At 63.1% G+C, this 56,630-nt stretch carries 55 protein-coding genes and 3 pseudogenes; 48 read left to right on the top strand and 10 right to left on the bottom strand.

Annotated elements, in window-relative coordinates; genetic code table 11:
* Nucleotides 1-111: 111 nt before the first annotated feature.
* From AC11WY_RS10845 to AC11WY_RS10825, 5 genes are all read right to left on the bottom strand, one after another.
* A complete protein-coding gene (locus AC11WY_RS10845) occupies nt 112-636 on the bottom strand; it encodes a hypothetical protein (protein WP_482925275.1) in 525 nt (174 codons plus the stop codon).
* A gap of 178 nt (nt 637-814) precedes the next feature.
* The gene (locus AC11WY_RS10840; protein ID WP_482925273.1) at nt 815-1,330 is read right to left on the bottom strand and encodes a DUF488 domain-containing protein; all 516 of its coding nucleotides are present in this window, start codon (nt 1,328-1,330) and stop codon (nt 815-817) included.
* 58 nt (nt 1,331-1,388) lie between these two features.
* Nucleotides 1,389-1,799, bottom strand: a complete 411-nt coding sequence (locus tag AC11WY_RS10835; RefSeq protein WP_482925271.1) for a hypothetical protein — start codon at nt 1,797-1,799, stop codon at nt 1,389-1,391.
* Nucleotides 1,796-3,118: a recombinase family protein gene (locus tag AC11WY_RS10830; protein WP_482925269.1), complete on the bottom strand. Its 1,323-nt coding sequence runs from the start codon at nt 3,116-3,118 to the stop codon at nt 1,796-1,798. Before AC11WY_RS10830 ends, AC11WY_RS10835 begins: the two co-directional genes overlap by 4 nt.
* Entirely contained in the window at nt 3,115-3,570 is a 456-nt protein-coding gene (locus AC11WY_RS10825) for a DUF2924 domain-containing protein (protein WP_482925267.1), read from the bottom strand. Before AC11WY_RS10825 ends, AC11WY_RS10830 begins: the two co-directional genes overlap by 4 nt.
* 273 nt (nt 3,571-3,843) lie before the next feature.
* Here AC11WY_RS10825 and AC11WY_RS10820 point away from each other — a divergent pair, with 273 nt between their 5' ends.
* The 19 genes and pseudogenes from AC11WY_RS10820 to AC11WY_RS10730 all read left to right on the top strand — a co-directional run bounded on the left by AC11WY_RS10820 (nt 3,844) and on the right by AC11WY_RS10730 (nt 20,693).
* Complete coding sequence (locus AC11WY_RS10820) at nt 3,844-6,147, top strand: hypothetical protein (protein WP_482925265.1); 2,304 nt, start codon at nt 3,844-3,846, stop codon at nt 6,145-6,147.
* Between the two features lie 422 nt (nt 6,148-6,569).
* Nucleotides 6,570-7,292: an RNA polymerase sigma factor gene (locus AC11WY_RS10815; RefSeq protein ID WP_482925263.1), complete on the top strand. Its 723-nt coding sequence runs from the start codon at nt 6,570-6,572 to the stop codon at nt 7,290-7,292.
* An 85-nt stretch (nt 7,293-7,377) separates the two neighbouring features.
* A complete protein-coding gene (locus AC11WY_RS10810) occupies nt 7,378-7,572 on the top strand; it encodes a hypothetical protein (protein ID WP_482925261.1) in 195 nt (64 codons plus the stop codon).
* Between the two features lie 38 nt (nt 7,573-7,610).
* The gene (locus tag AC11WY_RS10805) at nt 7,611-7,907 is read left to right on the top strand and encodes a hypothetical protein (protein WP_482925259.1); all 297 of its coding nucleotides are present in this window, start codon (nt 7,611-7,613) and stop codon (nt 7,905-7,907) included.
* Nucleotides 7,907-8,782: an ATP-binding protein gene (locus AC11WY_RS10800; protein ID WP_482925257.1), complete on the top strand. Its 876-nt coding sequence runs from the start codon at nt 7,907-7,909 to the stop codon at nt 8,780-8,782. Before AC11WY_RS10805 ends, AC11WY_RS10800 begins: the two co-directional genes overlap by 1 nt.
* Nucleotides 8,783-8,883: 101 nt before the next feature.
* Nucleotides 8,884-9,504 (top strand): hypothetical protein, encoded by a 621-nt coding sequence (locus AC11WY_RS10795; RefSeq protein ID WP_482925255.1) that lies wholly within the window; start codon nt 8,884-8,886, stop codon nt 9,502-9,504.
* Between the two features lie 13 nt (nt 9,505-9,517).
* Entirely contained in the window at nt 9,518-11,221 is a 1,704-nt protein-coding gene (locus tag AC11WY_RS10790; protein ID WP_482925253.1) for a DEAD/DEAH box helicase, read from the top strand.
* Nucleotides 11,222-11,224: 3 nt separating this feature from the next.
* The gene (locus AC11WY_RS10785) at nt 11,225-11,635 is read left to right on the top strand and encodes a DUF6511 domain-containing protein (protein ID WP_482925251.1); all 411 of its coding nucleotides are present in this window, start codon (nt 11,225-11,227) and stop codon (nt 11,633-11,635) included.
* Nucleotides 11,632-12,402, top strand: coding sequence for a hypothetical protein (locus AC11WY_RS10780; RefSeq protein WP_482925249.1), 771 nt, complete (start codon nt 11,632-11,634; stop codon nt 12,400-12,402). The genes AC11WY_RS10785 and AC11WY_RS10780 overlap by 4 nt, the downstream gene beginning before the upstream one ends.
* Nucleotides 12,354-14,717 carry an AAA family ATPase gene (locus AC11WY_RS10775; RefSeq protein WP_482925247.1) on the top strand — a complete coding sequence of 788 codons (2,364 nt, stop codon included), beginning with the start codon at nt 12,354-12,356 and terminating at the stop codon, nt 14,715-14,717. Before AC11WY_RS10780 ends, AC11WY_RS10775 begins: the two co-directional genes overlap by 49 nt.
* A 339-nt stretch (nt 14,718-15,056) precedes the next feature.
* The gene (locus tag AC11WY_RS10770; protein ID WP_482925245.1) at nt 15,057-15,596 is read left to right on the top strand and encodes a crossover junction endodeoxyribonuclease RuvC; all 540 of its coding nucleotides are present in this window, start codon (nt 15,057-15,059) and stop codon (nt 15,594-15,596) included.
* A complete protein-coding gene (locus tag AC11WY_RS10765; RefSeq protein ID WP_306122298.1) occupies nt 15,593-15,793 on the top strand; it encodes a hypothetical protein in 201 nt (66 codons plus the stop codon). Before AC11WY_RS10770 ends, AC11WY_RS10765 begins: the two co-directional genes overlap by 4 nt.
* Nucleotides 15,786-16,163, top strand: a complete 378-nt coding sequence (locus tag AC11WY_RS10760) for a DUF6362 family protein (RefSeq protein ID WP_482925243.1) — start codon at nt 15,786-15,788, stop codon at nt 16,161-16,163. The genes AC11WY_RS10765 and AC11WY_RS10760 overlap by 8 nt, the downstream gene beginning before the upstream one ends.
* A 187-nt stretch (nt 16,164-16,350) precedes the next feature.
* Nucleotides 16,351-17,070 carry a hypothetical protein gene (locus AC11WY_RS10755; RefSeq protein ID WP_482925241.1) on the top strand — a complete coding sequence of 240 codons (720 nt, stop codon included), beginning with the start codon at nt 16,351-16,353 and terminating at the stop codon, nt 17,068-17,070.
* 271 nt (nt 17,071-17,341) lie between these two features.
* Complete coding sequence (locus AC11WY_RS10750; protein WP_482925239.1) at nt 17,342-18,682, top strand: site-specific DNA-methyltransferase; 1,341 nt, start codon at nt 17,342-17,344, stop codon at nt 18,680-18,682.
* A gap of 1 nt (nt 18,683) precedes the next feature.
* Nucleotides 18,684-19,193 (top strand): annotated as a pseudogene (locus AC11WY_RS10745) (DNA cytosine methyltransferase); the annotation flags it as partial.
* Between the two features lie 202 nt (nt 19,194-19,395).
* A complete protein-coding gene (locus AC11WY_RS10740) occupies nt 19,396-19,878 on the top strand; it encodes a hypothetical protein (protein ID WP_482925293.1) in 483 nt (160 codons plus the stop codon).
* Nucleotides 19,875-20,090 carry a DUF7220 family protein gene (locus AC11WY_RS10735; protein WP_482925237.1) on the top strand — a complete coding sequence of 72 codons (216 nt, stop codon included), beginning with the start codon at nt 19,875-19,877 and terminating at the stop codon, nt 20,088-20,090. Before AC11WY_RS10740 ends, AC11WY_RS10735 begins: the two co-directional genes overlap by 4 nt.
* Nucleotides 20,091-20,225: 135 nt before the next feature.
* On the top strand, nt 20,226-20,693 hold the full coding sequence (locus AC11WY_RS10730; protein WP_482925235.1) for a hypothetical protein: 468 nt from the start codon (nt 20,226-20,228) through the stop codon (nt 20,691-20,693).
* Nucleotides 20,694-20,815: 122 nt separating this feature from the next.
* Here the strand turns inward: AC11WY_RS10730 and AC11WY_RS10725 are convergent, their stop codons facing one another.
* Together AC11WY_RS10725 and AC11WY_RS10720 are read right to left on the bottom strand one after the other, a co-directional pair.
* Nucleotides 20,816-21,388: a DUF3489 domain-containing protein gene (locus AC11WY_RS10725; protein WP_482925233.1), complete on the bottom strand. Its 573-nt coding sequence runs from the start codon at nt 21,386-21,388 to the stop codon at nt 20,816-20,818.
* Nucleotides 21,389-21,476: 88 nt separating this feature from the next.
* A complete protein-coding gene (locus tag AC11WY_RS10720) occupies nt 21,477-21,701 on the bottom strand; it encodes a hypothetical protein (RefSeq protein WP_482925231.1) in 225 nt (74 codons plus the stop codon).
* A gap of 111 nt (nt 21,702-21,812) precedes the next feature.
* On the opposite strand from AC11WY_RS10720, the gene AC11WY_RS10715 reads away from it, so the two are divergent.
* The 9 genes from AC11WY_RS10715 (at nt 21,813) to AC11WY_RS10675 (ending at nt 29,882) form a co-directional block, all read left to right on the top strand.
* Nucleotides 21,813-22,373 carry a hypothetical protein gene (locus tag AC11WY_RS10715; RefSeq protein WP_482925229.1) on the top strand — a complete coding sequence of 187 codons (561 nt, stop codon included), beginning with the start codon at nt 21,813-21,815 and terminating at the stop codon, nt 22,371-22,373.
* Nucleotides 22,321-24,327 carry a phage terminase large subunit family protein gene (locus AC11WY_RS10710; RefSeq protein ID WP_482925227.1) on the top strand — a complete coding sequence of 669 codons (2,007 nt, stop codon included), beginning with the start codon at nt 22,321-22,323 and terminating at the stop codon, nt 24,325-24,327. The genes AC11WY_RS10715 and AC11WY_RS10710 overlap by 53 nt, the downstream gene beginning before the upstream one ends.
* 1 nt (nt 24,328) lies before the next feature.
* Entirely contained in the window at nt 24,329-24,538 is a 210-nt protein-coding gene (locus AC11WY_RS10705) for a phage head-tail joining protein (RefSeq protein WP_099649481.1), read from the top strand.
* Nucleotides 24,538-26,058, top strand: coding sequence for a phage portal protein (locus AC11WY_RS10700; RefSeq protein WP_482925225.1), 1,521 nt, complete (start codon nt 24,538-24,540; stop codon nt 26,056-26,058). Before AC11WY_RS10705 ends, AC11WY_RS10700 begins: the two co-directional genes overlap by 1 nt.
* Nucleotides 26,059-26,065: 7 nt before the next feature.
* On the top strand, nt 26,066-28,099 hold the full coding sequence (locus AC11WY_RS10695; protein ID WP_482925223.1) for a prohead protease/major capsid protein fusion protein: 2,034 nt from the start codon (nt 26,066-26,068) through the stop codon (nt 28,097-28,099).
* A gap of 68 nt (nt 28,100-28,167) precedes the next feature.
* A complete protein-coding gene (locus tag AC11WY_RS10690; protein ID WP_482925221.1) occupies nt 28,168-28,545 on the top strand; it encodes a hypothetical protein in 378 nt (125 codons plus the stop codon).
* A 73-nt stretch (nt 28,546-28,618) separates the two neighbouring features.
* Complete coding sequence (locus AC11WY_RS10685; protein WP_482925219.1) at nt 28,619-28,957, top strand: DUF2190 family protein; 339 nt, start codon at nt 28,619-28,621, stop codon at nt 28,955-28,957.
* Nucleotides 28,954-29,265 (top strand): head-tail joining protein, encoded by a 312-nt coding sequence (locus tag AC11WY_RS10680; RefSeq protein ID WP_482925217.1) that lies wholly within the window; start codon nt 28,954-28,956, stop codon nt 29,263-29,265. Before AC11WY_RS10685 ends, AC11WY_RS10680 begins: the two co-directional genes overlap by 4 nt.
* Nucleotides 29,262-29,882 (top strand): DUF6441 family protein, encoded by a 621-nt coding sequence (locus AC11WY_RS10675; RefSeq protein WP_482925215.1) that lies wholly within the window; start codon nt 29,262-29,264, stop codon nt 29,880-29,882. The genes AC11WY_RS10680 and AC11WY_RS10675 overlap by 4 nt, the downstream gene beginning before the upstream one ends.
* Nucleotides 29,883-29,884: 2 nt before the next feature.
* On the opposite strand, the gene AC11WY_RS10670 is transcribed toward AC11WY_RS10675, so the two are convergent.
* Entirely contained in the window at nt 29,885-30,886 is a 1,002-nt protein-coding gene (locus tag AC11WY_RS10670; protein WP_482925213.1) for a hypothetical protein, read from the bottom strand.
* 90 nt (nt 30,887-30,976) lie between these two features.
* On the opposite strand from AC11WY_RS10670, the gene AC11WY_RS10665 reads away from it, so the two are divergent.
* The 14 genes and pseudogenes from AC11WY_RS10665 to AC11WY_RS10600 all read left to right on the top strand — a co-directional run bounded on the left by AC11WY_RS10665 (nt 30,977) and on the right by AC11WY_RS10600 (nt 45,435).
* Entirely contained in the window at nt 30,977-31,396 is a 420-nt protein-coding gene (locus tag AC11WY_RS10665) for an acyl-CoA transferase (RefSeq protein ID WP_482925211.1), read from the top strand.
* Nucleotides 31,397-31,420: 24 nt separating this feature from the next.
* A complete protein-coding gene (locus AC11WY_RS10660) occupies nt 31,421-32,689 on the top strand; it encodes a phage tail tube protein (RefSeq protein ID WP_482925209.1) in 1,269 nt (422 codons plus the stop codon).
* On the top strand, nt 32,689-33,126 hold the full coding sequence (locus AC11WY_RS10655; RefSeq protein WP_482925207.1) for a hypothetical protein: 438 nt from the start codon (nt 32,689-32,691) through the stop codon (nt 33,124-33,126). The genes AC11WY_RS10660 and AC11WY_RS10655 overlap by 1 nt, the downstream gene beginning before the upstream one ends.
* Nucleotides 33,123-33,353: a DUF7697 family protein gene (locus AC11WY_RS10650; protein WP_482925205.1), complete on the top strand. Its 231-nt coding sequence runs from the start codon at nt 33,123-33,125 to the stop codon at nt 33,351-33,353. Before AC11WY_RS10655 ends, AC11WY_RS10650 begins: the two co-directional genes overlap by 4 nt.
* Complete coding sequence (locus AC11WY_RS10645; protein WP_482925203.1) at nt 33,346-35,778, top strand: phage tail tape measure C-terminal domain-containing protein; 2,433 nt, start codon at nt 33,346-33,348, stop codon at nt 35,776-35,778. The genes AC11WY_RS10650 and AC11WY_RS10645 overlap by 8 nt, the downstream gene beginning before the upstream one ends.
* Nucleotides 35,778-36,215: pseudogene (locus AC11WY_RS10640) on the top strand (phage distal tail protein, Rcc01695 family); the annotation flags it as partial. The gene AC11WY_RS10645 and the pseudogene AC11WY_RS10640, both read left to right, overlap by 1 nt.
* 483 nt (nt 36,216-36,698) lie before the next feature.
* A pseudogene (locus tag AC11WY_RS10635) lies at nt 36,699-36,887 on the top strand (DUF2460 domain-containing protein); the annotation flags it as partial.
* On the top strand, nt 36,884-37,759 hold the full coding sequence (locus tag AC11WY_RS10630; RefSeq protein WP_482925201.1) for a DUF2163 domain-containing protein: 876 nt from the start codon (nt 36,884-36,886) through the stop codon (nt 37,757-37,759). The pseudogene AC11WY_RS10635 and the gene AC11WY_RS10630, both read left to right, overlap by 4 nt.
* Nucleotides 37,760-37,770: 11 nt before the next feature.
* Complete coding sequence (locus tag AC11WY_RS10625) at nt 37,771-38,265, top strand: C40 family peptidase (RefSeq protein ID WP_482925199.1); 495 nt, start codon at nt 37,771-37,773, stop codon at nt 38,263-38,265.
* Complete coding sequence (locus AC11WY_RS10620; protein WP_482925197.1) at nt 38,265-42,221, top strand: baseplate multidomain protein megatron; 3,957 nt, start codon at nt 38,265-38,267, stop codon at nt 42,219-42,221. Before AC11WY_RS10625 ends, AC11WY_RS10620 begins: the two co-directional genes overlap by 1 nt.
* 10 nt (nt 42,222-42,231) lie before the next feature.
* Complete coding sequence (locus tag AC11WY_RS10615) at nt 42,232-43,923, top strand: DUF2793 domain-containing protein (RefSeq protein WP_482925195.1); 1,692 nt, start codon at nt 42,232-42,234, stop codon at nt 43,921-43,923.
* 48 nt (nt 43,924-43,971) lie between these two features.
* Nucleotides 43,972-44,313 carry a hypothetical protein gene (locus tag AC11WY_RS10610; protein WP_482925193.1) on the top strand — a complete coding sequence of 114 codons (342 nt, stop codon included), beginning with the start codon at nt 43,972-43,974 and terminating at the stop codon, nt 44,311-44,313.
* A gap of 107 nt (nt 44,314-44,420) precedes the next feature.
* Nucleotides 44,421-44,873, top strand: coding sequence for an N-acetylmuramoyl-L-alanine amidase (locus tag AC11WY_RS10605; RefSeq protein ID WP_482925191.1), 453 nt, complete (start codon nt 44,421-44,423; stop codon nt 44,871-44,873).
* A gap of 346 nt (nt 44,874-45,219) precedes the next feature.
* Nucleotides 45,220-45,435, top strand: coding sequence for a hypothetical protein (locus tag AC11WY_RS10600; RefSeq protein ID WP_482925189.1), 216 nt, complete (start codon nt 45,220-45,222; stop codon nt 45,433-45,435).
* A gap of 65 nt (nt 45,436-45,500) precedes the next feature.
* Here AC11WY_RS10600 and AC11WY_RS10595 read toward each other — a convergent pair whose 3' ends face one another.
* Nucleotides 45,501-45,953, bottom strand: coding sequence for a very short patch repair endonuclease (locus AC11WY_RS10595; protein ID WP_482925187.1), 453 nt, complete (start codon nt 45,951-45,953; stop codon nt 45,501-45,503).
* Nucleotides 45,954-46,020: 67 nt separating this feature from the next.
* On the opposite strand from AC11WY_RS10595, the gene AC11WY_RS10590 reads away from it, so the two are divergent.
* The 6 genes from AC11WY_RS10590 to AC11WY_RS10565 all read left to right on the top strand — a co-directional run bounded on the left by AC11WY_RS10590 (nt 46,021) and on the right by AC11WY_RS10565 (nt 55,124).
* Nucleotides 46,021-47,616, top strand: coding sequence for a DNA cytosine methyltransferase (locus tag AC11WY_RS10590; RefSeq protein WP_482925291.1), 1,596 nt, complete (start codon nt 46,021-46,023; stop codon nt 47,614-47,616).
* 169 nt (nt 47,617-47,785) lie between these two features.
* The gene (locus AC11WY_RS10585; protein ID WP_482925185.1) at nt 47,786-50,620 is read left to right on the top strand and encodes a Z1 domain-containing protein; all 2,835 of its coding nucleotides are present in this window, start codon (nt 47,786-47,788) and stop codon (nt 50,618-50,620) included.
* Complete coding sequence (locus AC11WY_RS10580) at nt 50,617-51,636, top strand: PD-(D/E)XK motif protein (RefSeq protein ID WP_482925183.1); 1,020 nt, start codon at nt 50,617-50,619, stop codon at nt 51,634-51,636. Before AC11WY_RS10585 ends, AC11WY_RS10580 begins: the two co-directional genes overlap by 4 nt.
* Entirely contained in the window at nt 51,621-53,483 is a 1,863-nt protein-coding gene (locus AC11WY_RS10575; protein ID WP_482925181.1) for a hypothetical protein, read from the top strand. Before AC11WY_RS10580 ends, AC11WY_RS10575 begins: the two co-directional genes overlap by 16 nt.
* A complete protein-coding gene (locus AC11WY_RS10570; RefSeq protein WP_482925179.1) occupies nt 53,480-54,385 on the top strand; it encodes a hypothetical protein in 906 nt (301 codons plus the stop codon). Before AC11WY_RS10575 ends, AC11WY_RS10570 begins: the two co-directional genes overlap by 4 nt.
* On the top strand, nt 54,378-55,124 hold the full coding sequence (locus tag AC11WY_RS10565; RefSeq protein ID WP_482925177.1) for a DUF6339 family protein: 747 nt from the start codon (nt 54,378-54,380) through the stop codon (nt 55,122-55,124). Before AC11WY_RS10570 ends, AC11WY_RS10565 begins: the two co-directional genes overlap by 8 nt.
* Before the next feature lie 53 nt (nt 55,125-55,177).
* Here AC11WY_RS10565 and AC11WY_RS10560 read toward each other — a convergent pair whose 3' ends face one another.
* Nucleotides 55,178-56,392, bottom strand: coding sequence for a hypothetical protein (locus AC11WY_RS10560; protein WP_482925175.1), 1,215 nt, complete (start codon nt 56,390-56,392; stop codon nt 55,178-55,180).
* Nucleotides 56,393-56,630 lie beyond the last annotated feature (238 nt).

Here is a 56,630-nt window from a genome sequence, read left to right as displayed (position 1 = left end):
TAAACTGCCGATTGCACGAAATGCAAGCCGGAGGACAGCGATCTTCCGGGCACGACACCGGCATTATCGCAGTGGATGGACAAGTCTGCCGATCGTCGGCCCACCGCGGGCTCAAAACAGCGCCAACTGTGCGGAATCGTCCACACGCAAAACACCGAGCAACTGCCAAGTCTGCGGGCGGCTGGCGACATTGCCGACACAGAAAAGCATGCCCTTCTTTGGATACTCATCGTTGAACTTAGCGCTCATCCAATCCAGAGCCGCTTGTTCTGATCCTTCGCGGCGGCGCGCATGGAAGAACATGGCGTGCGCCTCCCAGTCGCCATTGGCATAGTCATGTGGGCCACTTTGATCCTCGAATTTGAAACGGAATTCGTAGGGACTCGGCTCTAGCGCTGCCAGGTCTTCGTCGAGGAGGGAGCCTTGGCGTGCTGCCTCCCTGTAAACCTGTCGCTCTGCTTCGATCTGCTCCGGCTTTTTTGCCTTGTAAATGAATTGGGTATTTCTTGGCCTTATCAATGCCAGCGATTTTCCATCGGCGGCTGCAGCGGCAACGGATGGGGAAACCAAAGGATTCAGGAGGCGCACTCGATCCTTGTCAGGCATTCGGCCCGAGATATGAATGGTATCTTCCATTACATGACAACTTTCAGGGCGGTTATCCCTGGTTGGTCGCCTATAGCGGAAATCCACCCAATCCCAGCGCTTGAATGCCGTTTCATCCGACAGATGCCGAAATCGAATCGGAAATAGCCGTTTGAATTGGCCGCTGGGGGTCACCCCCGCGCAGCATACAGTTTCCCCGTGGGTGGCACTACGCTGCGGTAAGGCCTTCACAAGAATTGAAACGTGGCAACTTTGAAGCGTGACGGACATAGCGCTCCGGATCATCGGCGAACAAATTAAATATTTCGAAGCCCGTCTCGTCGGTCACCGCATGCCCAACAATGGTTCTGTGGCATGTTTCAGGGTCGCGCTCGAAACACAGCAAGCAAGTTGGTGCGGATTGAACGAAATCCACTAGGTTACGCAACGATTCCTGCGCGCTTGGCGACGAAATATGTGCGCCGTAGATTGTACGGAAGAGGTCGAAGTCCCCAGCCCGCGCGGCCTCACGACCTGGTTTGGGGTCGCCGAGCGCGATGAAATGGGAATATTCGATGCCTTCATAGGCGAGGCGCGCAGCCAACTTCGACTTGGAAAACCCGGCTTTACGCGAAACCGCAACCGCTCGGACGTCGGCCAACTGAGTAATCCCGACCGCTTTCAGCGTCCGTACGAACCGATCAATGTCGGTCCCCTCATAGCCAACTGTGAAGATGACGCTCATGCCTGCCCCTTTTTCATAAAACCTTAGCACGCGTAGCACGCGCCGTGAATCCCCTGATTCAACTGGAATCAAGTGCGTTTGCCATGCTCTCGAAATGCTTCCTCTGTACTGACCAGTCGGACGGTAGCGGTTCACGAAGCGATTCCAGCGACAAGGCTCGTGGCTGTTGGCCGTCGAGGATCGCCTCGATTAGGTCGGGCGCGAGTTGCGCTAGCCGCATCGTGCGTGTCAGAAATGGGGCTGCGATTGCCTCACGCCGAGCGAGTTCGGTGATCGTCGTAAACTCCCCAGAGTCCAACATCCGCTTCCATCGAAACGCCCGTGCCAGCGCTTTGACAAGGGTGTCGTCAGCCGACCGCTGCGGCGCCGTCGCAGACGGCAGAATAATTTCTTTGCGACCGCCTCGTTTTACAAGGCGGAACGGGACGTGCACCGTGATTGCACCGGGACTCTGATTTGTCCAGGTCATGCCGCCGCTCCCTCATTTGGGGTCATCTCTCGCGCCAACGCTGCCAGCCCGTCCGTACGCAATCGCACCTTCATGCCATCGGCGCTGATGTCGACCCGCTCGACCAGAAGCGCCATAATGCGCGCCTGCTCGGCGGGGAAGAGTTCGTCCCATAGCGGGTCAAACCGGGCCAGGGCTGCGTGGGTCTCGGCCTCGTTGATCCCCGCATCGTTCTCTCGGGCCGCCTTCGACGTGCCAGCGACGATCTCTGGCTGGCGAAACACCGCGCGCAACTGGTCGATAACGGCAGCTTCGATCTCACCTGCAGGGACACGGCCCACTGGGCATGCCCCAGCGCCATGCTTCAGGACAGTCTGGCTGACGTAGTAGCGGTAGAGCCGCCCACCCTTGCGGGTGTGGGTCGGCGAGAACGCTGCACGATCGGGACCGTAAAGCAATCCCCGCAGCAACGCAGGCGTGTCGGCGCGGGTTCGGGCTGCGCGCTTGCGCGGGCTTTCCGTCAGGATGCCGTGTACCTTGTCCCACGTCTCCCGCTCGATGATCGCTTCATGTTCACCGGGATAGCTGGTCCCCTTGTGCACTGCCTCGCCGATGTAGACCCGGTTGTTCAACATCCGGTAGATGAACTTCTTGTCGATCCGGTGGCCACGGCTGGTGGTGACGCCCCGTTCGGCCAGTTCACGCGCCAGTTCGGTGCCCGAGCCGATCTCGATGAACCGTGCGAAGACCCAGCGCACATGCGCGGCATCTTCGGGATTCTCGATCAGTTTCCGGTCTTTCACCTCATAACCCAGCGGCGGGCAGCCGCCCATCCACATCCCCTTCATCCGGCTGGCGCGGACCTTGTCGCGGATCCGTTCTGCCGTGACCTCGCGTTCAAACTGAGCGAAGGAAAGCAGGATGTTCAGCGTCAGCCGCCCCATCGACGTGGTGGTGTTGAACGACTGGGTGACGGAAACGAAGGTCACGCCATTGCGGTCGAACACCTCGACCAGCTTGGAAAAATCCATCAGCGAGCGGGATAGGCGGTCGATCTTGTAGACCACCACCACGTCGACCAGCCCGTCCTCGATGTCGGCTAGCAGCCGCTTCAGGCCGGGGCGTTCCAATGTGCCGCCGGAAATGCCGCCATCGTCGTACTGATCGCGCACCAGCACCCAGCCTTCGGACCGCTGACTGGAGATGTAGGATTCGCAGGCTTCGCGCTGGGCATGCAGGCTGTTGAATTCTTGCTCCAGCCCTTCCTCGGAGGATTTGCGCGTGTAGACCGCGCAACGCAGTTTGCGGACAATCTTCGCCTTGTCGACGGGCTTGTTCATGCCGCCCTCCGATGGTTTTTCAGCCCGAAGAACACCCAGCCGTTCCAGCGCGTTCCTGTGATGGCGCGGGCGATGGCCGACAACGACTGATAGGGCCGCCCCTGCCATTCGAAGCCGTCGGCGGTGACGGTGACGATCTGCTCGACGCCCTGCCATTCGCGCAGCAACCGTGTGCCGGTGATCGGACGGTCGCGATCAGCACGGATGCGGCGCGTCGTGATATTGCCGCCATCAAGCTGTTCGCCCAAGGCTTCCAGCCGTTTGACGGTTTCAGGCTTCAGCCCGCCATAGGCCAGTTCCTGGATGCGGTAGGCCAAGCGGCTTTCCAAGTAGCGCCGGTTGAACGGCGGCGGTTCCGTTTCGAACAGGTCGCGCCACTGCGCCTTCAGGTCCGGTGTTGAAGTGGTCTTTAGCGCCGCCAGGCGCGCAGGGATGGGGTCGGGCTTGTTCATGCATTTCTCCCGTGGGTTGGAGTTGCATGAAGGCATTGGTCGGGCAGACAGTGTAGGCAACTTTCTCCAGTCTTGTCAGAGACTTCACCCCGTGCCCGCATCCGCAACCGGGTCAGGCCGACCGCCAACAGCCCGCACAGTTCTGCGCGGCGCTGGGCGGGGGTCAATTGGTCGGGTGGCAAGGCGTTGGGGCGTTTCATGATTGCGGTGCTCACGAACTGGTTGGCTCACTAACGAAAAGCCAGCCATTGGGACCCGATGGGACAAGGCACCATGGCAAAACCTGTATCGACGAAGAAACTCGCGCAACAGACTGGTTTGCCGTCTTGTTTTGTTCGGTTGAATCGACAGAATATGACTCTCCAGAGCGTTGTGCAGGTGCCAAGCAGGAGGTCGATATTGGCAAGGTCCTTATTTCGCGGTGCGCCCGAGCTTTCGCACCTTTTTGTCGAGTCTCCGATTGATCTTTTTGCCGAATTTCTCTCACACTCTCGATTTGCTGTATTCATGTCTGATGCAATGTCAGCTGTTCCCAATGACGGAGAAACCCAAAACCGGCGTGATGCCGTCGCTGAAGTTTTGAAGAAGTTAGGCGTTGATCGCATCAACTTGGTTGAAGTTGAAGCTCGACGGATCATGGCGATGACGGACAAAACGCCGGAGGCCATGCTGCGACGCCTTGGGGACGACCCGCGCTACAGCGTGAAGGACAAGTTGAACGCGCAAGAGGCAGCCGAGGTTGGTCGAAGTATATGGGCTTACCTGAACGCGCCCTCTCTGTTTGAGTCCGCAGAGCGCGCCATGCAGGTCCGAGTTTATCGTGAGCACGGAAAAGTCTATGAGGCCTGGTCAATCGACGCTTCGATCTCACTGAATGCAGAAGCTGTCGACAACGAAACTCTGGCCAAGGAGATCGCGGCCAAACTACACCATGATGATGGGTGCAAGGTTGAAGCGGTAGATCTTCCTGCGGAAAATGGTGAGGTTCGTGACGTACTTGTCGCTGTGACTTTCTTTGGGGCATATGCAAGCCAGAAGACTGTCCGACCCGACAAATCCACAGAAATTCTGTATTTTCGACCGCCCGATGAGATGCTGTTGGTCTACTCGCAGGAGCGGAGACGTATCGAAGTTTGCTCGCGCGAAGTGGCGGAGCGCAAATTGGTTGCGAACATCTTCGCATCAGACACGCTGAAACACGACATTTCAAACAAGCCTTTGACCCAAAAGACTTATAATCTCTCGCGTTTTCGGAACTCACTCAAATTGTCGATACCGGAAGAGGAGGCGCATCGCGTTCAGCGCGCCATAATTACGGAGGTCCAGGTTGCTCTTGGCGACTGGGCGCGGCGTGTCAGTCTCAGTGTCGCACCTGAGGATGATATCGATGCAATCGCCAGGAGCGTTTTTGGGGCGATTATTCCAAAATCAGGCGGTGGCTATGTGACCAAAGTCCGCTTCCACATCGATCACGCGGACAGTCGAGGGCGAAAGGGCACGCTGCAGTTTGATGTGTTTGGACGCAACAAATCGAACATCCAGAGTGAACGGGATCCCGCGAAGCGCGAGCTGGGCTACAACCTATTGGAATCTTGGGGCGTGCTTGAGCGTGTCGGCGATTTGTCCATCCCTCAGCGGAAGGAGAAGCTTCCGCAAATGCTGCTTCTCTACGATTTCGTCAACGAGAGAGTCTCAGGCAAGACCCTTGAAGAAAATGATGTCGCGGCTGCGGACTTAATGGGTGCAGGATTCTTGACGCGAAAAGGCTGGTCGGACGTCATCCTGTTTGAGGACGACGAACTCGGCGACGTCGTTCAAGATGTCGATCGCGACATTGCCGGTGGAACGGCTACTCTAACTCTGTCCGAAGGCGGCGCTGGGCCACAAGTTCCAGTTGAGGAAATCACCCAATATGAAATCAGGTTCGACTATTTGCGCGACGCCATGCGCAATGTCCTTCAGCCAATGCGCTTGAAGGGAAGGGTCCGCGAAATTGCCGGCCACATTCACCAGCTTGGTAGCGCCCAGATTGGGCTGATCAACGCTCCAATCTTTCTTGTGCGCGGCCTATCCGATGACAAGAATCTTGAAGCTGCCGAGCGACTGATCCGAGGAGAAGGAAGCCACATTCGGGGAATTGTCTTTGTGCCGCAGGAGCTACGCTTCCCTTACATCGGATGCCATGTCGTTCTTAGCCTCAAGGACTTCATCAACGCAGCGACTGGCTTGGTCGATGCTGAAGCGGTCGAAATAGCCTACGAAGCTGCCATTGATCCGGCGGCTCATGGCACAGCCGTTCATTTTCGCCGACAAGGCGACGAAGCGGCGCAAGTCACGGTCCCCGGGCAGGACCCGTGGATCGTGGTGGGCGCCAAGAAGGTCCTCCTTTTCGAGCGGCTCTTCATGGCGTATCGAGACCGCGAAATTGGCGTCTCCCTCGGAGACTTGAAGGCATATGCTGGCTTTTCCGGACTTCCCCAGCTGTTCGGCGACAACTGGAATGACGTGAAGGATCGATACATCTTTTCCCCTCGCTATGGGACATGGGCGATCTGTCACGAACCCATCTCCATCTGATCTCCATCTAGGGGTCTGACCATCTCCGATTCGTCCGGCCAATAGGGGGGCTCCATCGCATAGAGGAGCTCCCCAATGCCGACTCCCTTCCCCTCGCGCCAAGCCGCCCCGTCGAGCTGGTCCACCAACGCGAAGCCCAAGCCTAACACCCTGAACCCGGAATGGCGCTGCACGCGCTGTGACAAGCTGCTCGGCGTATGCCGGGACGGCCGCATGCACCTGCGTTTTGCGCGGGGGCACGAGTATTTCGTGGGCTTCCCCGTCCAGGCGACGTGCCGCGGCTGCGGGACGCTGAATCAGGCGTCCAGCCCCTCCGGCTGACGCGACCCACGACCACCAACCCCCTGAAATCGCAGAGACGCGCGACGTCCTGACCTGGCCACGAGAAGGCGCTGGACGCCTGGCCGCAAGGCAGGCGTCCAATGTCTTTCGCATGGCACGAGATCCGTGATCAAATCATGCATTCCGCTTCCACCCTCAGCTTCCAGCGCAGCTTCGATGCCATCCGGCGCGAACAGGGGCCGGTCCGAGGCTTCCGCGATCCAGCCGCTTTGCTGGATGCGCTGCACCATAAAGCGGGCAGCCCGGATCAGAAGAACCTTATCCTCACTGCCCTTTCCCGCGCTGCGCATTCCGATGGGCACACGGGCGATTGCGCCCTTACCCTGATGTTGCTGGCGCTCTGGCCCGGTCTCGACGCCATCCGGCGCCGGTGCATCTGGCGCAAGGTCGGCACCGGTGATGAAATCACCGCCGACATCCTTGGCCGCACCACTGAAGCAATCCGCGGTCTGGACCTGCAACGGGTCAACTGGATCGCGGCCACCATCCTGCGCAACGTCGAGCGGGATATCCTGCGCGCCCATCAGCGGGAGGCGGGCCGCCAAAGCCTGCGCAGCGAAACCGAGCCTGACGAGGTCGCTGCCGATGATGGTTCAGCCGACGCGGCGGTAACCGAGGCGCAACTGCTTCGCGATCTTCGGCTGCTGGTGGGTGCGGATGCAATCCTGGTGATCCGCGTCGCGGTCGAAGGCTTCAGCCAAGCCGAAGCTGGCGTCGAACTTGGCCTGTCCGAGGCGGCGGCGCGAAAACGCTACCAGCGCGCCACCCAGCGGCTGCGCGACGCCCTCCAGAAAATCCACTGACCCCGATGTCCCGATCCGGACAGCGCAGTGGCTTTTCACATTCAGACGCCACCGCGCGTCTTCCTCCAACCGAAAGCCGACACGCATGAACAGCATTGCCGACCTTTCGCCCACGGACCTCAAGCGCATCCCCGGCCTCTACCGGCGCTGGGAACTGACCGAGGTCTTCGAGGCGCACCGCAACTACCAGATCGAAGACGCCGGCACCCACGCCGACGGCACGCCGCTGCTGGCGATCTTCGTCAGCGATCCGGTCTCCGACGTCCCGGAGGCCAGCTGATGCGCCTCTTCAATCACCTCATCCCATGGAGAACTGACATGCCGGACCAGCCGGACGACATAACCCGTCTTCGCAAGTCGCACTACGCCCTCGACGAACTGCCGGAAACCGTCAGTTTTCCGAAGCATCCGAGTGAGCCCGCGAGGGTGCCGCTGCCCGTGATGGAGGCGACCGTCGACGACATCGCCTTTGCGATCGTCGCGGCGGAGCGGGAAAGCTCGGCAGCCCTAGGACGGGCGTCCTCGCTGAAGCGCCTCCACAATCTTGCCCGCGAGGCGGGTGCCATCGGGACTGACCGTGCCGCCGCTGCTGCCCTGAAGCGGGAGAAGCCCTGATGGCTCTCCCGATCATCAGCGCCGATGAACGGCTGGCACAGCGCAAGGGTATCAAGGGATGCATCTTCGGCCGGTCGGGCATCGGCAAGACCAGCCTCCTGTGGACGCTGAACGCCTCGACCACCTTGTTCATGGATCTCGAAGCCGGGGATTTGGCGGTCGAGGGCTGGAACGGCGACACGCTGCGGCCCCGCACCTGGAAAGAATGCCGCGACTTCGCAGTGTTCATCGGGGGGCCGAACCCGGCACTGCGCGAAGACCAGCCCTACAGCCAGGCGCATTTCGACGAGGTCTGCGGCCGGTTCGGCGATCCGGTGGTGGTAGATCGCTACGAGACGATCTTCATCGACAGCATCACCGTGGCGGGGCGGCTCTGTTTTCAGTGGTGCCGGGGTCAGCCCGAGGCATTCTCGGACAAGACCGGCAAACCGGACATCCGGGGTGCCTACGGGTTGCACGGTCGCGAGATGATCGGGTGGTTGACCCACCTGCAGCATGCACGCGGCAAGCATGTCTGGTTCGTCGGTATCCTTGACGAGAAGCTGGACGACTTCAATCGCAAGGTCTTCCAGCCGCAGATCGATGGCAGCAAGACCGGCCTCGAACTGCCGGGGATCGTCGATCAGGTCATCACGATGGCCGACATCGCCGATGCCAATGGCCAGCCCCAGCGCACCTTCGTCTGCCAGACGCTGAACCCCTGGGGTTACCCGGCCAAGGATCGTTCGGGGCGTCTGGCCTTGGTCGAGGAACCGCACCTCGGGCGGCTGATGGCCAAGATCCAGAGCCCGATCCGCCCGGCACCGGAACGCCTGAGTTATCCGGCCGTCACGTCAGCCGAACCTGCCGCTGCGGAGGTGCCGGTCAATGGCTGACCGCATCTCGACAGGCCCGATGTCCCGATCCGGGCCCCGCGATGGCTTTTCCCGTTTGACGCCGCTGCGCGTCCTGACCTCCAACTGAAAGGAACCGTGCCATGTCCGGTATCTGGAACGACTTTAACTCGGCCCAATCCAACTCCAACGTCATCCCGAAGGGCACGCTTGCCAAGGTGCGCGTGACCATCCGCCCCGGCGGTTTCGATGATCCATCGCAGGGCTGGACCGGCGGCTTCGCCAAGCGCGCCGCGACCGGTGCGGTCTATCTCGACGCCGAATACACGGTGGTCGACGGGCCCTACGCCCGCCGCAAGATCTGGTCGCTGATCGGGCTCTACAGCCCCAAGGGCCCAGATTGGGCCAACATGGGCCGCAGCCTGATCCGCGGCATCCTGAACTCGGCGCGCGGGATTTCCGACAAGGACAACTCGCCCGAAGCGCAAGCCCGCCGCCGCATCAACGGGTTCGGCGATCTGGATGGCTTGGAATTCGTGGCCCGGATCGACATCGGCCAGGACACCAATGGCGATGACAAGAACGAGGTGCGGGGCGCTGTCACGCCGGACCACCGCGACTATGCCGCCCTGATGGGGACGGTTGCCTTGCCGATCAGCACTGCAGCGCCGCAAGGCTATGCCCCGCAGCAGACGGCCGCCACCCGTCCCAGCCAGCCCGCCTCCGCCCCCGGCAATGCCGGGCGGCCGAGCTGGGCGCAGTAAGGGGGGATCGGCCATGCGCCTGCGCCCCCGCCAGAAAACTTTCGTCGAGCGCAGTGTGGCTGCGCTCGCCTCCCGCGGCAACACGCTGGGCGTGGCACCCACTGGTGCTGGCAAGACCATCATGCTGTCGGCGGTCACCGGCGAAATGATCGGTGCCATGTCAAAGAATTCGGGGGCCAAGGCCTGCGTGCTGGCCCATCGCGACGAGTTGACGGCGCAGAACCGCGCCAAGTTCCAGCGGGTGGTGCCGGGAATTTCCACCTCCGTGATCGACGCCACCGAGAAATCCTGGGGTGGTCAGGTCGCCTTCGCCATGGTGCCGACGCTGGCACGGACCACGAACCTGGCCGACATGCCACGCCTTGACCTGCTGGTGATCGACGAAGCGCACCATGCGGTGGCTGACAGCTACCGCCGCATCATTGATCGGGTGCGCGATGCCAATCCCGATGCCCGCATCTTCGGGGTCACGGCGACGCCGAACCGGGGCGACAAGAAGGGGCTGCGCGAGGTTTTCGACAACGTGGCTGACCAGGTGCGTCTGGGCGAGTTGATCGCTTCGGGCCACCTTGTGCCACCCCGGACCTTTGTCATCGATGTGGGCGTGCAGGACGAGTTGCGGTCTGTCCGCAAGACCCTGTCGGATTTCGACATGGCCGAAGTGGCGGGCATCATGGACCGCGCGCCCGTCACCGATGAGGTGATCCGCCACTGGAAGGAAAAGGCGGGCGACCGCCAGACCGTCATCTTCTGTTCCACCGTCGCCCATGCCGAACATGTCACCGAAGCCTTCCGCGCGGCAGGGATCACGGCGGCGCTGATCCACGGCGATCTGGCGTCAGACACCCGCAAGGCCATCCTTGCCGACTATGCGGCGGGCAAGATCCGCGTCATCGTCAATGTCGCGGTGCTGACCGAGGGCTGGGATCACCCGCCCACCTCCTGTGTCGTGCTTTTGCGCCCCAGTTCCTACAAGTCCACGATGATCCAGATGGTCGGGCGTGGTCTGCGCATCGTGGATCCGGAAGAACACCCCGGCATCGTGAAGACCGATTGCGTGGTGCTGGATTTCGGCACCTCCAGCCTGATCCACGGCACCTTGGAACAGGATGTCGATCTGGAAGGCAAGACCGAGGCTGGCGAAGCCCCGACCAAATCCTGCCCCGGCTGCGGCGCTGAAATCCCGCTGGCTGCAACCGAATGCCCGCTCTGTGGCGAGGTGTTCCCGCGGGAGGATGAAGACGGCGGCGACGGCAGCAGCACGGCCCCGCTGTCGGGTTTCATCATGACCGAGATCGACCTGCTGAAGCGGTCCAGCTTCGCGTGGGTCGACCTTTTCGGCACCGATGATGCGATGATGGCCACCGGCTTCACGGCCTGGGGCGGCATCTTCTGGCTGGACGGGGTCTGGTATGCCGTGGGTGGTGGCAAGAATGAGCGCCCGCACCTGCTCGGTGTCGGCGAACGCACCGTCTGCCTCGCGCAGGCCGATGACTGGCTGAACACCCACGAAACCGACGAAAGTGCCTTCAAGACCCGCTCCTGGCTGCGCCAGCCGCCGACCGAGAAGCAGCTGCAATACTTGGCCCCTGAATGCCGCCATGACTTCGGCCTGACGCGCTACCGCGCCTCGGCGCTGATGACCTTCGGCTTCAACAAGCGCGCCATCCGCCAGTTGATCGAGGGCGCGGCCAGCCCCGAACGGAGGGCGGCATGACCCATGAACTTCACCACCATCATCACGGCCGAGGAACGGCAGCGGCTATGGCATCCGCGTGGAACGCTCTGTGCTGTCTGCCGGCAACCCAGCCGTGGCTTTGGCTGGTTCGATCCGGTGCGGTCGAAGCGGCGCCGCCCATCGGTCTGGTTCTGTTCGATGTCCTGCCAAGGTTTCTGGACGCGTTTGGCGCGGGGGCATTCGGCCATGGTTGATCTGACCGATGAAGAACGCGCCGCCATCGCCGCCACCATGAAGCGCGTGGCGCTGCTGATGGACGAGGTCGGCTGGTCGACGAAACTTGCCGATCTTACAGAGCCGCAGGTGCGGGCCCTGATCGAGGAAGCGGTCGAAGGGTTCCGTGAGGCCATGTCCGACATCGCCAAAGCCAATGCGCCGGAGGTGCCGTTTTGAAACTGGATTTCAACCGCCGCCCCAGCTTTGCCGACAAGGTCAATGCCGCCGTCGATCAGGCCCTGACCGCCGAACAGGCGACACATGCGCCCCGTGACTATCTGGGCGGCTCGCGACTCGGCCACGCCTGCGAGCGTGCCCTGCAGTTCGAATTCACAGCCACGCCGAAGGACGAGGGCCAGGACTTCGGCGGCCAAGCGCTGCGCATCTTTGCCATCGGCCATGTGCTTGAGGACCTGGCCGTCGCCTGGCTGCGCGGCGCGGGGTTTGATCTCTACACCCGGAAGGGCAACCGGCCCGATGGCGGCCAGTTCGGCTTTTCCGTCGCGGGCGGGCGCATCCGGGGCCATGTCGACGGCATCATCGCTTCCGGACCCGAAGGGTTCGATCTCGCCGTTCCCGCGCTCTGGGAATGCAAGACCATGAACGCCAAGAACTGGCGGGCCTGCGTCAAGGACGGCGTGACGAAATCCAAGCCGGTCTATGCCGCGCAGATCGCCGTTTATCAGGCCTACATGGAAGCCAGCGTTCCAGGCATCAGTGCCGCGCCCGCCGTGTTCACGGCGATCAACAAGGACACGGCCGAAATGCACCACGAGCAGGTGCCCTTCGATGCCGATCTTGCGCAGCGCATGTCGGATCGCGGGGTGCGGATCCTCCAGGCGACCGATGCGGGCGAGTTGCTCCCGCGCATTGCCGCCAGCGCCGATTTCTTCGAATGCCAATTCTGCCCATGGGCCGCTCGCTGCTGGAGGCTGGCGCGGTGAGCGACGACAGCATCCTGCACTTCAACCCGTGGACGGATTTCAACGACGGCCCTCCGGCCGAAAACCCGTTCGGCTGCGATCCGGACTCGGACCAGATCGCCATCTTCCTCGACACCGTGTTCAGTTGGTGCGAAGGGCTGATCCCCCTGCGCGGCTTTGTCGACAAGGGTCAGGGCCGGGACGGCAAGCCGCACAACATCTGGATCGCGGCCGATGGTACCGCCCGCGAAAAACTGGCGACCTTCGCGGCATGGGCCAATCGTGAAGGGGCGGCCGTCTATGTCATCCCCGGCACGGTCGCTGAACAAGGTCAGGCCCGTGCCGCCGATGTGCTGCAGATGCAGGCCCTCGTGGTTGATCTGGATGCTGGCGACATCCCGGCCAAGCTGAACCACATCGTCAGCCACCTTGGGACGCCCACCCTGATTGTGGAGAGTGGCGGCCGCACGCCCGAGGGTGCTGCCAAGCTGCATGTCTGGTGGAAACTGACCGAACCCGCCGATGGCGAGGATCTGGCCACCCTGTGCCGCCTGCGGGGCGACATTGCCGTCAAGGTCGGCGGTGACACCCATTTCCGCTCGGCGCACCAGCCGATCCGTGTGGCCGGGACCGTCTATCACAAGCACGGCCATCAGCGGCTGGTGCAGATCCGCGACCACAACCCGGTCGAGGTCGATCTGGCAGATTTCGCGGAACGGGTGGCCGACATGCCACCGCTGCCGGGCGTAGGCATGACCAGCGCGCCGCTGTCCACCGCCAAGCCGGGCGTCGATGCGGTTTTGACCACCCCGGTGCGCGAAGGCGCGGTGGATGACTGGTCGCGGTTTCAAGGGGCGAGCGCCGCCATCGGTCATTATATCCGCCTAGTCCACGATGGCCGCATTGACCCTGCCGAAGGCTGGGAGGCGATCTGCGGCTACAACGCTGCGATGCTGCGCCCCGAATGGCCGCTCGATCGGCTGCAGGCCGAAGCCGAACGCCTCTGGGCACTGCATGTGAAGCGCAACGGCCCGCCACTCATTCGCGCTGCCCGCCCGAACGCCCCCGCGAGCCCGCTGCCGACCTTCAGCCTTGGCGCGCTGCTCGATGATTGCAGCCCCATGCCCGATGACATCATCGCGCCGCGTGTGCTAACGCCGGGCGGGCTGTTGGTGCTGGGCGGTGCCCCAAAGGTCGGCAAGAGCGATTTCCTGATCTCCTGGCTCGTCCACATGGCGGCAGGCGTGCCGTTCCTGGGCTTCATTCCGCCCCGGCCGCTGCGCGTGTTCTATCTGCAGGCCGAGATCCAGTATCACTACCTGCGCGAACGGATGCAGCAGATCAGCCTGTCGCCCGGGGTGATCGCGGCTGCACGCGACACCTTCATCGCCACCCCAAAACTGAAGCTGCTGCTGGATGCCGACGGCGTCACCCGGATCGCCGAGGCCATCCGGGCAGCATTCCCCGACACACCGCCCGACATCATCGTCATCGATCCGATCCGCAACCTGTTCGATGGCGGCCCGGATGGTGGCGGTGAAAACGACAACACCGCCATGATGTTTTTCCTGAAGGACCGGGTGGAGGTCCTGCGTGAGGCGGTCAATCCGGACGCGGGCGTCATCCTCGCCCACCACACCCGCAAGGCAGCCAAGCATCAGGTCAAGGACGATCCCTTCCTCGCCCTCTCCGGCGCCAGCGCGCTGCGTGGCTTTTACACCTCCGGTTTGCTCATGCACAGGCCGGACGAGGACAGCACCCAGCGTCGCCTGGAAATCGAACTGCGCAACGGCCCCGCGCTGGCGGGCAAGCTGATCGACAAGGTGGCGGGTCGCTGGGTCGAACTGAACCCGATGAATGAGCGGCTGGTGCGCAAGGAGGTCGGGGCCAAGTTTGATGCCGAACGGCTGCGCAAGCATGATGTCATCCTCGGCATGCTGCTGGACGAGGCTGTGGGCGAACGGCTCTACACCGCCATGCAGTTCGCCGAGACCTTCGAGAACCGGGGCGGTCTGGGCAGCAAGCACACCATCCGTGAACGCCTGAGCGTGCTGGCCACCAAGGGCTTCGTGAAGTTCCTGCGCGACCCTTCGGGCTTTGGCTACCCCGTCACCCGGTCAAGGTTCGGCTATCTCTGCGTCGAAGGCATGCAGTTCGGTTTGCCGGTCGAGGAGGTCGATCTGACCACCGGCGAAGTCACCGCCACCGCCCGCCCGGTGCTGCCCAGCCACTTCAAATGCCCCCAGTCCGGGCTCAGCCTTCAGGTCGAAAATCCGGCTGTCTGGGTCTACCAGGACGGGCCGGAAGACGACCTAACTCATATGAGTGAGGCCTGACTCATATGACAGCGCCAACTGTGCCATCAATGAAATCAACGGGTTACGAGCAAATAAGAGTTAGGTCCCTAACTCATGCCCGAAGTCTTCATGAAGTCTTATTCCACAACAAAATCAACGCGTTGATTCGGTTCGAACAGTTAGGTGCTGAACCCCCATACTACGTATGGGATGGCCCCACCCAAGGGTGGGCCACTCATCCCATGCGTAAGGGCCTGGCGCGCGGGCCGCCCTGACAGGTCTCCCCATCCCCCGATCCGACGACGGCGGCCCGTACCGCCAAGCACATGACCGCCGTCGTCTTCTGCCCGACCAGCCCCACAAGACAGGAGAGCCATCATGGCTGCGACGACTCTGTTCCCCAATTCCGACAGCGCAAGGTTTGACTTGCTGCCCGTCACCAGTTCAAGCCACCACTGCATCCTCGCCCTCGATCTGGGCACCACCACAGGCTGGGCCCTGCGCGGCCACGACGGTCTGATCACCAGCGGCACCGCCAGCTTCCGCCCCGGTCGCTTCGACGGCGGCGGCATGCGCTACCTGCGGTTCACCAACTGGCTGGGAGAGCTGGACCGCCTGTCCGGTCCCATCGCCGCCATCTGGTTCGAGGAGGTCCGCCGCCATGTCGCGACCGATGCGGCCCATGTCTATGGCGGGCTGATGGCCACGCTGACCGCATGGGCCGAACTGCGGGGCGTGCCCTACGAGGGTGTGCCGGTCGGCACGATCAAACGCCACGCAACCGGCAAGGGCAATGCCGACAAGGACGCGATGATCGCCGCTGCCCGCGCCCGTGGCTTCAGCCCCGCTGACGACAACGAGGCTGATGCCATCGCGCTTCTGCTTTGGGCCATTGCAACGAATGGGGGTGTCGAATGAGGTGGCATCCCCACGGCTACGGCGGCCAGCGCCGCGACCCCGATCAGGTCAAGCGCGAAGGTTGGCACGAACAGGGCGTGCTGGCGGTGTCGGCCGACGATCAGCGTCTGACATGGCCGGAGCGCGAACTGGTCCGCCAGCTTGGGGAGAAGCTCTACGGGCGACGCCCGATGGGAAAGGAGGTTCGGCATGGCTGACCGCATCTGGACGGCCGAGTGCGTGGCCGATCATTTCGAGGAGGCGTTCCGCACTCTGCGCAAACTGCCCCCGGTCAAGGCGCAGGGGTTCTTCAACGCCTGGCCGCAGATCGTGCGTACCAGCCGCGAGATCGCCGCGATGGAACCCGAGCCCATGCGGGTCTGGCCATCGGCCGCTGCCATCACCCGGCTGGAGCAGACATCGGACTGGGTGCTGTGGATCGAGGAGGCCGAGCGCAAGCTCGTGTGGTCGCGCGCAGCCCGCGTCCCATGGAAGCAGATCAGCGGTGAGCTGGGCTGCGACCGCACCACCGCATGGCGACGCTGGCATCTGGCGCTGACCAAGATCGCGGCGCGACTGAATGCGTGAGCGACTCCAATGTGTTGCAACACTTTTCCCTTCGACATCTGCAACATATTCGTGCTATTCCGAAGGCAAGATGGGGAGAGTGCGCCGAAGGGTTCGCTCTCCTAGTTTTTGATGAATGAGTGTCGGGCAACTTGGAAGCAATGCCGCGGTCTGTCATATTCCCACAAAATGTGGAGGACGAGCGCATATGCGGGACCAGTATGCCGGTGATGTAAGTGATCTGCTGAAATTCTCATTTCTTCGGGCACTTGCACAAACTGACCGCAGGCTCGGTGTCGCTTGGTACTACATCGCTGAAGGTGATGGCGGTCCCGATGGGCAGCACACCGAATGGAAGTACGAGGAACACTGGCGGAACCTTGACGCCGATCTCTTCCTGAAACTCTCATCTCTTTCGGCACGTTCTGTCGCCGTGCTCGAAAGTAGCAGTGTCTGCCCGCCAGGCACGATTTTCCACGGCGAACCTGTTCCTGATCGATTTGCCCGCGCGTCGTGGTGTGATCGGAAGAATGCAGCCCTGGAAGGGGCGGACATCGTCTTTCTTGATCCGGATAACGGACTGGGTGATTCAGGCAAAAAGCACGCGACGTACTCGGAGCTTCTGCGGCTGCGGGGATCCGGACGGCCGATCGCATTTATCACCTTCCCAGGTCGGCAATTCACGCACGACGTGATGGTCAGCAATCTGCACCATCAACTGAAATCAATGTGTGGTGTTGGGTCAGTGATAACCCTTCGCACATCGGTGTCGGTGCCACGGGCTCCCGGCTCACCTTATGTTGTGCAGCGGCAAAGGTGGTTCACAGTCACCGACCCTGACGAAGTTCTGGTAGAGCGGGCTGCGCGTTTCGCTGAGGACTTATCACGCCTTAGGCGGGCAAAGGCGGTCTTGGACGTATCGCGGTAGCCTGCACGACCGCTAACCCACTGATTTCTGGTTCCTTCCTGGCCATATTCGTATGCTGGCGGGCGAAGCGCGGCACATCGCTAGCGACAGGGCCGGATTTTTGGGAAGCCACCCGGAAGCCACCGCTGCCTGAACCCGCCTGAAACACTGTAAAATCAAACCCTTGATGCTGGACACCCCTGGTGACCGCTGGACTCCGCGTGGAGTCCAGTCTGGACCCCGGAGTCCGGAAGCCAGGGGTATCCACCCTGATCCGAGGAATGACCCCACGATGATGCTGAGCTTTGCCCCGGATCGGATCGAAAGCTGGCCGCTTGCCAAGCTGCAGCCCTATGCCCGCAACGCCAAGGCGCATGGCGCAGATCAGGTCGCCAAGATCGCCGCCAGCATGGCCGAGTTCGGCTGGACCGTGCCGTGCCTCGTGGCCGAAGATGGCGAGTTGATCGCGGGGCATGGCCGGGTGCTAGCGGCCACGCACATCGGGCTGACCGAAGCGCCGGTGATCGTGCTGGGCCACCTGACCGAGGCGCAGCGGCGGGCGTATCGGATCGCCGACAATAAACTGACCGAACTCGGCACTTGGGACGAGGCGCTGCTGTCGGCGGAACTGAACGACCTCTTGGCCGAGGATTTCGACCTGACGCTGGTCGGGTTCTCCGACGGCGAGTTGGACAAGCTGCTGGCCTTTGTGCCGGAGGGGGACGGAGAGGAAGGTGGCGCCGGGGGCTCCGTGCCGCCGGTGACCATCCCGGAACCGCCGCGCAACCCGGCGTCGCGGACCGGCGATCTCTGGATCCTTGGCGATCACCGTCTGCTCTGCGGTGACAGCACCAGCGCGGCCGATGTGCGTCGCCTGATGAACGGCGAGCGTGCGATCCTGTTTGCGACTGACCCGCCGTATCTGGTCGACTACGACGGCTCTAACCATCCTACCCGCAACAAGGACTGGTCTGCGTCGTATGGCACGACCTGGGATGACAGTTCTCAGGGGGCCGAGCTTTACGACGGCTTCATCGCGGCCGCCGTGGCGGAGGCCATCGCCGAGAATGCCGCCTGGTACTGCTGGCACGCGTCACGCCGTCAGGCGATGCTGGAAGCGTGCTGGGAAAAGGCTGGGGCCTTCGTGCACCAGCAGATCATCTGGGTGAAGGACCGCGGGGTTCTGACCCGGTCGCATTACCTGTGGAAACACGAGCCCTGTTTCATGGGCTGGCGTCGGCCGAACCGCCCACCCAAGGTGGCCGAAGAAACCCTGCCATCGACATGGGCGCTGCCCAGCTTCGCCAAGGACGACCGGCCCGACCACCCGACGCCGAAACCATTGGACGCGTTCGGGATCCCGATGCGGCAGCACGTTGCGCGAGGCGGGCTTTGCTATGAGCCGTTCTGCGGGTCCGGCTCGCAGATCATGGCGGGCGAGGCCAATGGCCGCCGCGTCTTCGCGATGGAAATCAGCCCCGCCTACATCGACGTCGCAGTCGAACGCTGGCAGTTGGACACGGGGCGCGCGGCGATCCTCGACGGCGACGGCCGGACCTTCGCGGGCGTGAAGGCCGAGCGGCTCGCCGAAACCCCGGCCGAACCTGAAACCCTCAACGAACCCGCTGCGTGACATGCATGCCCTGGCTTTACCTTCCTCCGGACGCGCTTCCGGAACCGCAGACGCATGCCTCTTCGGCCTCTCCCTCTGCTCTGGCGCTGGCGGGCTCGACCTCGGGCTGGCCATCGCCCTTCCCGGATATCGTGCTGTGGGCCATGTCGAACGGGAAACCTTCGCCGCAGCCACTCTCGTGGCGCGGATGGAAGACGCGTCCCTGGATCAGGCTGTTGTCTGGGACGACGTTGGAACCTTCGACGGCCGCCCTTGGCGTGGCGCGGTGGACATCGTTACTGCGGGCTATCCGTGCCAGCCGTTCTCCGTCGCGGGCAAGCGCCGTGGCGCAGACGATCCGCGCCACCTCTGGCCCCACGTTGCTCGCATCATCAGCGAAATCAAACCGCCCTTCGTGTTCCTCGAAAATGTCGCCCATCATCTCCGCCTCGGCTTCCCCGAAGTCGCCGCAGGATTGGTCGGCATGGGCTACCGCCTTGCGGCAGGCCTCTTCACGGCGGCGGAAGTCGGCGCGCCCCACAAGCGTGAGCGGCTCTTCATCCTTGCCATCCGCGAGGGCGACGACCTGGCCGAACCCGCGCGCCTGCTCTGGCACCCGGTCGAGTGGCGGGAACCGGACCGAACTGCTGCGCCTCTGGCCGACGCCGAGGGCCAGCGCCAACGAGAACCGGCAGACGAAGCCGACGCCCTCGCAGGAAGCGGGGCAGCACGGGATGAACCTGGCGACGACGGCAGCCCTGTGGCCGACGCCGCAGATCGACAGTTTCCGCAGTCGGGGTGGAGAGAGGCGCGACGAGAAGGGTCTGGACCGGATGGCGCGGGACTGGCCAACGCCGATGGCGAAGGACGGCTGCAAGCCAAGCGCGGGCAATCGTCGGACGGCCGATCTGACCCATGCAGCGGGAATGTGGATGACGCCGACAGCGCGCGATCACAAGGACGGGGCGACGACACTGGCGAACACGCCGGTGAACGGCCTGCTTGGCCGCCAGGTCCTGGTGACGCCGATGGCTGGGAGCGATACCTGCGATGTGCGCCGGACCTTGAACCCGCTGTTCGTCGAGGCGCTGATGGGCTGGCCCACCGGGTGGACCGGCTTCGCCTCTGTGGCAACGGCGTGGTCCCCCTGGTTGCAGCGCATGCGCTGCGAACTCTGGCAGCTGAATTGCTGGCCGATGGATGAGGTGGCGGCATGAAGCAATCCCGCCTCATGTCGCTGGTCGAAGCGGTCGCCAACGTGATCGTCGGCTACGGCGTCGCGGTCGTGACGCAGATCCTGATCTTCCCGGTCTTCGGGCTGCACACGACGTTGGCCCAGAACCTGAAGATGGGCGCGGTTTTCACAGTAGTGAGCATCGCGCGGTCATACTTCCTGCGGCGTCTGTTCGAGGCGATCCGCATGCGGTAACGTTGTTTGGCTATGCCCAAGGGGGCAGACGATGGCCGGAGGGGCATGGTGGGAGTTTGATGAAGCAAAGTCCACGTGGCGTGCTATCGCTTATGAGTGTAGCTGGATGCAGCATAGTGCGATCAGGAGGGATAGTTGCAGCTTGAGAATGTAGACGCCAATCTTCGCAGCCATGTGTTCGAGTTCTTTTATTGGTTCTCGAGATTTGAATTTGCACTCAAGGAGAGAAGATTCCTTAAGTCAAAAGCCATCGGGGCGCGCGCTGAGCCGGACTGGACAGACTTCATCAAGAAGTTCGAAGGCCAATACGAGCTTAGTCAAGACGGCAGTTCGCTCATTGCTCAGAACCCCAAATGTCAAATTGTCGGACAGCACGAACTAGAGTTCGTACCGGTCACTTATAAGGATCAGCCTTCAGATCTCCGGCAAGTGGTCACGCTACTGAAGACAGTACGCAACAACCTCTTTCACGACGGCAAGCATGGCGATGATGGCTGGGATGACCCAGAGCGCATAATGGCTCTATTAGGGCTGTCAATTCGCGTTCTCCACGAACTTGCTGATCTCGCAGACTTTGGGGCTGACTACACGAGATACTATTAAATCGCCGAATGCACTCTGCAAATTCGCAAGGGACCCTTCGCATCGATTTTGCGCTTGAACGGGGATGATTTACCGCCGCCCCGGCGGGACGGCGGCCAACAGCTTTGTCAGGGTCGGGTGCATCAGGCAGCAGGGATTTTGTAAACGCGCCCTCGTTCTTCGACTTTCTCCGATGTCACTTCGAGCCCGAGCTTCTTCTTCAGTGCCCCGGCCATCGCGCCGCGCACTGTGTGCGATTGCCAGCCCGTGGCAGCGGTGATCTCTTCGATGGTCGCGCCTTCCGCTGAGCGCAGCATGGCGATCAGCTTGGCCTGCTTGGTGCCCTCGCGCGGCGTGCGCACCTTGGGCGCGGCGTCGGGTTCGGCGGGGGTGTCGGACGCGGCTTCCTCTTTCGGCGCGTCCGTCGCGCCCACGGGCGGGGTGTGCGTGTCCTCGGGCTCGATGCCAATGGCGGCGAGGCCCGCGTCGGTGGCGACCAGCGTGACACCGTGGCCGTCGCCGGTTTCGCGCCACATGGGTTCGCCCTTGCGCAGGTCGGCGTCGACCTCCTGAAGGAGGCCCTTGGCGATCATCGCGCCGACCACCTTGGCAGCGGCACCGCCGCGCAGGCTTTCGGGTAGCGGCAGGGCGATGCGCTCAGGCCGCTGGGCGGCTGCGCTCAGGATCAGGGCTTGGGTGTCGGAAAGCTGGGTCATCGTCGTCTCCGTATCGGGGCGCGCGGGATGCGTTCCCTTCTACGAGGCCAAGCCCCGCTGGGCGGGGCTGGCGCGATGGCTGGGTGGGTTACTCGGCGTGTTCTCCCTCGCCGAAAAGGAAATCGGTGATCTTCCGGAGGTCGCTGGCGACGCTGCTGATCGAGCCGACGCTGCCCCAATTGACCGCTTCCGGATCGAAGTTGAAATGGTCGTCGCTGAGCGCCTGAAGTCGGGCAAGCATCGCGTCGATCTCGGCCTTCTTGCCGATGAAGGCGTCGAGGGCTTTCGTGTTGTCGGTCGCGCGGCGGGTCATCTTGGCGGCTCCTTGGTGAGTTGCATCGTCCTTCTGAAAGGACATTCGCTCTGTTCGCGAAGCTTATCAACGAGATAAGCTATTGAGCTTGAACGATAATCGGAGCCGCCAATGCAGGGCATGAGCGAGCGCCAGTACGCCGTGCATGTCGGGCTGTCGCGTGGCGCGATCCAGAAGGCGAAGACGGCCGAACGGCTTGTGCTGTTCACCGATGGCAGCATCAACGCGGCCGCCAGCGATATGCGCCGGGCGGAAACGACCGACCCGTCGAAGACGAGGAAGCCGCCGGAGCCGAAGCCCAAGCCCGTGCCCGAGGCGGCCGTTGCCGCCGTCGGCGACACCTTGCGCGAACAGGGTCTGGCGGTGCCAGCGGTCGGTGGCGGCACGACCTACCTGCAGGCCAAGACCGCCAACGAGGTACTGAAAGCGCAGGAGCGGCGGATCCGGCTGCAAAAGCTGAAGGGGGAATTGATCGAGCGGGCCCGGGCGCTGTCGCTGGTGTTCCGGCTGGCGCGCGAGGTGCGGGACGCATGGGTGAACTGGCCCGCCCGGTCGTCTGCCTTGATGGCGGCGGAACTGGGCGTGGAACCGGCCGCGATGCAGAAGGCCTTGGAAAAACATGTCCGTGCCCACCTCGACGAACTTGCCGAGGTCCGGCCCGATTTCCGGTGAAACTGGCGAAGACCTGACCGATTTCGACGGCGCGGCGGAAATCCTGCGCACCTGGGGCGCGGGGCTGACGCCAGATCCGGACCTGACCGTCTCGCAGTGGGCGGACCGGCACCGGATGCTGTCGGGCAGGGCCTCGGCGGAACCGGGGCGCTATCGCACGGCGCGCACGCCCTACATGCGCGAGATCATGGATCGGCTGTCGCCCGGCGACGAGATGCAGCGCATCGTCTTTATGAAGGCGGCACAGGTCGGCGCGACCGAGGCGGGCAACAACTGGATCGGCTTTGCGATCCACCAGGCGCCGGGCCCGATGCTGGCGGTCCAGCCGACCGTGGAACTGGCGAAACGCAACTCTCGCCAGCGGATCGACCCGCTGATCGACGAAAGCCCCGACCTGCGGGAGAGGGTCAAACCGGCGCGATCCCGCGACGCGGGCAACACGATGCTGTCCAAGGAATTCGCGGGCGGCATCCTGATCATGACCGGGGCAAACTCGGCGGTCGGGCTGCGGTCCACCCCAGCGCGCTACATCTTCCTCGACGAGGTCGATGCCTATCCGGCCTCGGCCGACGAGGAAGGCGATCCGGTCACGCTGGCCGAGGCCCGTTCGCTGACCTTCGCGCACCGGCGAAAGGTGTTTCTGGTTTCGACCCCCACCATCCGTGGGCTGAGCCGGATCGAACGGGAGTACGAGGCATCCGACCAGCGGCGGTTCTTCGTGCCGTGCCCGCATTGCGGGTCGATGCAATGGCTGAAATTCGACCGGCTGCGCTGGCAAAAAGGCAAGCCGGAAACGGCGGAATATCATTGCGAGGGCTGTGATCGGCCCATCGGCGAGCATCACAAGACGGCGGTGCTGGAGGCTGGGGAATGGCGGGCAACCGCCGTTGCCGCTGATCCGGCCACGGTCGGCTATCACCTCTCGGCGCTTTACTCGCCCATCGGCTGGCTGAGTTGGGAGCGGATCGTGCGGTCATGGGAAGCGGCCCGAGGGTCGGACGAGGCGATCAAGGCGTTTCGCAACACAATCCTTGGCGAAACCTGGGTCGAAACCGGCGAAGCCCCTGACTGGCAACGGCTCTACGACCGGCGCGAGCGCTGGAAATCCGGCACCGTGCCAGCGGGCGGGTTGTTCCTGACCGCCGGTGCCGATGTGCAGAAGGACCGGATCGAGGTCGACGTCTGGGCCTGGGGTCGCGGGCTGGAAAGCTGGCTGGTCGATCACGTCGTGATCGAAGGCGGGCCGGACCGGCACGACGCGTGGTCGGAACTGACGGCCTTGCTGGACAGGTCATGGCCACATGAACGCGGCGCGCATCTTCGCATCGCGCGGCTGGCCATCGACACGGGCTATGAGGCCCCGGCGGTCTATTCCTGGTCGCGGGCGCAAGGCTTTGCGCAGGTGTCGCCGGTGAAAGGCGTCGAGGGGTTCAACCGTTCAAGCCCGGTCTCGGGGCCTACCTTCGTGGATGCGACCGAGGGTGGGAAACGCCTGCGGCGCGGCGCGCGGCTTTGGACTGTGGCGGTGTCGACCTTCAAGGCCGAGACCTATCGCTTCCTGCGGCAGGAACGGCCGACAGAGGAGGATATGGCCGAGGGGGCGGCGTTCCCGCCCGGCTCGGTGCACCTGCCGCATTGGGTCGAGAACGAATGGCTGAAGCAGTTCGTGGCCGAACAGCTGGTGACGGTTCGCACCAAGCGCGGCTTCGCCCGGCTGGAATGGCAGAAGCTGCGCGAGCGCAACGAGGCGCTGGATTGCCGGGTCTATGCCCGCGCCGCCGCCTGGATCGCGGGCGCGGATCGCTGGACCGACGAGAAATGGCGCGATCTCGAGGATCAACTCGGGGCCGCGCCGACATCGGTGGATGCGGCAGGCCGGGTCAACCGGTCACAAGCCGCACCCCAGGGAAAACGGCAGTCGGACTGGCTGGGCCGACGCGGAGGATGGTTCTGACATGACCGACTGGACGGAAACCGAACTGGCCGCGTTGCGCCGGGCCTATGCCAGCGGCACGACCCGGGTCAGCTATGATGGAAAATCCGTCGACTATGGCTCGGCCGAGGATCTGCTGGGACGCATCCGGACCATCGAACGCTCCATCGCTGGGACCGCGCGGCCGCTGCCAGTTGCCGGGTTGGCGGGCTTCTCCCGCGGGGATCGCTGATGCCGGCGAACTGGATGGACCATGCCATCGCCTCGGTCGCCCCGCGCATGGCTGCTCGGCGCGTGCTGGCCCGGCAGGCCTTCGAGACCCTGACGCGGGGATATGACGGTGCGTCGAAGGGGCGGCGAACGGAGGGCTGGCGCGCGCCGGGGTCCTCGGCCGACACCGAAATCGGCGTGGCCGGGGCGCTTCTGCGGGACCGGATGCGCGATCTGGTGCGGAACAACCCGCATGCCGCCAAGGCGGTGGCGGTGCTGGTGAACAACATCGTCGGTTCGGGCATCATGCCCCGTGCGGCCAGCGGCGACGACAAGCTGGACCGCAAGGTCGATGCTTTGTTCACCCGCTGGACGGCGGATTGCGACGCCGACGGCCAGCTGGATTTCTACGGGCTGCAGACGCTGATCTGTCGGGAGATCGTCGAGGCGGGCGAGGTGCTGGTGCGCCGCCGTCTGCGGCGGGCGGGGGACGGTCTGGCGGTGCCGCTGCAGTTGCAGGTGCTTGAGGCAGATTTTCTCGACGCGACCAAACGTGGCGATGCCAGCCCGACCCGCATCGTCCAGGGAATCGAGTTCGACCCGGTCGGCAAACGTCGCGCTTACTGGCTCTATACCGACCATCCAGGCGATGCCCAAGGCAGCTTGCGGGGTGGGACGGCAAGTCGCCCGGTCCCCGCCACCGAGATCGCCCATATCTATGAAAAGCAGCGCACGCAGGTACGCGGCGTTCCCTGGGGCGCGCCGGTGATCCGGTCTCTGCGTGATCTCGACGATTACGAGGTGGCCGAACTGGTCCGCAAGAAGACCGAGGCCTGCGTTACCGCCATCGTCTTCGGCGACGACGAATCCCAGCAGGGCATAGCACCCACCGTGGTCGATGCCGATGGCAACCGGGTCGAGCAGTTTGAGCCGGGCCTGATTGCATATGCCCGGGGCGGTAAGGACATCCGCTTCAACCAGCCGTCCGCCACCGGCGGCTACGGCGAATACAAGCGGGCCAGCCTGCACACGATCTCGGCCGGGTTCCGCGTGCCCTATGAATTGCTGACCGGCGATCTCAGCCAGGTCAACTATTCCTCGATTCGGGCCGGGCTGGTGGAATTCCGCCGCCAGATCGACGCGGTCCAGTGGCAGCTGTTCATCCCGATGTTCTGCGCCCCGGTCTGGCGCTGGTTCACCGAAGCCGCATGGGCAGCCGGGCAGATCCCTTCGCCCGACGTGCCGGTCGAATGGTCGCCGCCGAAGTTCGAGGCGGTCGATCCGCAGAAGGATGCAATGGCAAACCTCCTATCGATCCGCTCAGGCACCATGACCTTGGCGGAGGTGATCGCGAAACAGGGCCGTAATCCGGATGCGGTGCTGGCTGAAATCGCCGCCACCAATGCCAAGCTCGACGCCCTCGGCATCGTTCTCGACAGCGACCCGCGCCGCGTCACCAAGACAGGCAGCGCGCAAACCAGCGATCCTGCCGCCGACCCCACCGCCGATCCGGCCTCATCGCCATCCACCGCACAGGAGTAACAGGGCCATGCCCGAAACCATCATGGCGACGCCCGTCGCCCTGCCGATGCAACTGCGGCGCGCGCCCATCCTGCCTGCAACCGTCGATGCCGAGGCCCGTTCCATCGACGTGGTCTTCACCACCGGCGCGGCCGTCCGGCGCCGACGCTGGACCGGCTGGGACACATCAGTCCCCTTCGACGAAATCCTTGAGGTCAGCGACCGGGCGGTGGATATGACGCGCCTCAACGCCGGTGCCCCGGCGCTCGACAGCCATTCGGTCTGGTCCTCCTATTCGCAGGTGGGCGTCGTCGAACGCGCCTGGATCGAGGGCAAGGAAGGCAAGGCCACCATCCGCTTTCCGCGCGAAGGGCTGGACCAGGCAGCCGATCGCATGTTCGGCCTGATCAGCGACGGCATCATCCGCAATGTCTCGGTCGGCTATTCCATCGAGCGGGTAAAGGTGGTTGAGCCCGCCACAAAGGGTGATGTCGAGCAACGCATCGTCGAGCGATGGACCCCGCTCGAGGTCAGCTTCGTGACCGTCCCCGCCGATCCTCGCGCGCAGGTGCGCGCCGCAGATCAGGCCAATTACCCCCTCGAAATCATCGACACCCGCATGCAAAAGGAGGCATCCATGCCTGAGAACACGACCACGGTGGCCGGGGATGTCCCCGCCAGCCATGAAACCCGCCAGGCGCCCGTCGCGACCCCGGCCCATTCCGAACCGACCACCGCGCGCGTGCCCGAACCGGCCGCCGCGCCCGACGCCGAGGCCATCGCCACCCGGGCCCGCGAGGGTGAACGCGACCGGGTTTCCACCATCTATGATCTGGCGGGCCGCCTGAACCTCGAGCGCGGCTTTGCCGAGGATCTGGTCAAGCGCGGTGTCCCCGTCGATGAATCCCGCCGCCTGATCCTCGACCAGGTTGCTGCGAAATCGGACGAGACCCGGACCTTCCCGCATGTCTCGATCCCGCTCGGCGGTCGGGACGAACGCGTGACCCGCCGCGACGCCGTGGCCAGCGCGCTCCTGCACCGCTACAGCCCGACGCTGTTCCAGCTTGATGACTCTGCGCGCCAATACCGCGGCATGTCGCTTCTGGAGTTGGCTCGCGAGAGCCTGGCCAATGCGGGCGTCAACACTCGCGGCCTGTCGCGCGATGAGGTGGCGACGCGCTCGCTGCATTCCACCTCCGACTTCCCCGAAATCCTGTCGGCGGTCACCAACAAGACCCTGCGGCAGGCCTACGAGACCTATCCCCGCACCTTCATGTTGTTCTGCCGCCAAGTGCTGGCGACCGACTTCAAGGCGATGAACCGGGTGCAATTGGGCGAAGCACCCCAGCTGCTGGAGGTCGGCGAAAGCGGCGAGTTCAAGCGCGGGACGCTCGGCGAGAGCAAGGAAAGCTATAAGGTCAAGACCTATGGCCGTGTGGTCGCGATCACCCGTCAGACCCTGATCAATGACGATCTGGACGCCTTCACCCGGATCCCGGCGATGTATGGCAACTCCATCGCGCAGCTGGAAAGTGATGTGGTCTGGGGCATCATCACCGCCAACCCGGCGATGGCCGACGGCAACGCGCTGTTCCATACCACCCACAAGAACCTGGCCGGGACCGGCACGGCACTGGCAGTCGATGCGGTGGGCGCGGCCCGCGCGGCGATGGCGCTGCAGACGGGCTTCGACAAGAAGACCGTGCTGAACATCCGCCCGGCCTTCCTGATCGTACCCGCAGCCCTGGAACTGAAGGCCGAGCAGCTGGTGGCCCAGAACCTCGTCCCCGCCGACAGCACCAAGGTCGTGCCACAGTCGATCCGGACGCTCTCGCCGATCAGCGAGCCCCGCCTTGATGCCGCCAGCGCCACCGCCTGGTATCTGGCGGCCAGCCCCAACCAGATCGACACCATCGAATACGCCTATCTGGAAGGCCAGCAGGGCGCCTATATCGAGACCCGCAACGGCTTCGATGTGGATGGGGTGGAGATCAAGTGCCGCCTCGACTTCGGCGCCAAGGCCATCGACTGGCGCGGCCTCTACAAGAACCCCGGCGCGTAAGATCGCCCAACTAGTCCAGTTGTAAACTGTCTAGTATCGATGGAGCCGAGCAATGGGAGATGCTGCCAATGAGTGATCCGAGTGAGTCGCTGATGGGCGAAACAGCGAGAGCGACGGGCCTTCCTGTCGCCAAGCTCAACGAAGTCATGGAAGCCTTTTTCGAAGGCCTGCATCGGCGGATGTACGAGTATGATCGTGGAAACGGCGCTTATGTGACCGAAGAACTCAGCTTCGAACTGTCAGATAGGGCATGGATCCACCTCTACCAGTTCTTGCTTCTGGATCGACTTCGTATGGGATGCCAGTACCCAGAAGATGAAATCGCCCTAAGCATTGAGCAGCTCAAGTACATGGGCGGACCAGCTCAATGGCGGCCATTCTTTGAAGAGATGGCGTCTTGGCAGATGTCCCCAAGGTTCGGGCTGGATCGTCCTCTATACGGCTAAGCACCTTCGCAACAACGAAACCATGGGGCGGTCCTACTGGGCCGCCCTTCATCTTTGCAAAAGGATCTTCGATATGAAGAATTATGTCCAGCCCGGCAATACCATCACCCTGACCGCGCCATATGCTGTTACCTCCGGCGATGGGTTGCTCGTCGGCGCCATCTTCGGCGTTGCCGCAGGCACCGCCGCTTCCGGCGATCCGGTCGAAACCGCCCTTGAGGGCGTCTACGATCTGAAGAAGGTCGCCTCGCAGGCTTGGGCCGTGGGCGACAAGATCTACTGGGACAACACGGCAAAGAACACGACCAAGACTCTGACGTCGAACACTCTGATCGGCGTGGCGACCGACGTCGTGGCAGGCGGGGCCACGGACCTGATCGGCCGCGTTCGCTTGAACGGCACGTTCCAGTGACGGCATTGGGCGCTGCGGTGGCGGCCCTTTTCGCTGACCCGAACATCGGGCGCGACGCGGTCTACACATCCGATGGCGGCGCACCCGTCCTGCTGCGCGTCATCGCCCGGCGCGCCGATTCCATCTCGGACTTCGGAGATGCGCGGCTCTGGTCGCAGACCACCCGTATCGACGTGCGCATCTCCGAGGTGCCGAACCCGCGCCCTGGCGACCGGATCGAGATCGACAGCGAGGCCTTCCTGATCCAGGGCGAACCGGTGCGGGACCGTGAGCGCCTGGTGTGGACCGTGGATCTGCGCCCGACATGAAGCTGAAGATCGACATCACGCCCGAGATCGTCGCCATGATGCGGGAGGAAGTCCTCGCCGGGGAACGTGCCGTCTCCGCCGCGATGCGGCAGGCAGGCACCAATCTGAAATCCGCCTGGCGGGCGCAGATAACCGGCGCGGGCTTGGGCATGCGCCTTGCCAATTCGATCCGCGCCGCCAACTTCCCGAAGTCTGGGGAAAGCCTGAACGCCGCTACGCTGGTTTGGTCGAATGCGCCGGTCATCGTCGGCGCGCATGACACCGGCCCGTTGATCCGCTCAAAGAACGGATTTTGGCTCGCGATCCCGACGCCTGCGGCGGGCAAGTCCACGCGGGGCGGCAAGATCACCCCGGGCGAATGGGAGCGCCGCACCGGCCTGCGTTTGCGGTTCATCTATCGCCGGATAGGGCCGAGCCTGCTGGTGGCGGAAGGGCGACTGAACACTAAGGGCCGGGCAGTGGCATCCAAGTCAAAAGCCGGACTTGGCGTAGCGACCATGCCCATCTTCCTACTGGTGCCGCAGGTCAAACTGCCGAAGCGGCTGGACCTTGCTCGGGATGCCGAGCGGGCGGCGGACCGCTTTCCGCAGAGAATTGTCGTCCAATGGAACGAATAGATTTATTCCTGGTGACGCCGGTAGTCCTCCCAAGCATGCTTGCTGGTCTCCCGAAGGTCTATACTAGGAAAGTCCTTTCTTACTCGTTTTAGAATGTATGAAAGACTCGACTGCATCTCTGCACGCGCGGCATCTATCGCCTGCCAAACCACTTCCCTTTCGGGAGGCAGCGGGGCGTCGCCTGGATTGGTGAATATCACAAACGTGCTTCCGTTATTCAAATGGTACTCGTTGTCATGGCGCACAGTTTCTTGCCAAGCGCGCACAAAATTCTTGAAAGCCACAGAAAGTTTCTTGTCATTGAGATGAAAGAGGCTATTGCCGAGAACCACACCCTTCAATCCTTCAAAAAAATGGAGCGACCGGTAAGGAAACATATGCGGCAGACTTTCTATGTGATCGTCGATCGTGGGTAAGTGCATTTCCTCGAGTGCCCACTCTAGCGCTTTAACATCTCTGTTGTATCGGAGTTGTTGCTCAGTGAGGCCAGCCAACTCAGACGGTCTTTTCGGGTTACTTGAGATAATTGAATTCAATGCAGTCTTAAGCAGGGAGCCTAGATGATTTTCGGCACCCTTTGGACTGGCTTCACACAGAGAATACTTGCTGACTCTGTGTCGATCAAAATCGAAGGGAAGATCGTCAGGTAGTGATCCATAGGCAGTATTAAAGATTAGTATTATTCGCGACCAACCCATAATTTGAACTGCGTACCCAAGTTCAAATACAACATTCGGATTAGGGCATTTCCGGGATTTGTCACCAGCATTGATTGTTGTAACATCCGCAATAAATATGTCGGATTTTCCAATTTTCTCCAGAATGGTTTGTGGGATGTTTGGACTGCCCGCCTCATCCCGCGTAGCTTCGTCAATGTGCAGTCTTTGAGTGAACGATTTGGAAAATTCATCCAATCTCCGAACTATTGCGGTGCGGGTAAATTTGGACGGCAGATCGCTTTGCCAAGAGTAGAAGATTCGGATCGGCTTCGCTCTTGCATTCATTCGACTCACTTCTTTCACTTACTCAGAGCGATAAATTGATTGCATGGTACAGTTTGGATTAGCTATGACAAGAAGGTATCGAAACAGAATATGCCCACGCCCCGTGAAATCATCCTCACCGCACTGCATGCGCGTCTGCAGACTCTTGATGCCACCGCCCTGCGCGGGGACGTCCTGCCTGAGCGCATCCCGTCAGCCGGCCTTTTGATCCTTCGCGATGGTGAACCGGGCGAACCTGAGGTCACGCTGTCCCCACTGACCTACCACTATGAGCACCGGGCCGAGATCGAAGCGGTCGTGCAGGGCACCGCGCGTGACATCGCCTTCGACACGCTCTGCGCCAGCATTGGCACCGCGCTGGCCACCGACCGCACGTTGGGGGGGCTTTGCGATTGGGTCGAGGCGGAAGCACCGCGACCGGTTGACCTGCCCGTCGAAGGTGCGGCCAGCCTGAAGGCCGCCGTCGTCACGGTGGTCCTGCACTATTCGCTGGCCGATCCGCTGGCCTGATCCAACCCACAACAGGAGACCAATATGGCACGCGCACAAGGAGCGCGGGCGCAGATGGCGCTTGCGTTCGAGTCTGTTTACGGCACCCCACCGGGATCGGGGTTTACCCAGATGCCCTTCATCACCTCCTCGTTGGCGGCCGAGCAACCGCTGCTGGCATCCGAACTGCTGGGCTATGGCCGCGATCCTCGCGCGCCTTTGCTTGATGCGATCACCACCGATGGCGACGTCGAGGTGCCGATCGACGCTGTGGGCTTCGGTTTCTGGCTGAAGGCGGCTTTCGGGGCGCCTACGACAGCAGGCACCGTGGCCGCAACTGGGTCGATCACATTTTCGGCGCAGCCCGCCGTCAACAGCACGCTGACGATCAACGGCACGGCTTTCACCTTCGTGGCCTCCGGCGCGACGGGCAACCAGGTCAACATCGGTGCCAACCTCGCCGCTACCGTGACTGCGCTGGCCGTGGCCCTGAACGCCAGCGTGGTTCCGGGCGTAGCGCTGGCGACCTACACCGGCACGGCGACGGCGCTGACGATGGTCTATGATATCCTCGGAAGTGCGGGGAACAGCTTCACTCTGGCGGCATCACTTTCACCCGCATCAAACGGCACTGTCTCGGGTGCCACCCTGACCGGCGGTCTGAACGCCCACACCTTCATGTCGGGCGGTTGGAACCTGCCCAGCATGTCCATCGAAGTCGCCATGCCTGAGGTGCCGCGCTTTGCGATGTATTCCGGCTGCGTCCTTGATGCTCTGTCCTGGTCGATGGAACGCTCCGGGCTGCTCGGTGCCAAGGCGATGCTGGTGGCACAGGGCGAGGCCATCGCCGGGGCCACGGCCGCAGGCACACCAGCCGCCATCGCCCTGAAACGGTTTGGCCATTTCAACGGGGCGATCAAGCGCGATGGGGTGGCGCTGGGCAACATTGTCTCTGCGGATCTGACCTATGCCAACAACCTCGACCGGATAGAGACCATCCGCTCGGACGCCAAGATCGACGGCGCGGACCCGACCATCGCGGCGCTGACCGGCAAGATCGAGGTGCGGTTCGCTGACACGACGCTCCTGACCCAAGCGATCAATGGCACGGCAGCAGCACTGGAGTTTTCCTATGTGCTGGCCAGCGGCGAAAGCCTGACCCTGACTGCCCATGCGGTCTATCTGCCGCGACCGCGCATCGAGGTCAAAGGTCCGAAGGGCGTGCAGGCATCGTTCGACTGGCAGGCGGCCCTCGCCACCTCCCCCGCACGGATGTGCACCGTCGTCCTCGTCAACAGCATTGGAACCTACTGATGATCCGCCTGGAACTTTCCCCGGAGCCGCACTGGCTCGACCTTGGCCATGGCGTGCGGCTGAAACTGCTGCCGCTGACCACCGCGCTAATGGTGGCCACCCGCGCCGATCCTGCCGTGCAGGATCTGGATCCCGATTCCAGCAATGACGCCCGGGCCGCGATCTTCGCCGGGGCGCTCGCCCGCCGCGCCGTGGTGGATTGGGATGGCGTCGGCGATGCTGAGGGCAATGTCCTCCCCGTTACCCCCGACGGCATCGACGCCCTGCTGTCGCTCTGGCCAATCTTTGAGGCGTTCAACCTCCTCTACGTCAGCCGCGGCATGCTGCTGGACGCAGAAAAAAACGCCTCTGCGCCCTTGCCGACTGGCACTTCGGTGGGGGCGACAGCTACTGCGCGGCCTGCGGAAGCCAGTGCCCGGACTGCCCGGCACGAGTGAACCAGCCACAAACCCACGACGGCTGGCAGGTCTGGGACCTGGTCGCTCGTCTCGGTGGCCAAATGCGCGTGGCGGGCAAGGCGGTCATCGGTTGGGACATGGGTGCGGCTATGGCGTTGGCTCGTGCGCTGGGCCTGAACCTGATGGTGGCGGCCGAATTGTTGCCGGAACTGGAGGCGGTGATGGTCCGCCGCATCAACGAAAAGATCGGAGCCGAGGATGGCTGAAAAGCGTGTGAGCGTCCGCCTCGCGGCGGTCGGCGGCAAACAGGTGCGGGCGGAACTGGAAGGTGTGGGCGATGCCGGGGCAAAGGGCTTCGGCCGGATCTCGAAGGAAGCCGAACTGGCCAATGCCAGACTGTCGGCCTTCGCAACAAGGGTGAAGATCGCGGCCGCCGTTGCCGTCGCGGCCGCAGCAGCTGCTGGCATTGCCATGATCAAGTCGGGCCTCGAGACCATCGACGCGCAAGCCAATCTCGCGCAGTCGCTTGGCACAACGACCCGCAGCATTCAGGTGCTGACCTTCGCGGGCGACCTCGCGGGCGTTTCGATGGACGAGATCACGGCCGCCACCAAGAAGCTGACACTCAAATTGTCCGATGCGGCGGGCGGCACCGGCACGGCGGTCGACGCCCTCAAACGCTTGCACCTGACGGCCACCGATTTGCAGGCGCTGCCGCTGGATGAGCGCATCGTGGCCATTCAGGATGCCCTGACTAAATTCGTACCCCCGGCCGAGCGGGCGGCTGTCGCCTCTGCGCTGTTTGGGGACAAGGCGGCCCTCGCCTTCAGCCGGATCGACAGTGCCAACCTGCGCCAGGCGTCCCAGGACATCACCGACTTCGGAGTCGCGGTTTCCGATCAGGATGCCGATCAGATCCGAACCGCCGGCGATGCCATTGACCGGCTTGGGCTGGTCTGGCTTGGGCTGACCAACCAGTTGACCGTTGCCGTTGCACCCGCGCTGGAAACGGTGGCCAACGCCCTGGCCGATGCCACGCGGAAGGGTGGCATCTTCCAGACCAGCATCGCCTTCCTCGGCGATCATATCGGCGAGATCGCCAGCATCGCCGGTGCTTTCGCCACTTTCTTCGCAGGGCGGTTTGTCATGGCCTTGGGGGCCGCAGCACTCGGTGTCAGCGGGTTTTCTCTCTCACTCACGGTGCTGAAAGGCGCTTTGATCCGCACGGGCATTGGCGCTTTGATCGTAGGAGCCGGGGAACTGGTCTATCAGTTCTCCAAGCTGGTCGAGGGCGCTGGCGGGTTTGGCGCAGCCCTCGGCTTGCTGTCTGATCTCGCCAGCGAGGTCTGGGGCCGGATCGGGTTAGGCGTCGATGCTGTTGTCGCGAGCCTCAGCGCCAGCTGGTCAGGCATCACCGCGACTGTTGCCGATGCGATGCAAGGCGCGTTGGTGGCCGTCGTCGGCTTCGGCAATTCCGCGACCGGCGTGTTTCAGGGGGCGTTTGATGCTGTGAAGGCGATCTGGGCGGCATTGCCGTCAGCCATCGCCGATTTCGCGTTCCAAGCTGCGAACGGGCTGATCGGCGGAGTAGAGGCGATGCTGAACGGCGTCGTCACCCGGATCAACACCTTCATTTCCGGCCTGAATGCAGCGCTCGACATGCTGCCCGACTGGGCCACCGGCGAGGGCGGAATCCAGATCGGCACGCTCGATCCGGTCACTTTGGGCCGGGTCGACAATCCCTTCGCCGGGGCGGCAACTGCCGCCGGTGCCGCCGCAGCCGATGCGTTCAAGGCCGCGATGGGTAGGACCTATCTCGAGACGCCCGACCTTGGGCTCGGCACGATGGCAAGCGATGCCCGCGACCGCGCTGCTGCCTACACCGAGGCTTCGGGAATGCTGTCTGATGCCGCGACACGACCTCTCGCCAGTTGGCAAGCGCTGCAGAACGCCATGACCAAGGCTGGAACGGACGGGGCGGCGGCGCTCGACACCGCCACCACAGCCGCCGACGACACCACCGACGCCCTGAACGGCGCCGGGGCTGCGGGAACGGCAGCGGGCAACGCTACCGCTGCAGGTGCCGACGCTGCCAAGTCCGGCTGGGCCGCCGTAACCGCTACCCTCTCCGATTACGCTAGCAAGGCGAAGGACATCGGGGCCGATGTCGGCCAAGCGCTGGTCGGTGCCTTCCAGTCTGCTGAGGACGCGGTGGGGGAGTTTGTGAAGACCGGAAAGCTGAACTTCGGCGATCTTGTAACGTCGATCCTGGCAGATCTCGCCAAACTGGCTGTCCGGAAATCCGTGCTCGGCCCCATCGCCGACATGCTTTCCGGCGCGCTGGGCGGCATCGGCGGCATCTTCGCGCGCGTCCTGCATACGGGCGGCATGGTCGGCAGCACCACCTCCAGCCGAATGATCCCGGCTCTGGCTTTCGCTGGTGCGCCGCGCATGCATTCGGGCGGCTGGGCCGGACTTCGGCCCGACGAAGTGCCCGCCATCCTCCAAAAGGGCGAGCGGGTCCTGTCGCGCCGTGAATTGGCCGCGCAAGGCGAATCGCAACAGGGCAACGGCGGCCAGAACATTGCCGTGACCATCAACGCTAGGGACGCCCAGAGCTTCCGGCAATCGCGCGTGCAGGTGGCCAGCGACATCGCCCGCGCGGTAGCTTTTGGACGGAGGGCTTTCTGATGGCCTTTGATGAAGTGCGGTTTCCCGACATGATCAGCCGGGGCGCGCGCGGCGGACCGCAACGCCGCACCCAGATCGTGACGCTCGCTTCGGGCGACGAGGAACGGAACGCATCGTGGGCAAATTCTCGGCGGTCCTATGATGCCGCCTACGGAATCCGGCGCGCCGATGATCTGGCGGCAGTGATCGCCTTCTTTGAGGCGCGCAACGGTCGCCTGCGCGGGTTTCGCTGGAAGGACTGGGCGGATTACAAATCCAGCCTGCCGTCGGCCACGATCACCGCCTTCGACCAGCCCCTTGGCACTGGCGATGGCACCACGACCACCTTCCAGTTGAAGAAGCTTTACACCTCGGGCGGGCAGACGTGGACGCGCACGATCCTGAAGCCTGTCGCAGGGACTGTGCAGGCTGGGATCCTGACGCTTCAGGGGCCAGAACTGCTGTCGTCGGGCAGCAATCTCCAGTCGGTCACCTGGTCGAACACCGGGGCCCTTGGGGCGAACAGCGCAGTGACCTATGGCAGCTTCACTGCTGCCTATGATCTCGGCACAACCGGCGCAGGCCTGCGCCAACACGCCTCGGTCCCGGTTCAGCAGGGCAAGAAGTACAGAGCACAGGTCTGGTTCAAGGCAGGTGGGTCTCCCGATGCGCGCCTGAACCTGCGCCTGCAGCCGGGAAACCTCGACAGCGGCATCAAGGGTACCTTCGCAGCGCCCGCGATCTTCAACCAGAATGGCGGAGCGGTGTCTAACCTCGTTGTCACCGATCTCGGCGGCGGTTTCTGGCTCTGGTCTTTTGACATCGTCGTCGGCGTTGGGCTGACCGGATGCCTCCTTGGTGCTGGCAACAGCACGGCGGGGCAGATCGTCACCATCCTCGGCGCGAGCTTGCGCGAACCAGCCTGGACAGGTGGTGCCCCAGGATGGACCGCCGACGTCTCGACCGGAGTGGTGACCTTCCTGAGCCCGCCATCGGTCGGGGCGAACCTGACGGCCGGTTTCGAATTCGATGTGCCGGTGCGTTTTGACACCGACGATCTGCCCGTCACGCTCGACATCGAGCGCCTCGGTTCGATCACGTCCATCCCACTGATCGAGGTCCGCAGATGAAATCTCTGCCTTCCGGGCTGCAGGCCCATATGGATTCCGGCACCACCACCTTGGCCTGGTGCTGGAAGATCACGCGCAGCGATGGGGCTGTGTTCGGTTTCACCGACCACGATCTGACCCTGACCTTCGCTGGCACGACGTTCGAACCGGAGAGTGGCTTTGTGCCTTCCGAGATCCGCGCGGCGCAGGATTTTTCGGTCGATGCGCAGGATGTCGAGGGCGCGCTATCGTCGGATCGGATCACCGAGACCGACATCCTGGACGGGCGCTGGGACAATGCCGAGGTCGAGGTCTGGCGTGTCAACTGGGCGGCGACCGACCAGCGCGTGTTGATGCGGCGCGGCAACCTCGGGGATATTCGCCGGGGGCGGACGAGTTTCGTGGCCGAGGTGCGATCCCTGGCGCATTGGCTGAACCAGACGGTCGGGCGGACCTATCAGTTCTCCTGCGATGCCGATCTGGGCGATGCGCGCTGCGGCGTCAATCTGTCTTCGCCGCTCTGGTCAGCGACAGGAACTGTGGCGACTCTGTCAGGAAGTCGGGGGTTCACGGCCGCCGCGCTGAGCAGCTTCGCCAATGACACCTTCACCCTTGGTGTGATCAGTTGGACGGCCGGGGCCAATGCCGGGCGCAAAGCGGAGATCGCCTCCTTCGCCAGCGGCGCCATCATGCTGTTCGAAGCACCAGTGCGGCCGATCGCAATCGGCGATGCCTTCATCGCCAGAGCGGGCTGCGACAAGCAGTTCGCGACTTGCTCTGCCAAGTTCGGCAACGGCGTGAACTTCCGGGGCTTCCCCCACATGCCCGGTGAAGAAGCCGTGCTGCGCTATCCCAATCAGGGCGATGCCAACAACGGCGCGCCCCTTACCTGACGGAACTCCACATGACCGCCATCACCCGGACCCCGGCCGATCACTCGGGCGTGCTGGCCATCGCACGCGCATGGCTTGGCACGCCCTATCTGCACCAATCCTCGGTGCAGGGCGTCGGCTGCGACTGCCTTGGCCTGGCACGCGGCATTTGGCGGGCCCTGCATGGCGACGAGCCTTGGGAAGTGCCGCCCTATTCCCGCGACTGGGGCGAGGCAGGTCGCCGCGAAGTCCTGGCCGAAGCCGCTCGGGCGGCCCTGATCGAGGTGTCGCTGGGTGATGCCGGGCCCGGCTCCCTGATCCTGTTCCGGATGGTCACGGGCGTGCCTGCCAAGCACTGCGGCATCCTCGGCGCCAGCGTGATGCGCCCCAGCCTGATCCACGCCTATGACCGGTCGGGCGTGGTCGAGGAAGCGTTCACCCCGGCATGGGCGCGGCGAGCGGGCTTTGCGTTCCTGTTTCCGGCAGCGCCCAGCGCCGCACCAGCCAATTCCCGTGAGGTGTTCTGATGGCGTCCATCGTTCTGGCTGCTGCTGGCGCCTCGATCGGTGCGGGCTTTGGCGGCACGATCTTGGGGCTGTCCGGTGCCGTCATTGGCCAGGCAGCGGGGTCGATCATCGGCACTATCATCGACAGCCGGATCATCGCCTCTTTCGCACCGAACCAGATTTCGGAAGGGGCGCGGCTGGAGAGCCTGCGCGTCACCTCCTCGACCGAAGGGTCGGTCATCCCGAATGTCTATGGGCGGATGAAGATCGGCGGCAACATCTTCTGGGCCACGGATTTCCTCGAGAAGTCGACAACGACCACCCAAGGCGGAAGCGGCAAGGGTGGTGGCGGCGGCGAGGTCAAGACGACCACCTACACCTATTCCTGCTCCTTCGCGGTCGGCCTGTGCGAAGGGCCGATTTCGGGAATCGGGCGCATCTGGGCCGATGGCAAGCCCTTTGATCTGCCAGGTGCGGTCTGGCGCGTTTACAGCGGCACCGAGACGCAACTGCCCGATCCCTTCATCAGTGCCAAGATGGGCGCGGGCAATGCGCCCGCATATCGGGGCATGGCCTACATCGTCTTCGAGGAATTGCCGCTGGAGAAGTTCGGCAACCGCATCCCGCAACTGTCCTTCGAGGTGATCCGGCCAACGCTGGCCGATGGGTCCGCCGAGAACCTGATCCGGGCGGTGAACCTGATCCCGGGCGCTGGCGAATTTGTCTATGCGACCGAGACTATTACCCGTTCCTCGGGTGGCGCGACGGTCCCCGAGAACCAGAACAGCACCTTCGGCAAAGCCGACCTGCCCGCGTCTCTGGACAACCTGGAACAGGTGGCACCAAATCTCGAGAGCGTATCGCTGGTCGTCAGCTGGTTCGGCACCGATCTGCGTGCCGGGTCCTGCCTGATCCAGCCAGGCGTGGAGACCACCACCAAGACCACATCGCCGAAGTCATGGGCTGTAAATGGCGTGACCCGCACCGCGGCGCAACTGATCAGTCAGGTGAGTGGTGCCGCCGCTTTCGGTGGCACGCCAACGGATTTCGCGGTGGTGCAGGCGATCCAGGACCTGCGAGCCCGGGGCAAGCGCATCACTTTCTACCCCTTCATGATGATGGATGTCCCGGCGGGGAACACCCTGCCGAATCCTTATAGCGCCAATGCGGCGACGCCGGGTCAGCCTGTCTATCCCTGGCGCGGCAGGATCACCGTCTCCCCCGCTGCGGGGCAGAGCGGCACCGTGGACAAGACGGGGGCGGCGGCAACCCAAGTTTCGGCATTTTTCGGGTCGGCAGCGGCCGCCAATTTCTCAGTCAGCGGCACGACGATCACCTGGACTGGCTCGCCATCCGAATGGGGTTATCGCCGAATGGTCCTGCACTACGCCAAGCTCTGCGTCGCGGCGGGCGGCGTCGACAGCTTCCTGATCGGGTCCGAACTGCGCGGGCTAACCACCGCTCGATCTGGGGCCAGCACCTATCCCGCCGTTGCCGCACTTCAAACCCTTGCCGCTGATTGCCGTGCAATCCTCGGTCCTGTCACGAAGATCGGCTATGCGGCCGACTGGTCCGAATACTTCGGCCACCAGCCCGGCGATGGTACCGGCGACATCTATTTCCACCTCGATCCGCTCTGGGCCGACGCCAACATCAATTTCATCGGCATCGACAACTATCTGCCGCTGTCGGACTGGCGCGACGGCACCAGCCATCTCGATGCCTCGGGGAGTTGGTCGGGCATTCATGACCCGGCCTATCTGCAATCGAACATCGAGGGCGGCGAATATTTCGATTGGTTCTACGCCTCAGACGCCGCGCGGAACACGCAAACTCGGACGCCGATCAGCGATGGCGGCTATGGCAAGTCTTGGGTCTTCCGGCCCAAGGATTTCCGCAACTGGTGGTCCAGCGCCCACAAGAACCGTCCAGGCGGCGTCGAGAGTACCAGCACCACGGCATGGGTGGCGCAGTCAAAGCCGATCCGCTTCACCGAGATCGGATGCCCTGCGGTCGAAAAGGGCACCAATCAGCCGAACGTCTTCTTCGACCCGAAGAGTTCTGAAAGCGAGTTGCCGTATTTCTCCTCCGGCGCGCGGGACGATGCGATCCAGCGCCAATATCTGGAAGCGCTCATCGGCTATTGGTCGGACACCGCCCACAATCCGATTTCGACCATCTACTCGGCTCCGATGATCGACATGGGGGAATGCGCGGTCTGGTGTTGGGATGGGCGGCCCTATCCCGCCTGGCCGGGCCGTAGCGATGTATGGGGTGACACCGCCAATTGGGAAGTTGGGCATTGGCTGAACGGTCGATTGGGCAACGCCAGCCTCGGGGATCTGGTGCGGTCGATCTGTGCACGGTCGGGGATCGATCCGGATGCGCTCGATGTCTCGCGCTTGGCCGATGCCGTGCCCGGCTTCGTGATCGCGGCTCTCGAAAGCCCGCGCGCTTCCATCGCGCCGCTGGCCCGCTATTTCGGTTTTGATGCCGTGGAAAGTCAGGGGCTGCTGCGCTTCGTTCCGCGGCGCGGCACCTCTCTGACCACGATCACCGCCGCCGATCTGGTCGCCGCCGACCGGCCCGACGGTGAGGACATCGAGTTCACCCGGGGACAAGAGACGGAACTGCCGCGAGTGTTGAAATGGCGGATGCTGTCAGCGGACGAGGACTATGAGGCGGTCACAGTGGAGGCTCGCCGTGTGACGGTCGACAGTGTGAGGGTGCAGGCCGAGCAATTCGCGATTGCCCATCCTCCCGCAACTGCAGATCGCAATGCTCGCCGCGCGCTGTTCGAGGCCTGGATTGGCCGCGAAACCGCGACCTTCGCCCTGCCGCCTTCGCGCCTGGCGCTCGACCCGACCGATGTCGTCTCGGTCGAAAACGACGGCCGCAGGCTGGATTTCGCGCTGACCCAGATCGCCGATGGCGAAGCGCGGCGGGTGGAAGCTTCGCGACGGGACCAGACGGTCTACGGCTTGCCAGAGGGTCCGTCACGGGGCGTTTCGACTGCCGTTCCGGTGGTCTTTGGGCCCCCGGATGCGGAAATCCTCGACCTGCCGCAACTGAGCGAGGACGTCGCTGCCTATCGCCCCTTGGCGGGGGTTGCCGCTTCGCCGTGGTATGGCCAGGCCGCAATCTGGCGCAGTGCTTCATCGGACGGGTTCTCGTTCTTCTCCACGGCTCCTGTCCCTTCCCAGTTCGGAACGCTGGCGGCCATCCTTGCCGCTGGCCCGTCCTGGCGCTTCGATCTGGCGAATTCACTGCTGGTCGATATCTCGTCCGGATCGCTGCAAAGCGTGACCGACGAGCAGCTGTTCGCAGGCACAAACGCGCTGGCCTTGGAAACAGCGTCGGGCATCTGGGAAGTGCTGCAATTCGGCCTCGCCACCATCGTCTCGACCGGCCGCTGGAGACTGACGCGCCTCCTGCGCGGCCAATCTGGCACCGAAGACGCCATCGTGCCCTTGGCTTCGATCGGCAGTCGGATCGTGTTTCTGAACTCTGCGCTGGTGACGCTGCCGGTAACCGAGGCGGAACTGGGCATGCCGTGGAATTGGCGGATCGGTCCAGTCGGCCGCGCCGCCGGTGATGCGATCAATCTAGCGCTGGCGTTCACGCCGCAAGGTCGGGGTCTGCGCCCTTGGAGCCCAGTGCGGATCAAGGGCGCTTGGCAAGGATCGGGCGACGTCGCGATCAGTTGGTTGCGCCGAACCAGGTCGCTTGCAGGCGACAGCTGGAACGCGCCGGAAGTGCCGCTGGGCGAAGCTTCGGAAACCTATGACGTCGAGATCCTGAACGGCGGTGGATCGGTGATCCGAACGGTCACCGGCCTGCCTGTTGCCGCGTGGACCTATACCGCCGCAATGCAGGCCGCCGATTTCGGCGCACCGGTAACCAGCCTGCGCCTGCGCGTTTTCCAGAACGGCCAGCTGGGCCGTGGCGCGCCGTCGGAGGCCATCCTCACCCCCTAGGAGATTTCCCATGGCGGATACGCCCAACCTGGTTCTGCCCTATCTCGCGGCGAACCAGTCGCAGAAACATGTCACCGTGAACGAAGCCCTGCGCCGTCTGGATGCATTGGTGCAGGTCACCGTCCAGAGCATGGCGCTGGCCTCACCGCCCGGAAGCCCGGTCGAAGGCCAGCGCTGGATCCTCCCGGCCGCGCCGACCGGGGCTTGGTCCGGACATGCGGGACAGATCGCTGCCTGGCAGGACGGGGCTTGGGCCTTCTATGCGCCGCTCGATGGCTGGACCGCCGTCGACATCAGCACCGACACACTGCTTCTCTACAACGCTGGGACTGGGATCTGGACTGGGCTGATCACCGGCGTCTTCTCGGACGCGGTCTTCACGCTGCAGGACGACATCGATCCAACCAAGCAAGCCCGCTTCCAGATCGCGGGCTTCACGGCCGGGGCGACAAGGGTGTTCACCCTGCCGGACGTATCTTCAAGCGTCGCGGTCCTGTCCGGCGTGGCCCAGACGTTTCAGAACACGACTACCTTCTCGGCCACCAGCGTCACGGTGGGCAGTTCCGCTGCGGCCTCGACTCTCGGCATTGGCACAGGGGCGACGACGAGCGGGGTCACCAAGGCGGTGAACCTCGGCACCGCAGGATTGTCGGGTTCGATCACCAACGTCACAATCGGTTCTGCTGTCGCCGGGGCGCTGGGCACGCTGACGATCAACAGTCCGACCGTCACCTTTGGTTCGACGGTGTCCGCCATCGCCATGGCGGCCGCAAATGTCTCGGCACTCTATCTCGGTCTGGGCGGCGCGACCGCCGATGCCACAAACCGGCTGTCGATCAACGCCCCTGCCAGCCTCTTCAACAACGCGGGCGCAGGACATCAGGTCAAGGTCAACAAGGCCGCCGCCACAGACACCGGCTCCTTCCTGTTCCAGACCGGGTTTTCTGGGCGGGCAGAGTTTGGCCTCACTGGGTCGGATGACTTCCAGATCAAGGTCTCGGGCGACGGCGCCACCTGGTTCAATGCCCTGCAGCTGGAGCGGACCTCCGGCCGGGTCCGCGCCATGGTGGCGCTTCAACTGAACCCTAATGCGGGCGATCCAGGCACCGTCGCGGACGGCGACCTCTGGTACAATTCCACGACCAGCAAGTTCCGAGGGCGTCAAGGCGGAGTGTCGATCGATCTGTCGGGCGGATCGGGTGCCACCGCTGCCTATGGCGTGTTGCAAGCTAACTACACCCTGACCAGCGTCACCATGGCCCAGAAGCTGTTCAACTGGTCGACGAACGGGGCGCTGTCCCTGGCAGCAGGCACATACCGGTTCTCCTGTTCGCTACTCCTGACCTCGATGTCGACCACCAGCGGCTCGGCGAAATTCGACCTGAAAGGTGCGGGCTCAGCAGTATTCGGCAAAATGTCGATGCAGGATTTCGGCTCGCGTGGGACCGTGGCGGTTGGCGGCACAACTGCCACCTCGGGCACGGCGTCCGATGTCCCGGCCAGCGGCGGTGCCCTTGCGTCGGTTGCGACGTCGGCCGCCCTTCGCGCATCTATCCACGGCACGTTCGAGATCACCACCGCCGGGACGCTCATTCCCTCCATCGCGCTCGATGTGGCGGCTGCGGCTGTCGTCAACGCGGGCAGCTATTTCGAGTGCATCTACCTCGGCCCGGCCGCCGCGCTGGGCGGCAGCTGGTCCTGATCTAGCAAAAATCCGCATCCCAAACTTACCATACGAAAGGAGCCCTTCGTGGCAAACCCTAACGACTTCTGGTCATGGATCATGACCGATCAGGCGAAAACCGCTCTCGCTGGAGCCGCAGGCGGCATCGTGCGCTGGGTCACCCTGCGCGAGCGCTGGCAGGACGGAGTAGCTTCACTTCTCGTGGGCTCGATCTGTGCCCTCTATGTCGGGCCCTTCGTCAATCCACTGATCAGCCCGATGATCGGCGACCTGGCACCGAACGGCGACACCAATGGCTTCGCCTCATTCATCGTGGGTTTGGGTGGGATTTCCATCGCCGGTCTGCTGATCGACCTGATCCGCACTCGGACCACCAGGGCAAAAGGGGACGGCGATGCGCAAGGCTGACCGCTTCCGCCACCTCCGCCGCGAGGCCCTTTTCTGGGGCGTCGCAGTTTTGGTTGGCTTCCTTTTCTTCCTCTGCGTCTGACCCATCATCTTCGAAAGGACATCCCATGATTTTCCAAGGCAGGGCCCGCTACCCCGTCACCGAGATCATCCTGCACTGCGCCGACACCCGACCCGACTGGATGGACGGGCACCCGCTCGTCGAAAAGGTCGCCGAAATCCGCCGCTGGCATGTCCAGCAGCGCGGTTGGCGCGACATTGGCTATCACTGGGTCATTGACCGGGACGGGGCGGTGGCGCCGGGTCGTCCGGAGACCGAGATTGGCGCCCATGTTGAAAGGCATAATCGCGGCACAATTGGGATCTGCCTGCTGGGTGGATACAGCGCGGAGGGGGACGATGAGTTCGATAGGAACTTCACGCCGGCGCAGGCGGCGGCCGCGAGACGGCTGATCCGTGAGATCAAGGGCCGCGCAACGATCCAGAAGGTTTCGGGGCATAACGACTACACGGCAAAGGCCTGCCCAGGGTTTAGGGTGCGCATATCTGGTTTGACGTAGAGAGGAGGGCCGGCGGTTGACTTCGGCTCCGATGGTGGAATCGGTTGCTGGCCGGCGGCTCGCACGCTTAGCCTGCCGGCGCGGAAACGCGGCAGTTTTCGACGGATGGACCTTAGTGACACTCCTCTCGCTGACGACTTTGTAGACGACTAGCGTAGGATTCTTTGGCCCTTATGTCTCATTCGCCGCGCTGGCCACAACGCTGACGCTGGCCGCCGCAATCAACTGCATCGGCATCGGCTTACTGCGCGGCACCCACACACGCTGGCAGCTGGTCGCGAACGATGGCACCGGCGCGCCCACTCTGACCGACCTGGGAGCGAGTTTCGGTATAGTGACGGGTGGGGTGCTGACCTTGTTTATCGAGTCACCGCTTAACGGCAGTTCCGTGTGGGTGCGGGTGGTCGACGAGGTTTCGGGCGCGGTGTTCGAGCAGGAGATCGCAGCGGACCTGCCAGCCAACACGCAGTTCCTGTCACCCCGGCTGTTCTTGAACAACGGCGCAACGGCTCCAGCGGTCGCTTACCACTGCTCGGGGGTCTACGGGGAGACCGATTTCTGACTGGCCGGGAGAGCACCCGAAACTGATCACAGCAGGCGTCTTGTCTTCTTCTCTTGAGAGCGAGGTCAGGCTGGGGCGCCGATCTCTAGCTGGCCTTCGGTCCCTAGCAGCCATTCCTCGAATGTTCTGACTGCGTTGTTCATCCTCTCGGGCTTTCGCAAGGCGCACTCCCATACCGTCGCCACACGCCACCCGTCTTCTAGGAGTCTTGTGCGAACGGCGCTGTCCCGAGCGACGTTCGCATCGAACTTCGCCCGCCAGAAATCCGACCGGGTTGCCGGAACGGTCGCGTAGCGGCACCCCTCATGTCTGTGCCAGAAGCAGCCGTGCACGAAGACCACGGCGTGGTGCTTCGGAAGAACAAGGTCCGGTCGACCATCAACCTTGCCGGAATGAAGCCGGAAGCGGAAACCGCGCGCGTGCAATGCGCGCCTGAGAGCCAGCTCAGGCTTGGTGTTCTTTCCCCTGATCCCCGCCATCATCCGGGAACGGGTCTGTTGGTCCACGATATCGGTCATATCCGTCCTGGTCTTCGTCGCTGGACCTGGTATACACCGGATGACTGGAATTCGTCAGGAGCCTGATTTGCCTTCCACTTTCGGCATTGTTGATCTGTTTGCCGGCCCGGGTGGCCTTGGCGAGGGGTTCGCTTCCCTCGTCGAGGACGGTCATGCGCCGTTCCGGATCGGCATTTCGATCGAGAAGGAGGCGTCGGCGCATAGGACCCTGACGCTGCGCGCCTTTCTGCGCGAGTACCGTGTGCGTCACGGCGTCTTGCCGAAAGAGTTCATAGATTTCCATGCCGGGCTTGCATCCGAACCGGACTGGTCAGCCGTCGACGCCGAAGCGTGGCAGCATGCCATCGACGAAGCCCGCTCGCTTGAGCTCGGCACCGAGGCTGCGGCGACCGCAATAGATGGTGCCATCGCCACGCTGAGGCGAAAGTACGACGACACGATTCTGATCGGCGGCCCGCCCTGCCAAGCCTATTCTCTTGTGGGGCGAGTCCGCTCCAGGGGCAAGGTCGGCTATGTCCCGGAGGAGGATGCGCGGCACTATCTCTTTCGCGAATACATCCGAGTTCTCGACAAGCTTCGCCCGGCCGCCTTCGTGATGGAAAACGTCAAGGGTATGCTTTCGTCCACAGTCGAGAGCCGTCTTGTCTTCGAGATGCTGATGGAGGATCTGTCGTCGCTCGGCACCGGGCATGCCCATCACTACGAACTTCGTGCGGTCCGGGTCGAGGATGGCAAGGCCAGCCTGCAGGTGGCGGCGCGGCCCTCGGATTTCATCGTGCGCTCCGAGGCATTTGGAGTCCCGCAGCGTCGCCACAGGGTGATCATCGTCGGCATCCGGTCGGACCTCGCAGGGCGGGCCGCCGATGCGCAGATCGCTGTATCGGGAAGGGTTCGGACCGTCCGCGATGTCATCGATACGATGCCTGCCTTGCGGAGCGGCATTAGCCGCGGGCTTGACGACGCGGCGGTCTGGTGTGGAGAAGTCCTCGGCGCCGCGAACATGCTGGCTGGCATTTCCAAGGGGAAGGACGACCGGGCGCTCCGTGAGGCATTCCTGAACGTTTCGGAGCGAGTGAAGGAAAACCCGCCTATCGTTCGCGCTGCGTCACGGTTGCCAGATGGCTACGGCACTTCAAACGATGAGTTGCTGCAGTGGATCGAGCGACCGGAACTTCGCGCGATCGCTCAGCATGAGACGCGCGGGCACATGGCGTCGGATCTGTCACGCTACCTGTTTGCTGCTGTGTTCGGAACCGTCCACGGCTACAGCCCGAAGGCCGCCGATTTCCCTCTGGTGCTCAGCCCCGATCACCGAAACTGGCACAGCGGTGTCTTCAATGACCGCTTCCGGGTTCAGCTGGCGGACGAGGCATCGACCACGGTCACGAGCCACATCTCGAAGGATGGCCACTACTTCATTCACCCCGATCCGATCCAGTGCCGGAGCCTAACGGTTCGCGAAGCCGCGCGGCTGCAGACTTTTCCCGACGATTACCTGTTTCTCGGCAATCGAACGCAGCAGTATGTCCAGGTCGGAAACGCCGTGCCGCCGCTCTTGGCGCGTCAGATAGCAGCGGCTGTGTACGTCACCCTTCAAAAGTCAGCCTCCAGCGAACGCATGCGTTCACTTAAGCGAACGATTGACAATCGTTCGCTTAAGTGAGATATATGGTTCGCGCCAGCATACGGCGCTGTGTGTAACTCATCTGGATAAAGCGTAGCGGCGAGGCAAATCCCGAGCAGAAGCGTCGTTGGGCCCAGTCCACGGCGGGCCTGTGGAGATGTCGCTTCGACTGCGACCGCATTCCCTTCCAGATCATCGCGGAGAAACCATGTCGCTTTCATCCCTTCTGAAGGACCTGCGTGTCCAATCGGGCCAATCGCTCCAGCAGGTCGCCGAAAAGGTCGGGTCGTCCAAGGCCTACCTGTCCGAACTCGAACGCGGTGTGGCGAAGAACCCGGGCATCGACGTGCTGAAGGCGCTGGCCCAGAACTACGGCGTTTCCGTTGCGACGCTGATCGGCGAAGCTGACGCGGCGCCGTTGCCCCCGCCCGTGGCGGGTCAGGTCGAGGCATGGGTCAGCAACATCCGGAAGGAGCAGGCTGCCGGGTTGGATCTCGAAACCGCAGCCAACGAAGCCCGCGCGTCCTTCGAGCGGCTTCTTGGCCCGCTCGACCCGCAACACGAGGCGAACTGGAAGGCGGCTGTCAGAGAGCTTGAAGCCGCGTTCGAGCGGAAGATCGAGTATCTTGGCAACTTTTCGCTTCGCAAGCCGCGACGGCCGCACTGGTATGACGGTCCGCGCGCAGGCGATCTGCACTGGCCAAAGCTCGAGGCCTTCCTGCTGTCTCGCAAGGGCTGGTCGAAGGAGACTGTCGCGAGCATCGACGCAACATCGACCGAGGTGGTCTCGCTTCTCGAGAATCCCGCCCAGAGCGAGTTCCGGGGCCGAGGATTGGTGGTCGGCTATGTGCAGAGCGGGAAGACTGCCAACATGGAAGCGGTCATCGCCAAAGCGGTCGATGCCGGGTACCGCTTCGTGATCATCCTGACGGGCATGACAAATTCGCTGCGAACGCAGACTCAGGATCGCATCGAGTCCGATCTGGTCGAGCGCAACAAGTACGGGTGGCACAGCCACACCACAAGCGACTCCGACTTCCGGAAGCCGGCGAGTAAGTGGTTTTCGATTATGGATCCGGTGCAGATCGCTGCCGTGAAGAAGAATGTGGCGCCACTTGAAGCGCTTCTAGGCACTATCGAAAAGACGCCGCCAACGCACCGCGCGCGCATGCCTGTGCTTATAGTAGATGACGAATGCGATCAGGCCGGCGTCAATGCGACCGGCAGTCAGTACAACATGACGGCGATCAACGCGCTCATCCGCAAGATTCTTGCAGCACTGCCGAAGGTCCAATACGTCGGATACACGGCGACGCCCTTTGCAAACGTGCTGATCAACCCGGAGAAGCCGACCGGCGGCCTGGACGACCTATATCCCGAGGACTTCATCACGAGCCTGCCAAAGCCCGAAGGTTATTTCGGTCCGGAGAGCCTGTTCGGGCGCGACCCGATCGATGCCGATGACGAGAAACCGGAGGAGTCCGGACTCGACATGATCCGTGAGGTCGTTGACGCCGAGGTAGCCCTCGTCCGACCACCGTCAGCGAAGGACCGGTTCACCTTCGAGCCCGGCATCCCGAAATCGCTCGACAAGGCACTTTCCTACTTCGTGCTTGCAACCGCCGCCCGCAATGTACGTGGGCAGTCGCGCCAGCACAGTTCGATGCTGGTGCACACGACGGTCTACACGCACCCGCATCACGCGCTTGCCGACAAGATCGCGGCCTGGCAGAAAGGGCTCGCCAAGAAGATCTCGAAGGGCGATGAGAAGACAATTGATCGACTTGAGGAGCTCTGGCTCGAAGAGGTGGCCAAGGTCGATGCCGGCCGCTTTGGCCTTGCGCCGACATCGTTTAGCGCGCTGAGGCCTGAGCTCGAGAAGGTCCTCGATGACATCGCGATCGTGGTCGAGAACAGCGACAGCGAGACGCGGCTCGACTACGCGTCGGGGCCGAAGAAGTACATCGTGGTCGGCGGCTCGGTGCTTGCGCGTGGACTCACCATTGAGGGGTTGGTCGTCAGCTACTTTGTGCGCTCATCGAACCAGTACGACACGCTCCTTCAGATGGGCCGATGGTTCGGATATCGGCCCGGTTACGAGGACCTCCCGCGGATCTGGATGACCAACGATTTGCGGACGTCGTTCCGCGATCTGGCGACGGTTGAGGCCGAGATCCGGGCCGACATTCAGCAGTACCGCAAACGCGAGGTGACACCGGCGGACTTCTCGATCCGGGTGCGACGCATTCCTGGTTTGGCCATCACCGCTGCCAAGAAGATGTATGCAGCCAAGGCATGCGACGTTAGCTTCTCGGGAGAGCACATTCAGACCATTCGCTTCCCGCACCGCGACGAGGACTTTCTTCAGCACAACTGGAAGGCTGCGTCCGAGTTGGTAGATGCGGCAGCGAGCCTAGGCATCAAGCCTGTGCGGCGCGGCCGTCTGATCGAAGGCGTATCCTTCGATCTCGCCATGAAGTTTCTGGAGACTTACAGAAGCGACCAGCGCGATCTGATCTCGGGAAAGCTGTTGGAGTACATTCGGCTCGAGGCGAGCAGGGCCGATCAGCCGTACGAAACGTGGAACATCGCGATCGTCGAAACAGGCGGAACCCGCCGCTCCGTTGAGCCGCTTGGTGCCTTCGGCAATGTCGGCCTCGTCAACCGGGCACGCCTCAAGGGGCTGACACGCGATGGTCTCGCCGACATCAAGGCTCTGATGTCGCGGGACGACGTGCTTATGGACGTCACCGGCTCGCCCGATGACAGGTCTTGGGACAGCGTTAAGGAGTTCCGTCAGACGCTGGTCGGTGACCGGATTCCACTGCTGCTCCTTTACGCAATCGATGAGGCGTCGGTGCCGAGATCTGAGAAGCTACGCGAACCGCTCGGCGCGGTGCGCGACATGCTGGGAATTGGCCTCGTTCTGCCAGAGCGGGGTGCGAAGACGAGCTATGTCCGCGTCCCGATCAACCAGGACGACGGCGACGAGGAGGACGTTCAGGCCGACATCGACGGCGATGCCGGACAGGCTGCGACATGACGGACGGAACCCGTGCGGGCATCGGCTGGGAACGCCTGCGGCAGAAGTCAGGTTCGCAGGCGAGCGATCTGGGAGTGCCCTCCCTGGTGCTTGACGCCTCGGCTGGCGCGGGTCCGGCCCGCCTCGCGATAGGAGCTGAGCGCGAAGCGCGGCTTCTTGTTCCGCTCGCACCCGGTGAGCGGTTCCCGATGGTCCAAGATACGCACGGTCTTGAACTCAAGGACAGCGTGCTTCTGCTGCAGGGACTGCCGGTCCGGTTCATCGATGTCGCCTGCCGCGGCGAACGTCTCGAGGCCGTCTTCGAGAAGCTGGTCGATGAAGTCGTTCGTCGCCTGAGGGGGGGCGCCGCGCCGGCGAACGCGCTCGAGGAAGCAATCACCGACTTTCGCAATCTCCTCTTGGGCGCTAACCGCGAGCGTCCTTCGATCGAAACCGCACTCGGGCTGATTGGCGAGCTCATCATCCTGAACCGGCTACTTCTCGTTGAACCCGACGCTTGGCAACTCTGGACCGGGCCGGCTGGCGGCCGTCACGACTTCCGTGGCGGTGATCGGGCAATCGAGGTCAAGACTTCGCTTCGTGCCCAGTCCCGGGTCGTGGAGGTATCTGCAATTGACCAGCTGGCAGCGCCCCCCGGTGGACATCTGCTGCTCGCGCACTGCGTGCTGGAATATGACGGGGCCGGGCCTCTTTCGGTTGTGGGTGAGGCAACGCATGCGTGCACGATCGCAAGCGATCCTGGCGGCGTGGCCGATCGGCTCGCCCTGCTCGGATACGACGAGGCCCAAGCCGATGAGTGGTCCTCGTTCAGGTTCTCCCTCCTCTCGCTGGAATTCTACTCGGTGACCGAGGGCTTCCCGCGGCTCACTCCCGCCTCGTTCGCGGAGGGCGAAATGCCGGTTGGGGTCAGCCACTTCCGCTACCGGGTGAATCTCGATTTTGCATCAGAGTTCCGCGTGAGGCCCGCTGAGGCCGACACTGCGCTTCAGGAGATGGTGTCATGTCTGAACCCTTGAACCTTCATGCAGAATGTTTCGCGGCTGCAGGCGGCATGGCTGCCGACGGCATGAAGAAGCTTCTGGGCACACCTACGCTTTCCCTGCTGGAGACAGTCGTGAGAGAGACGGTCCAGAACACTTGGGATGCACGGCTCGTCGAGTCGGGGGTCGGGTATCGGATTGGCTTGCGAGAGCTCCTGCCCGGGGAGGCTGCCATTCTCCGCGATGAGATCCTCGCCAAGCTCCCTCCGTCCAAGCAGTCGGCAGACCCACTGCGCGCCTACCTTTCCTCGAAACATCCGGTCGTTATGGAGATTTCCGACTGGAGGACCCGTGGCCTTGGTGGCCCATCGCGGGCGAACGTGTTGCCGAAGCCAGGGGAACACAACGATTTCGTGAACTTCGTGCGCAACATGGGCGCCCGTCGTGACATGGCGGGCGGTGGCGGCACATATGGTTACGGGAAGAGTTCACTCTATCAGCTCAGTAGATGCGCCACGGTCCTCGTCGACTCTGTCTCGCTGACTCCTTCTGAACGGATCGTTCATCGCTTCATTGGATGCCACTTGGGCGATGCCCACGACAGCAAGCGTCACGGCCGGCTGACGGGACGCCACTGGTGGGGTGTGGCCGATGACGACGAAGCGGATATCGTCGATCCTGTTACCGGTCGTAGCGCCGTTCGGCTGCGAAAGGCGCTTGGGCTTCCTGACCGGGGGGCCGATGCCACGGGAACCACGCTGGTCGTGCTCGACCCTGATCTCGAGGACCGCCCGCTCGAGGCAGTTGCGGCCGAAATCCGGGAGGCGCTGCTCTGGTACCTCTGGCCAAAGATGCTTGCCGGCGCCAATGGCCAAAGGGCCATGGCTATCGAGGTCGAACTTAATGGAGAGCTGTTGCCGCTTCCGGCACCCGAAGATTTCCCGCCGCTTGACCTATTCGTTGAGGCCTATCGCGCCGTGAAGGCCGGAGGGCCAAACCTGAACAAGATCGCATCCGAACGGCCCATCCAGCACCTCGGCCACTGCTCCATCAGACGCGGCTTCAGGAGACCCCGTCAGTTTCTCTGCGACCCCGCTGAAAGCATCATCCCGGCCACCAGTGCGCACATTGCGCTCATGCGTCCGGTTGAACTGGTCGTGAAGTACATCGAGGGCACACACCTGCCGGGGGACACCGTCGAATGGGCCGGGGTCTTCATCTGCGACGACGATCCCGTCGTTGAGCAAGCCTTCGCCGACGCAGAGCCACCTGCGCACGACGACTGGATTCCGGACAAAATGCCGAAGAGCTGGGCAAAGACCTTCGTTCGGGTTGCGCTGGCAAGGCTGAAGTATCTCGCGGCATCATACGCATATCCGGCTTCGTCCTCCACATCGGGAGCATCCGAGCAGCCACCGCTTGCCAAGGCGGCCGATCTTCTCGGCAACTGTATGCCCGCAATCGGAGGTACGGGGGTGGGTGCCGGCGGCGGTGGGCAAGCGCGTGGGGGTGGCCGAGGCGGCGGTGGTCGCGGCGGAGGCCGCAGCTGGCGCGTCAGCGAGCCACGCTTCATTGCACTGCAGGAAGGTGCTGCCGGGGCCGAAGCGCTTTTCGAGGTCGACGTGGACAACAGTACGGAGCGGGCAGTTCGCCTCACCGCCATACCCGCCCCTGTGATCGATGGTGTCTTGGCAAGTCCGGACGAGGGTGACGTCGTCGTCACGTTCGTCTGCTGGGAAGATCAGGATGGCAATCAGCTGACGACATCGCCTGAACTGCTCGCAACGCCGGGCGAGAGCGGCAGCTATCGTGCCCGGATCATCGTGCCTGATGTTGCTGCGGCCGGAGTGCGAGTGGCAGCAGCTGAGGAGGCATCGTCATGACGGCCATTGCCTATCCCTTCCTTCGTCCCGAGCCGGACCGGATCAGTGCCGGGTCCTGGCTTATCACGCGTGATGGAGAACCCTGCGTCTTCGCGGACGGTCACCTCGATCACTTTGACTACTCGACCAACCTCGAAGCGGTTCGTCATTTCAAGGTCGATGTGGAAGGGGTAGCCGCAGACACCGGGCTCAATCCCGACGAGATCAAGCTCCTCTGCATCGTCACTTTCGGCACCGGCGGCCGCCGCCTTCAGCGCACGAAAAAAGTTGTTACCCGGGAAGTCATTCAGGTCGGCCGCGAGGCTGTTGTACTGGCGCTTGCAATCGATGGTCGCGAGGTCTCAGAGCTTTTCGTGCTCGCGACCGAGATCGTTCTTCTATCGTCGGGTACTGTTCGCCGCCGGGTCTCGCCAGTCACGACAGGCGCAAGGCTCTGGAGAGACGAATTCCGCGCGGCGGTGGAACCGCTCGGTCCGCGCTTTCCGATCGAAGCCGTGAGTTTCGCGACTGTGTTCCCGACCGGTCATGGCGATGCGCTCTGGTACCTCGACTGGTCTCCGCAGAACCTCCATCACGACTTCGCGACTTCGGTCCGCCTGCTGATCAACCTGGACAGGCCGGCTTTTGTCGAAGCCGTGCAACACGCGGACGAGGTCACGCTGAGGATGCTAATGTGCTCAGTAGCCACCCAGATGGTCAGATCGGCCATCGCTCTCGACCATTTTCCGCTGGACGACGCGGAAGTCAGTCCTTCCTCGGTGTCTGCAGTGATCGAGGCATGGGTGGAACAGGCGTTCCCAGGACAGTCGGCCGAGGCTGCGCTGACACTAGCACAGCATGACCCGGCACGCTTCGAGCTCGCGATCGGAAGCCTCTTTGCAGGAGAGCTCCGAAATGAGTGAGTTCCGCCTCATGCCCCGCCTCGACAGTCACGGCGTTCGGCGACTGATTGGCCTGCCAGACTTGCTGCGAACAGGTTCCATCAGCGAACGGATGGAGGCGGCCGGCAGTTCAGTGTCATACGCGTCCAGTGGCGGATCGCGAGCCGCCGCGGCCGACTTGACGGCACTGCAAAAGCAAATTGTTGCTCTTGCCAGAAGTCGTGGATTTCCAAATGAGAGTCGAGCCGCCGCTAGGGCGTCATTCGATGCCGATTGCGCGCAGTCGCTGGTGGAGGCTTCCATCATCAGCGGCGGTGAGGCGCTGAGGGACGATGTCTGGGCATTCGTGGCATGCTGTATCGCCCCGGATGTGGTGCTCTGGCGCTTTGAGGACGGGCACGCTGATCGCTTCCAAGGTGGCCTGCGAAACACATTCCAGCGGCTCTGGCTCCGAGCACGCGCACTGGATCGGGGCGCGAGTGCGCCGCAACGCTGGCAGCTCCTCGAGGCGCTGTCAGAAGATGCAGCGGTTCAGATTGTCGAAAGGCCGTCGATCGGGGCCGACCCCACGCTCGCTCGCGCAATTGCGGAAGCATGGCTAGCGACTGCGGCCCGGATTGGTGCGAGCCGAATGGAGGATGTGACTCGCCGAGCGGTGCGGAGAATCAGGATCGACAACGAGATTACGTGCCTAGCCTCGTTGGGTGAGCCCGAGCTTGTCAGCCGACTGCAGGGCTATTTCGACGACGCTGCGTCATGAACTTCGCGTCAACAAGATTGCTTAAGAGGCCGACTGAGGCCGAGGCGACGTACTCAGTAGCCCCAGCCAGACGCGGGCATTGGATCGCCCTCCGGGTCATGCAGGTCATCCACCTGAGGAAACAAATCGTTCGTTCCAGCGAAGGACTGGGCGGCTTCGATTCCGGTTTGTCGATCAATATCGGCAAGACGACGACCAACCCAAGTTATCATCCGCCCAAGATCGCTTTCCTCTGTGGGGTTGGTCTCAGGCGGAAGGCTTGCCAGCCAATCTCGGATATCTCGAGCCTCACGCCGCAGGTCAATAATGTGCTGGAGGTGGGCCAAGCGTTTCTCCTCGCGCTCTTTCCTAGCGTGAGCAAGTTTCCGTCGGCGCTGCAGTTCTTGCCATTTCCGTTCGCGATCTTCACGTTCTTCGCGGCGCACGCGGATGAATTCAAGGACCAGTTCGATCCCGGCGACGATGTCCGGCACCAGGCGCTCGATCCGCTGAATCTTTCCGTCACCCCAAGTCTTCCGGAGTCCGTCTGCCCAAACATCTATCGCGAAGACCAGTTCGCCAGTCCACTCGGTGACATACTCCGGCCACGGAGGGCTGTACCCAAAAGGCGAACTGTCCCAGTCGTTTCGCCGCCATGATCGCGCCTGCTTTTCTTTGCGCCGTTCTTCCCGGGCAAGTTCTTCAGGCGATGGAATATACTTCACCCGCTTCGTCCGCTCGAGCAGAGTGAAGTTCACGGCGTCCGTGCCGCGCTTCAGGGACATTTTGTCCCCCTCAGGTATCAGTGTAAGGCCACTCCCTTCGAGACCTCGGGCCAGCCCATCGAGGATGACGACGGCACGCTCGGTGCACGTTGAACTGATGATGACACCGCAGTGCCCGGGATCGGTGGCGCTGACCACGCCATCGCTATCCGGCTTTTTTGTGCGAAGTGCTTTTGCGGTCTTTGCGACGGTTGGATGGGGGATTGTGACCATAGACAGGGGAACGTCGGAAGCTTCCTTTTCCGATGTTCCGCGGCCTTGACGCTCGGCTTTACGCTTCATGGCAAGTTCGGCGATGCTGTCCGGGAGCGATGAAATCGCACCGCGAACAATGACCTGATCAAGGCTGCGATCCTTCCATTCAAGGAAGGGTGGCACCTTCGGTCGTTCTCCGGCAGCCACCTTCGCCCAATAGCCTCGCGGCGGCACGGGAATGCGGTGGCGACCGCAGACCTTGGCCAGACCCCGGTCGGAGATGCCGAACTCAATGGCTAGCGTCGACATCGGCTTGCTCCAAACAAGATCATACAGATCACGGCGGGTAATTGTTCGCGGTTGCTGCATATGCTGGTCCACCCAAGAGAGGCGTCCGAGAACATCAGTCCGCCAAGCCAAATTAAAGATCGGTGCAGAATCGCGACGTCGATTGTAGCGCGACGATCAAGATGAGAGTCGCGCGTCAATCTGGATGAGAAAGTGTCGTTGGTTGTGGAACCCCGGGAGGGCGTAGCCGGAGCGGGGT

Source organism: Solirhodobacter sp. (assembly GCF_964715405.1).
This window is presented reverse-complemented; position numbering and strand designations above follow the sequence as displayed.

Coding starts and splice junctions, on each gene's coding strand:
- AC11WY_RS10845 (WP_482925275.1), bottom strand. CDS start 636: ATGGAAGATACCATTCATATCTCGGGCCGAATGCCTGACAAGGATCGA.
- AC11WY_RS10815 (WP_482925263.1), top strand. CDS start 6,570: ATGTCTTTCGCATGGCACGAGATCCGTGATCAAATCATGCATTCCGCT.
- AC11WY_RS10670 (WP_482925213.1), bottom strand. CDS start 30,886: ATGAATGCAAGAGCGAAGCCGATCCGAATCTTCTACTCTTGGCAAAGC.
- AC11WY_RS10675 (WP_482925215.1), top strand. CDS start 29,262: ATGAAGCTGAAGATCGACATCACGCCCGAGATCGTCGCCATGATGCGG.
- AC11WY_RS10660 (WP_482925209.1), top strand. CDS start 31,421: ATGGCACGCGCACAAGGAGCGCGGGCGCAGATGGCGCTTGCGTTCGAG.
- AC11WY_RS10720 (WP_482925231.1), bottom strand. CDS start 21,701: ATGACCCGCCGCGCGACCGACAACACGAAAGCCCTCGACGCCTTCATC.
- AC11WY_RS10685 (WP_482925219.1), top strand. CDS start 28,619: ATGAAGAATTATGTCCAGCCCGGCAATACCATCACCCTGACCGCGCCA.
- AC11WY_RS10665 (WP_482925211.1), top strand. CDS start 30,977: ATGCCCACGCCCCGTGAAATCATCCTCACCGCACTGCATGCGCGTCTG.
- AC11WY_RS10835 (WP_482925271.1), bottom strand. CDS start 1,799: ATGACCTGGACAAATCAGAGTCCCGGTGCAATCACGGTGCACGTCCCG.
- AC11WY_RS10765 (WP_306122298.1), top strand. CDS start 15,593: ATGAGGTGGCATCCCCACGGCTACGGCGGCCAGCGCCGCGACCCCGAT.
- AC11WY_RS10750 (WP_482925239.1), top strand. CDS start 17,342: ATGATGCTGAGCTTTGCCCCGGATCGGATCGAAAGCTGGCCGCTTGCC.
- AC11WY_RS10595 (WP_482925187.1), bottom strand. CDS start 45,953: ATGACCGATATCGTGGACCAACAGACCCGTTCCCGGATGATGGCGGGG.
- AC11WY_RS10705 (WP_099649481.1), top strand. CDS start 24,329: ATGACCGACTGGACGGAAACCGAACTGGCCGCGTTGCGCCGGGCCTAT.
- AC11WY_RS10775 (WP_482925247.1), top strand. CDS start 12,354: ATGCCAATTCTGCCCATGGGCCGCTCGCTGCTGGAGGCTGGCGCGGTG.
- AC11WY_RS10760 (WP_482925243.1), top strand. CDS start 15,786: ATGGCTGACCGCATCTGGACGGCCGAGTGCGTGGCCGATCATTTCGAG.
- AC11WY_RS10560 (WP_482925175.1), bottom strand. CDS start 56,392: ATGTCGACGCTAGCCATTGAGTTCGGCATCTCCGACCGGGGTCTGGCC.
- AC11WY_RS10580 (WP_482925183.1), top strand. CDS start 50,617: ATGACGGACGGAACCCGTGCGGGCATCGGCTGGGAACGCCTGCGGCAG.
- AC11WY_RS10565 (WP_482925177.1), top strand. CDS start 54,378: ATGAGTGAGTTCCGCCTCATGCCCCGCCTCGACAGTCACGGCGTTCGG.
- AC11WY_RS10840 (WP_482925273.1), bottom strand. CDS start 1,330: ATGAGCGTCATCTTCACAGTTGGCTATGAGGGGACCGACATTGATCGG.
- AC11WY_RS10695 (WP_482925223.1), top strand. CDS start 26,066: ATGCCCGAAACCATCATGGCGACGCCCGTCGCCCTGCCGATGCAACTG.
- AC11WY_RS10830 (WP_482925269.1), bottom strand. CDS start 3,118: ATGAACAAGCCCGTCGACAAGGCGAAGATTGTCCGCAAACTGCGTTGC.
- AC11WY_RS10605 (WP_482925191.1), top strand. CDS start 44,421: ATGATTTTCCAAGGCAGGGCCCGCTACCCCGTCACCGAGATCATCCTG.
- AC11WY_RS10770 (WP_482925245.1), top strand. CDS start 15,057: ATGGCTGCGACGACTCTGTTCCCCAATTCCGACAGCGCAAGGTTTGAC.
- AC11WY_RS10585 (WP_482925185.1), top strand. CDS start 47,786: ATGTCGCTTTCATCCCTTCTGAAGGACCTGCGTGTCCAATCGGGCCAA.
- AC11WY_RS10570 (WP_482925179.1), top strand. CDS start 53,480: ATGACGGCCATTGCCTATCCCTTCCTTCGTCCCGAGCCGGACCGGATC.
- AC11WY_RS10805 (WP_482925259.1), top strand. CDS start 7,611: ATGCCGGACCAGCCGGACGACATAACCCGTCTTCGCAAGTCGCACTAC.
- AC11WY_RS10810 (WP_482925261.1), top strand. CDS start 7,378: ATGAACAGCATTGCCGACCTTTCGCCCACGGACCTCAAGCGCATCCCC.
- AC11WY_RS10755 (WP_482925241.1), top strand. CDS start 16,351: ATGCGGGACCAGTATGCCGGTGATGTAAGTGATCTGCTGAAATTCTCA.
- AC11WY_RS10740 (WP_482925293.1), top strand. CDS start 19,396: ATGAACCTGGCGACGACGGCAGCCCTGTGGCCGACGCCGCAGATCGAC.
- AC11WY_RS10825 (WP_482925267.1), bottom strand. CDS start 3,570: ATGAACAAGCCCGACCCCATCCCTGCGCGCCTGGCGGCGCTAAAGACC.
- AC11WY_RS10800 (WP_482925257.1), top strand. CDS start 7,907: ATGGCTCTCCCGATCATCAGCGCCGATGAACGGCTGGCACAGCGCAAG.
- AC11WY_RS10795 (WP_482925255.1), top strand. CDS start 8,884: ATGTCCGGTATCTGGAACGACTTTAACTCGGCCCAATCCAACTCCAAC.
- AC11WY_RS10790 (WP_482925253.1), top strand. CDS start 9,518: ATGCGCCTGCGCCCCCGCCAGAAAACTTTCGTCGAGCGCAGTGTGGCT.
- AC11WY_RS10725 (WP_482925233.1), bottom strand. CDS start 21,388: ATGACCCAGCTTTCCGACACCCAAGCCCTGATCCTGAGCGCAGCCGCC.
- AC11WY_RS10620 (WP_482925197.1), top strand. CDS start 38,265: ATGGCGTCCATCGTTCTGGCTGCTGCTGGCGCCTCGATCGGTGCGGGC.
- AC11WY_RS10735 (WP_482925237.1), top strand. CDS start 19,875: ATGAAGCAATCCCGCCTCATGTCGCTGGTCGAAGCGGTCGCCAACGTG.
- AC11WY_RS10575 (WP_482925181.1), top strand. CDS start 51,621: ATGTCTGAACCCTTGAACCTTCATGCAGAATGTTTCGCGGCTGCAGGC.
- AC11WY_RS10630 (WP_482925201.1), top strand. CDS start 36,884: ATGAAATCTCTGCCTTCCGGGCTGCAGGCCCATATGGATTCCGGCACC.
- AC11WY_RS10645 (WP_482925203.1), top strand. CDS start 33,346: ATGGCTGAAAAGCGTGTGAGCGTCCGCCTCGCGGCGGTCGGCGGCAAA.
- AC11WY_RS10710 (WP_482925227.1), top strand. CDS start 22,321: ATGTCCGTGCCCACCTCGACGAACTTGCCGAGGTCCGGCCCGATTTCC.
- AC11WY_RS10785 (WP_482925251.1), top strand. CDS start 11,225: ATGAACTTCACCACCATCATCACGGCCGAGGAACGGCAGCGGCTATGG.
- AC11WY_RS10625 (WP_482925199.1), top strand. CDS start 37,771: ATGACCGCCATCACCCGGACCCCGGCCGATCACTCGGGCGTGCTGGCC.
- AC11WY_RS10615 (WP_482925195.1), top strand. CDS start 42,232: ATGGCGGATACGCCCAACCTGGTTCTGCCCTATCTCGCGGCGAACCAG.
- AC11WY_RS10700 (WP_482925225.1), top strand. CDS start 24,538: ATGCCGGCGAACTGGATGGACCATGCCATCGCCTCGGTCGCCCCGCGC.
- AC11WY_RS10715 (WP_482925229.1), top strand. CDS start 21,813: ATGCAGGGCATGAGCGAGCGCCAGTACGCCGTGCATGTCGGGCTGTCG.
- AC11WY_RS10690 (WP_482925221.1), top strand. CDS start 28,168: ATGAGTGATCCGAGTGAGTCGCTGATGGGCGAAACAGCGAGAGCGACG.
- AC11WY_RS10655 (WP_482925207.1), top strand. CDS start 32,689: ATGATCCGCCTGGAACTTTCCCCGGAGCCGCACTGGCTCGACCTTGGC.
- AC11WY_RS10820 (WP_482925265.1), top strand. CDS start 3,844: ATGGCAAAACCTGTATCGACGAAGAAACTCGCGCAACAGACTGGTTTG.